General features: G+C 35.8%; 49 protein-coding genes (1 of these 49 running past the window's edge). 20 read left to right on the forward strand and 29 right to left on the reverse strand.

Translation table 11 applies throughout. The features are described from left to right. The 9 genes from GX311_03205 to GX311_03245 form a co-directional block, all read right to left on the reverse strand. On the reverse strand, window positions 1–716 hold a 716-nt coding region (locus tag GX311_03205; protein NLK15384.1), incomplete at its 3' end, for a hypothetical protein. 142 nt (window positions 717–858) lie between these two features. Beyond that, window positions 859–1617, reverse strand: coding sequence for a tetratricopeptide repeat protein (locus GX311_03210; GenBank protein NLK15385.1), 759 nt, complete (start codon window positions 1615–1617; stop codon window positions 859–861). 64 nt (window positions 1618–1681) lie between these two features. Further along, window positions 1682–3514 (reverse strand): protein BatD, encoded by a 1833-nt coding sequence (locus tag GX311_03215; GenBank protein NLK15386.1) that lies wholly within the window; start codon window positions 3512–3514, stop codon window positions 1682–1684. A gap of 65 nt (window positions 3515–3579) precedes the next feature. Further along, window positions 3580–4344, reverse strand: a complete 765-nt coding sequence (locus GX311_03220) for a tetratricopeptide repeat protein (GenBank protein ID NLK15387.1) — start codon at window positions 4342–4344, stop codon at window positions 3580–3582. Beyond that, on the reverse strand, window positions 4334–5401 hold the full coding sequence (locus GX311_03225; GenBank protein NLK15388.1) for a VWA domain-containing protein: 1068 nt from the start codon (window positions 5399–5401) through the stop codon (window positions 4334–4336). The genes GX311_03220 and GX311_03225 overlap by 11 nt, the downstream gene beginning before the upstream one ends. Before the next feature lie 11 nt (window positions 5402–5412). After that, the gene (locus GX311_03230; protein ID NLK15389.1) at window positions 5413–6405 is read right to left on the reverse strand and encodes a VWA domain-containing protein; all 993 of its coding nucleotides are present in this window, start codon (window positions 6403–6405) and stop codon (window positions 5413–5415) included. A gap of 33 nt (window positions 6406–6438) precedes the next feature. Then, the gene (locus tag GX311_03235) at window positions 6439–7446 is read right to left on the reverse strand and encodes a hypothetical protein (protein NLK15390.1); all 1008 of its coding nucleotides are present in this window, start codon (window positions 7444–7446) and stop codon (window positions 6439–6441) included. Window positions 7447–7489: 43 nt separating this feature from the next. After that, window positions 7490–8359: a DUF58 domain-containing protein gene (locus tag GX311_03240; protein NLK15391.1), complete on the reverse strand. Its 870-nt coding sequence runs from the start codon at window positions 8357–8359 to the stop codon at window positions 7490–7492. Between the two features lie 54 nt (window positions 8360–8413). After that, on the reverse strand, window positions 8414–9409 hold the full coding sequence (locus tag GX311_03245) for an AAA domain-containing protein (GenBank protein ID NLK15392.1): 996 nt from the start codon (window positions 9407–9409) through the stop codon (window positions 8414–8416). Between the two features lie 112 nt (window positions 9410–9521). Here GX311_03245 and truA point away from each other — a divergent pair, with 112 nt between their 5' ends. Both truA and GX311_03255 read left to right on the forward strand, forming a co-directional pair. Next, a complete protein-coding gene (gene truA / locus GX311_03250; protein ID NLK15393.1) occupies window positions 9522–10310 on the forward strand; it encodes a tRNA pseudouridine(38-40) synthase TruA in 789 nt (262 codons plus the stop codon). Between the two features lie 60 nt (window positions 10311–10370). Beyond that, window positions 10371–11426 (forward strand): agmatinase family protein, encoded by a 1056-nt coding sequence (locus GX311_03255; GenBank protein ID NLK15394.1) that lies wholly within the window; start codon window positions 10371–10373, stop codon window positions 11424–11426. Window positions 11427–11449: 23 nt separating this feature from the next. On the opposite strand, the gene GX311_03260 is transcribed toward GX311_03255, so the two are convergent. Both GX311_03260 and GX311_03265 read right to left on the reverse strand, forming a co-directional pair. After that, a complete protein-coding gene (locus GX311_03260; protein ID NLK15395.1) occupies window positions 11450–12196 on the reverse strand; it encodes a glycosyltransferase family 2 protein in 747 nt (248 codons plus the stop codon). Further along, complete coding sequence (locus GX311_03265) at window positions 12183–13853, reverse strand: glycosyltransferase family 39 protein (protein ID NLK15396.1); 1671 nt, start codon at window positions 13851–13853, stop codon at window positions 12183–12185. The genes GX311_03260 and GX311_03265 overlap by 14 nt, the downstream gene beginning before the upstream one ends. A gap of 306 nt (window positions 13854–14159) precedes the next feature. Between GX311_03265 and GX311_03270 the strand changes: the two genes are divergently transcribed. Genes GX311_03270 through GX311_03280 form a run of 3 tightly spaced genes read left to right on the forward strand, consistent with a single transcriptional unit; the run spans window position 14160 to window position 16670 of the window. Next, window positions 14160–15206, forward strand: a complete 1047-nt coding sequence (locus GX311_03270; GenBank protein NLK15397.1) for an ATP-grasp domain-containing protein — start codon at window positions 14160–14162, stop codon at window positions 15204–15206. Next, window positions 15203–16159, forward strand: a complete 957-nt coding sequence (locus GX311_03275) for an ATP-grasp domain-containing protein (protein ID NLK15398.1) — start codon at window positions 15203–15205, stop codon at window positions 16157–16159. The genes GX311_03270 and GX311_03275 overlap by 4 nt, the downstream gene beginning before the upstream one ends. Before the next feature lie 25 nt (window positions 16160–16184). Further along, window positions 16185–16670 (forward strand): GNAT family N-acetyltransferase, encoded by a 486-nt coding sequence (locus GX311_03280; GenBank protein NLK15399.1) that lies wholly within the window; start codon window positions 16185–16187, stop codon window positions 16668–16670. 151 nt (window positions 16671–16821) lie between these two features. Here GX311_03280 and uvrB read toward each other — a convergent pair whose 3' ends face one another. The 5 genes from uvrB to GX311_03305 all read right to left on the reverse strand — a co-directional run bounded on the left by uvrB (window position 16822) and on the right by GX311_03305 (window position 25117). Continuing rightward, window positions 16822–18843, reverse strand: coding sequence for an excinuclease ABC subunit UvrB (gene uvrB / locus GX311_03285; protein ID NLK15400.1), 2022 nt, complete (start codon window positions 18841–18843; stop codon window positions 16822–16824). Continuing rightward, on the reverse strand, window positions 18840–19838 hold the full coding sequence (locus tag GX311_03290; protein NLK15401.1) for a hypothetical protein: 999 nt from the start codon (window positions 19836–19838) through the stop codon (window positions 18840–18842). Before GX311_03290 ends, uvrB begins: the two co-directional genes overlap by 4 nt. Window positions 19839–19910: 72 nt before the next feature. After that, a complete protein-coding gene (locus GX311_03295) occupies window positions 19911–22154 on the reverse strand; it encodes a response regulator (GenBank protein ID NLK15402.1) in 2244 nt (747 codons plus the stop codon). After that, window positions 22138–22665 carry a YfiR family protein gene (locus GX311_03300; protein NLK15403.1) on the reverse strand — a complete coding sequence of 176 codons (528 nt, stop codon included), beginning with the start codon at window positions 22663–22665 and terminating at the stop codon, window positions 22138–22140. Before GX311_03300 ends, GX311_03295 begins: the two co-directional genes overlap by 17 nt. Window positions 22666–22693: 28 nt before the next feature. Continuing rightward, window positions 22694–25117 carry an OmpA family protein gene (locus tag GX311_03305; GenBank protein NLK15404.1) on the reverse strand — a complete coding sequence of 808 codons (2424 nt, stop codon included), beginning with the start codon at window positions 25115–25117 and terminating at the stop codon, window positions 22694–22696. A gap of 301 nt (window positions 25118–25418) precedes the next feature. Here GX311_03305 and kbl point away from each other — a divergent pair, with 301 nt between their 5' ends. From kbl to GX311_03325, 4 genes are all read left to right on the forward strand, one after another. Then, window positions 25419–26609 carry a glycine C-acetyltransferase gene (kbl, locus tag GX311_03310; protein NLK15405.1) on the forward strand — a complete coding sequence of 397 codons (1191 nt, stop codon included), beginning with the start codon at window positions 25419–25421 and terminating at the stop codon, window positions 26607–26609. Window positions 26610–27021: 412 nt separating this feature from the next. Then, window positions 27022–27756, forward strand: coding sequence for a polyprenol monophosphomannose synthase (locus GX311_03315; GenBank protein NLK15406.1), 735 nt, complete (start codon window positions 27022–27024; stop codon window positions 27754–27756). 35 nt (window positions 27757–27791) lie between these two features. Further along, a complete protein-coding gene (locus tag GX311_03320) occupies window positions 27792–29132 on the forward strand; it encodes a dihydroorotase (GenBank protein ID NLK15407.1) in 1341 nt (446 codons plus the stop codon). Window positions 29133–29219: 87 nt separating this feature from the next. Further along, window positions 29220–30200: a hypothetical protein gene (locus tag GX311_03325; protein ID NLK15408.1), complete on the forward strand. Its 981-nt coding sequence runs from the start codon at window positions 29220–29222 to the stop codon at window positions 30198–30200. Window positions 30201–30233: 33 nt separating this feature from the next. On the opposite strand, the gene GX311_03330 is transcribed toward GX311_03325, so the two are convergent. The 3 genes from GX311_03330 to fsa form a co-directional block, all read right to left on the reverse strand. Next, window positions 30234–30746 (reverse strand): hypothetical protein, encoded by a 513-nt coding sequence (locus GX311_03330; GenBank protein ID NLK15409.1) that lies wholly within the window; start codon window positions 30744–30746, stop codon window positions 30234–30236. A 152-nt stretch (window positions 30747–30898) separates the two neighbouring features. After that, window positions 30899–31516, reverse strand: a complete 618-nt coding sequence (locus GX311_03335; GenBank protein NLK15410.1) for a threonylcarbamoyl-AMP synthase — start codon at window positions 31514–31516, stop codon at window positions 30899–30901. A gap of 4 nt (window positions 31517–31520) precedes the next feature. Next, window positions 31521–32177 carry a fructose-6-phosphate aldolase gene (gene fsa, locus GX311_03340; GenBank protein NLK15411.1) on the reverse strand — a complete coding sequence of 219 codons (657 nt, stop codon included), beginning with the start codon at window positions 32175–32177 and terminating at the stop codon, window positions 31521–31523. 279 nt (window positions 32178–32456) lie between these two features. Here fsa and rpsA point away from each other — a divergent pair, with 279 nt between their 5' ends. Genes rpsA through GX311_03355 form a run of 3 tightly spaced genes read left to right on the forward strand, consistent with a single transcriptional unit; the run spans window position 32457 to window position 35958 of the window. Further along, window positions 32457–34622, forward strand: coding sequence for a 30S ribosomal protein S1 (gene rpsA / locus GX311_03345; GenBank protein ID NLK15412.1), 2166 nt, complete (start codon window positions 32457–32459; stop codon window positions 34620–34622). 58 nt (window positions 34623–34680) lie between these two features. After that, window positions 34681–35037: an STAS domain-containing protein gene (locus tag GX311_03350; GenBank protein NLK15413.1), complete on the forward strand. Its 357-nt coding sequence runs from the start codon at window positions 34681–34683 to the stop codon at window positions 35035–35037. Window positions 35038–35040: 3 nt separating this feature from the next. Continuing rightward, window positions 35041–35958 (forward strand): ribonuclease Z, encoded by a 918-nt coding sequence (locus GX311_03355; protein NLK15414.1) that lies wholly within the window; start codon window positions 35041–35043, stop codon window positions 35956–35958. A 23-nt stretch (window positions 35959–35981) separates the two neighbouring features. Here the strand turns inward: GX311_03355 and GX311_03360 are convergent, their stop codons facing one another. From GX311_03360 to GX311_03395, 8 genes are all read right to left on the reverse strand, one after another. Beyond that, window positions 35982–36623 carry a protein-L-isoaspartate(D-aspartate) O-methyltransferase gene (locus GX311_03360; protein NLK15415.1) on the reverse strand — a complete coding sequence of 214 codons (642 nt, stop codon included), beginning with the start codon at window positions 36621–36623 and terminating at the stop codon, window positions 35982–35984. 154 nt (window positions 36624–36777) lie between these two features. Further along, the gene (locus GX311_03365) at window positions 36778–37869 is read right to left on the reverse strand and encodes a hypothetical protein (protein ID NLK15416.1); all 1092 of its coding nucleotides are present in this window, start codon (window positions 37867–37869) and stop codon (window positions 36778–36780) included. Window positions 37870–38101: 232 nt separating this feature from the next. Then, window positions 38102–38845, reverse strand: coding sequence for a 23S rRNA (guanosine(2251)-2'-O)-methyltransferase RlmB (rlmB, locus tag GX311_03370; protein ID NLK15417.1), 744 nt, complete (start codon window positions 38843–38845; stop codon window positions 38102–38104). A gap of 15 nt (window positions 38846–38860) precedes the next feature. Continuing rightward, window positions 38861–41482: a S8 family serine peptidase gene (locus tag GX311_03375; protein ID NLK15418.1), complete on the reverse strand. Its 2622-nt coding sequence runs from the start codon at window positions 41480–41482 to the stop codon at window positions 38861–38863. Between the two features lie 47 nt (window positions 41483–41529). After that, window positions 41530–43005, reverse strand: coding sequence for a Na+/H+ antiporter NhaC (gene nhaC / locus GX311_03380; GenBank protein NLK15419.1), 1476 nt, complete (start codon window positions 43003–43005; stop codon window positions 41530–41532). Between the two features lie 169 nt (window positions 43006–43174). Beyond that, on the reverse strand, window positions 43175–44494 hold the full coding sequence (locus tag GX311_03385) for a hypothetical protein (protein NLK15420.1): 1320 nt from the start codon (window positions 44492–44494) through the stop codon (window positions 43175–43177). Between the two features lie 77 nt (window positions 44495–44571). Next, on the reverse strand, window positions 44572–45150 hold the full coding sequence (locus tag GX311_03390; GenBank protein NLK15421.1) for a hypothetical protein: 579 nt from the start codon (window positions 45148–45150) through the stop codon (window positions 44572–44574). A 164-nt stretch (window positions 45151–45314) separates the two neighbouring features. Then, window positions 45315–46313, reverse strand: coding sequence for a hypothetical protein (locus tag GX311_03395; GenBank protein ID NLK15422.1), 999 nt, complete (start codon window positions 46311–46313; stop codon window positions 45315–45317). A 285-nt stretch (window positions 46314–46598) separates the two neighbouring features. On the opposite strand from GX311_03395, the gene GX311_03400 reads away from it, so the two are divergent. From GX311_03400 to GX311_03435, 8 genes are all read left to right on the forward strand, one after another. Next, on the forward strand, window positions 46599–47573 hold the full coding sequence (locus GX311_03400; GenBank protein ID NLK15423.1) for an SPFH domain-containing protein: 975 nt from the start codon (window positions 46599–46601) through the stop codon (window positions 47571–47573). A gap of 127 nt (window positions 47574–47700) precedes the next feature. Continuing rightward, on the forward strand, window positions 47701–47901 hold the full coding sequence (locus GX311_03405; protein ID NLK15424.1) for an Arc family DNA-binding protein: 201 nt from the start codon (window positions 47701–47703) through the stop codon (window positions 47899–47901). A gap of 134 nt (window positions 47902–48035) precedes the next feature. Continuing rightward, a complete protein-coding gene (locus tag GX311_03410) occupies window positions 48036–48731 on the forward strand; it encodes a hypothetical protein (protein NLK15425.1) in 696 nt (231 codons plus the stop codon). A 9-nt stretch (window positions 48732–48740) separates the two neighbouring features. Beyond that, window positions 48741–50717 (forward strand): ABC-F family ATP-binding cassette domain-containing protein, encoded by a 1977-nt coding sequence (locus tag GX311_03415; protein ID NLK15426.1) that lies wholly within the window; start codon window positions 48741–48743, stop codon window positions 50715–50717. Window positions 50718–51363: 646 nt separating this feature from the next. Beyond that, window positions 51364–52077, forward strand: a complete 714-nt coding sequence (locus tag GX311_03420; protein ID NLK15427.1) for a hypothetical protein — start codon at window positions 51364–51366, stop codon at window positions 52075–52077. A 140-nt stretch (window positions 52078–52217) separates the two neighbouring features. Continuing rightward, window positions 52218–53105 carry a DUF4249 family protein gene (locus tag GX311_03425; GenBank protein ID NLK15428.1) on the forward strand — a complete coding sequence of 296 codons (888 nt, stop codon included), beginning with the start codon at window positions 52218–52220 and terminating at the stop codon, window positions 53103–53105. 41 nt (window positions 53106–53146) lie between these two features. Continuing rightward, entirely contained in the window at window positions 53147–55453 is a 2307-nt protein-coding gene (locus GX311_03430; protein ID NLK15429.1) for a TonB-dependent receptor, read from the forward strand. 67 nt (window positions 55454–55520) lie between these two features. Then, window positions 55521–55958 carry a hypothetical protein gene (locus GX311_03435; protein ID NLK15430.1) on the forward strand — a complete coding sequence of 146 codons (438 nt, stop codon included), beginning with the start codon at window positions 55521–55523 and terminating at the stop codon, window positions 55956–55958. 197 nt (window positions 55959–56155) lie between these two features. Here GX311_03435 and GX311_03440 read toward each other — a convergent pair whose 3' ends face one another. Together GX311_03440 and GX311_03445 are read right to left on the reverse strand one after the other, a co-directional pair. After that, the gene (locus GX311_03440; protein ID NLK15431.1) at window positions 56156–56785 is read right to left on the reverse strand and encodes a short-chain dehydrogenase; all 630 of its coding nucleotides are present in this window, start codon (window positions 56783–56785) and stop codon (window positions 56156–56158) included. A gap of 34 nt (window positions 56786–56819) precedes the next feature. Continuing rightward, window positions 56820–57671 carry the 3' portion of a hypothetical protein gene (locus GX311_03445; GenBank protein NLK15432.1) on the reverse strand. 1521 nt of this gene lie beyond the right edge of the window, so only the last 852 of its 2373 coding nucleotides appear in the window; its start codon lies beyond the right edge, outside the window; the stop codon is at window positions 56820–56822.

The following is a 57671-nucleotide window of genomic DNA, read 5'->3' on the forward strand; positions in this document are numbered from 1 at the left end:
ACACCAACAGAATCAACCATTAATATATCGTGGTAAGTTTTTTCAACGATAATGCCTTCGGAGTTAAAGTCTTTGCTGCGACTGACAATAATCGCGGCGGCGGCATCGCCAAAGGTTGAGTGTGAAACAAAGTCGTTGTTGTTTATTAAAAAGTGCGACATCGCTTCGGTATGTGCCAAAAGAATGTGGTTAATGCGTGGGTTAGCCTTAAAGTGTTCTATCGCCCGTTTTACTCCTGTGTTGAAACCCGCACAACCACTTGTTAATGACATCACCGGAGATTGATTTTCCGCTCCAACAAAGTAGCACTTTAGTGTTGCAGCGATTCCCGGGGCATGCTCGTGATAAGAGACAGTGCTGACAATCCAACCGTCAATCTGTTCGGGGTCGATTTGTGCATCTTTTATTGCCATATCAACGGCACTGACAAGCAAATCGAGTGTTGTTGGTGCCTCTGCATGATTTTCCTTTGTGGGAGGCCACGGTGCAACGTGGTGTCGCTTGTAAAAGCCCATTTTATGTCCTACAAAATAATCGAACGGACTTACATTGGGATTGCTCTTTTTATACTCAAGATAGTTTTTGCTTTGCAAAATCAAATCTTCGTTAAATCCCTTTAACTGACCGTTCTGAGCTGCTCTGTACAAATCATTGTTTGTAACAGCGTAATCGCCTACTGCGTGACCGTAACCCGAAAATATGTAGTTTATTGACATCTATTTGGAAATTTTAAAGTTATTAGAACACAAATGACACAGATTAAACGGGTTTTTCACAGATAAAAATCTATATAAATCTGTTACATCTGTGTTCCAATTGTTCATTGTTCATTGTTTCATTGCACATTGCTAATTGCTATTAAATTTCTTCAATATCTTTTTTCTGTATCCACCCAACGCGACCATCTTCGAGACGAATTTCATACCACCCCTCAACATATGTCGTGATATTTACAGTCAAGCCCTCGTGAATGGTAAATAGTTTTGTGCCCTCGGCGTGAGGCGTACTTTGAATGGTTACAGATGGTGTCATAATTACCCCTAATGTTCTGTTTATGGCAAACTTGTGCGCCGAGTTTGCTACCACAAAAGATAATATGCTGAATATCAATGCTAAAAAAGCCACTGGAACTGACACTCTTTTTAATTTGTCGTTTAAAGAGCTGAATATAAAAAACATTGAAACTATAAACAGTACAAACAATCCTGCAGTTAAATAAGCCCACGCATTTGGCGACATCGCTGTAAACAGCGATTTATACCAACGTTTGTAAAACGGCGGTTCAATTATATCTATTTTGTCAACAATGAGTTCTTGCGCCATGCTTAAATTGTATCGCGCGTCATCGAAAGAAGGGTCGAGCTTTAGGGCGCGTTGATACCAAAGTATTGCGTTTGGAATTTGCATCTGTTTGTAATAGCAGTTGCCCAAGTTGTAATATATCTGTGACGATTCGTAACCATGCTCAACTATACGCATATAGAGGCGCGCCGAGCTGGCAAAATCGTTGTTTGTATATGCAATCCGAGCCGAGTCTAAATATGGCTGCATATTAGACTGTGCTGATAGTTGAAAGCTAAACAATATAGATGTTATTATAAAAGCTAATTTTCTCATTTTAATTATCTTAACTATTCGATATTGGTCTTGTTGATATTTGTAATCTATTGCAAAAACAGGTTTACTTAATTGCTCTCTCAAGCTGAACAAGCAAATCAACTGCCTGCGAATATACTTCCGCTGATTTTGTTTTAACAGCTGTTGGTGCATATCGTGCCATTTCACACAAATCTGCAAGTTCAGCCACTTTAGAGATTAGCTCTTCGCTTACTTCTCTTTCTCTCATCTCCTCAAACACACGTTCGCGGTTTAGACGCGACTGGTCTATCGCTAATTTATCGCCCAAGTACTGCCACAAGGCTCTCAGAACCTCATCATAGACTTGCGCATCTTTGTTGTCGCGTACAAGTTTTTTAGCTGATTTTAATCTATTACGCGATAATTTCGCAGCTCTCTTGTTTCTAACTTTTACTATATCAGACCTATCCTGAGCCTGTTTTCGCTTTAAAATCAGAAATATAACAAACAACAATAGAGGTAACAGATAGATTGTCCAAAAGAGTGGCGTGGCGAAGAAGTACGAGCCTTTGTATTTTAAATCCAAGTCGCCTGTCTGTATAAATCTGATATCTGAACCTATATCGCGCACATCTCGCCGTGCTGGACCTGTTACTATACTTTGAGAGGCATCTTGCGCCCCTTGCTCTACGGTTATCTCAAACGGTCCTGCCGACAGTTTTTTGTACGATTTGGACGATGTGTCGAAATATGAGCAGCTGAAAGCTGGAATTGTGTAAGTCCCTGCATGACGCGGAATTATAACATAATCCCACAGAATGACTCCCGTTGACCCCTGCGATGTTGTCTTAACGTTGACATCTTTTTTGGGGTCATAGACCTCAAAATCAGTGGGGAAGGTAATTTGTGGATTATCGACAAACTTAATATTTCCGGTGCCTGTCAGTTTAACTTTCAGATTTAGAGCGTCATTGGTTTTAAGCTCATTTCTACTGACTGAGGCATCAAGTCGCATTTGTCCCACGCCTCCTGTAAAGTCGGATGGACGTGGCTCCGGCAAAGGTTTAACATCAACTCTTACAACTGGGCTACTGTTAGCAACCTTGAAACGGCGGACATTTCCACCGAAAAACGATTCAAAAGGATCATTTGTCCGAACTCTTTCCGTAACAATGGCTTCAATGGTAAATGGGTCGATTTCAATGGTTCCGCTCTTCTGTGGCATTAGCTGATACTTGGCTACTAAGCCCGCCTGATATATCCTGCCATTGATATTTTCGCGTTGCAGTTGTATTTGCGTAACCGTTTCGATATCCTCCTTAAAAAAGCCTGTAAACTTGGGGAACTCAACTTTCTCAAATCCGCTTAAATTCAGGGTTGTATAGAGTTTCAGGGTTGCCACGATAGCCTCGCCCTGATAAACACTTTTTCTATCAACATGTACGCGAACAAAGAAATCGTCTTCGTTGCTTGCCAATTTTTCGCTTCTACTTGACTGTTGTCCTTGTCGTTGGGCTGGTTGCTGTTGTTGCGCCGCCCCTTTTACAACCTCGATTGTGACAGCTCGCGACTGCACTTTTTTACCCTCAAAAACCACGGTAGCAGGTTCAATTGTGTGTGTGCCTTCAGTTACAGCCTCGAGGACATATGTGTAAGTAATGGAAAATGATGAGCTCATTTTACCATTAATAAGTTGCATTTGTTGACTGCGTGACACGCCGGGTCCCGAAAGTAGCCGAAAAGCATCTGGCAACGTAAATTCGGGTGCATCAGTGCGCTCGTTAACGGTGTATGTCAACTGGAAACGTTCGCCTGTCTGCACTACGCGGGGGGCACTTGCCTGAATTTCGGTCTGCGCCTGCAACGTGGCTGTGCAACAGCAAACTGCCAAAAACGTTAGCGATATCGTGATTTTATAAAGTTTATTGATTGACATTCTTCTCAAAATAATCAGTTAAATAGTAAGTTTTATAGATACAAAATTACAATAAATCACTAACTCTACCAATCTCTTGTCGATTTAGGACGTGATTTCGATTTCTTTTGTCGGTTCAATCTTTCTTGAACATTCTGTTCTTCATTTTGCAATGCTTCAAGAATACGTGCTGCGTCTTCTTTCGAGTATTTTTCTTTATCATCTTGTTGATCTTCTTTCTCCTCAGCCTCTTGCATCTGTTGCTCTTGAGCCTGTTGTTCTTCTGCTTGTTGCTGTTGCCCCTGCTGTTGCTGTTGGTCTTGCTGATTGTCTTGATTATCCTGATTTTCGTCGTTTTGTTGCTGCTGTTGCTGGTCTTGCATTTGGTTCAACTTGCTTTGGGCTAAAGCTAAATTATATTTTGTCTCTATATCATTTGGGTTTCTTCTGAGTGCGTTCTTATACGACTCAATGCTCTCTTTAATTTTTCCTTGCATTAATTGCGAATTTCCCAAATTGTGGAAAATTTTCGCACTGATAGTATCGTGTGCAATTGTGTTTTGTATGGCTTTATACTCTCGCTCAGCCATATCGTAGGCTTTGAGCTTAAAGTTGGTGTTTGCAAGATTATATTTGGCTTCATACGATGTTGGAGCCTTTTCGATTGCTTGTCGATACATTTCGGCTGCTTTTTTCATTTTTACGGTATCAACCTGACCTGTATCGCCAATTGCCGATTTGTAATAGTCGTTTCCCGATCGTATATATTTGCGCTCTTTCTGACTATAAGCCACTTGCGTTGCTGATAATAACAATATCAGTGCAATATTTAGAATTTTACTACTTCTCATTTTTACTATATGTTAGCTTAAAAAATCTTTTTTGTATTTTAAGTGGATTAATTTTCTGCCAAAATTGTGATTTTCTTTCAGCAATTAACAATTCTAAAATCAATAATATAAAGCTAAGTGCTGCGATAAAAACAAACTGTTCTTCATATTCGGCAAATACTTTTTCCACAACTTCGCCTTTTTCAATTTTATTCAGCTCATCGAATAGATTTGAAAGCCCTACTCTTTGGTTGTTTGCACGGATATATGCGCCATTTCCTGCAGAGGCTAATTGTTGCAACATTCCCTCGTTAAGCCTTGTAATAACGGTGTTTCCTTGTCTGTCGCGATGAAAGTCGTTTGGTCTGTTTTTTATGGGAATTGGAGAACCCTCAGGCAATCCCATTCCTAAAGTAAATATTCTAATTCCTTGTTCAACAGCACTTTGAGCCAACTCAATAGCTTTATCTTCGTGGTCTTCGCCATCGGAAATAATAATTATGGCTTTGTTCCTAACATCTGAGTTTGAGAATGATACAAGTGCCCGATTTATCGCAGTAGAGATATCAGTTCCTTGATTGCTAATTAGTTCGGGTTCAACCATATCGACAAACATTCTGGCTGCTCCGTAATCGCTTGTCATGGGAAGTTGTGTAAATGCGTCGCCAGCAAAGACTATCAAGCTAATGCGGTCGTTTTCTAATTGCCCAATAAGCTGATTTATAGCACGTTTAGCCGCAGTAAGCCTGTTTGGTTTAATATCTTCAGCTAACATACTGTTTGATATGTCTAAAGCTATCACTAGCTCCAAGCCTTGTCGCTTAACTTCTTCTGTTCTTACGCCATATCTGGGTCTTGATACCAAAAAAACCAATGATATCACAGCCAATGACCAAACAATAAACTTATATACAGGTCGTAATGTTGAACGTTTTGGCATGAGTTGTTCAACTATGCTTGCCTTGCCAAGTTTTTTAATTCTTTGGTTAATGATATATCGCCATGCAATAAAGGCCGCTATCGCTATGGGGATAAGCCAAAGAAGTTTCAAATATTGCGGGTTTCCAAACTCAAACATAATGTTACTTTTTAAGGAATAGTTTTAAAAATAGTGTTTCTTAAGAGAAACTCGATCAAAATCAATCCAAGTGCTCCAACTGCAAACATAAGGTATGCCTCTTGTTTTTTGCTATACTCTTTTACTTCGATTTTAGTTTTTTCCAATTGGTCAATCTGCTCGTAAATTTTGGTTAATGTCTGTTTATTTGTTGCTCTAAAGTATTGACCATCAGTCAAATCAGATATTTGTCGCAACAAATCTTCGTCAATTTCGGTTTTCATATTTTGATATTGAATACCAAACGGCGTTTGCACAGGATAAGGTGCCTCGCCCATTGAACCTATGCCAACAGTATATGTCCTGATACCGAACGTTTTAGCTATCTCGGCGGCTGTAATTGGGTCAACCGAACCAGAATTGTTAACTCCGTCTGTCAGCAGGATAATGACCTTACTCTTAGCATCGCTATCGCGCAAACGACTGACGGATGTTCCTAATCCTGAACCTATTGCGGTTCCATCAGCGATAATTCCTGCCTTGATATCTGAAATTAAATTGATAAGAACGGCATGGTCGGTTGTCAGTGGGCATTGGGTAAAGCTCTCGCCGGCATATATTACCAAGCCTATTCTATCGTTTGGACGTCCGCTGATAAATCGTTGGGCAGTCTCTTTTGCTACCTCTAACCTATCGGGCTTGAAATCGCGGGCTAGCATACTGCCTGAAATATCTAAAGCGATTATAATATCTATCCCCTCAGTTGTCTGAGTTTCCCATGCACGCGATGATTGCGGACGCGCCATTACTACAATAAGCAACGAAAGTGCCAATATTCTAAGAAGAAACAGCACGTGACGCAGATATATGCGCCATCGGTTTGCACCAGCCTTAAATGCCTCTAAACTACTGGTTTGATAAGAAGCATACTGCTTTTTCTCCTTTAAAATGTACCACGCAATAAGTGGCAACAGAAGAAAGAATAAATAAAAATATTCCGGATTTGCGAATGTATAATTGAACATTATATTATTGTTAAAATCTTATAATTCAGTTCGTTAATTTGATTTACCACTCTCATCATTTTGAGAGTTAACCCCCTCTTGTTCTGGAACAACCTCTATTTTGGTTTTTAAAACAAAATCGTAGGCTTGCTCTAAATATTTGATATGCTCAGAAGCCAACGGTTCAAATTTTGCAAACTTTACCAAGTCGGCTGTTTCAAGGAACTCGAGCAATTTTGTTTGTAACTCTTTTTCAATCACCTTTTTAACTTTCAGTATCTGCGATATATCAGTTGTGGAGCTTTCAAGAGCCATTATCTCATATCGTAGTTCAAGGTATCGTCTCAGAATTTCAGAAAGTTTTGAATAGTAGTCTTTTATCTGCCCTCGTTGCCAATATTTCTTCTCGGAGAGCAAATCGAGTTCGCGCAACGCATAAACGTGAGCCTCCTCCTTGGGAATCTCCTCAACTATTTCAACTACTTTTCTCTTACGGTTTTTCAATAGCCAAAGAACCAAAAAGACAATAATTAAAGCTATAACTATTATTATCAAATAAGGCATATACTCATGAAAGAACTCCTTGATGGTCAGCGGAGTATCTAACGGCAATTTTATATCAGCTACTCTTGTTTCTGCGCTATCAATTTGGATTGTTTGTACCCCAAAAAAGAGTGGATTAGTATAAATTGTGTCAACTACATTAGATTTATAGCGCAGCATCACTGCAATTGGGTTAATATAATAATATCCGCTATCGAACGATGTTAATACATAACGTTTTCTGATTATTGAACGGCCGTTATCATCAATTGTGTCAAATGGTAAATCTTTAAGAATTTCAACGTTCTTGATGATTGTATCAGTGTAAACAGGAAATTGAACAAAAGCAGAGTCATAATTTTCAACATCAATTTGCAGTGTAACATGGTCGCCAATAAGAAGCAGTGTAGTATCTAAATCTGCTTTTGCCTGTGGCATACGCAGACTTGTTTGCGCATGACTTTTTACCACAAACATTGATATTAATAGTAGTAAAAATATCTTTGATATAATTCTCATATTCAACTATTTAGTTATTTATAATAGTCTATGGTATAGACTATTACATCGAACGCATTTTAAACATTTTCATTAAAGGTATTACATAATCCTCGTCTGTTCGTATATCAACAGAGTCAACACCACTTCGAGTAATTGACTTGGAAAAATATTGACTCAATTTCTCTTTCCATTGTTGATATAGCTCGCGGTTTTTGGTTCTTGAAGTATCAACCCAAAACTCTTTGTTAGTTTCGGCGTCCAACATTCTAATCAATCCTACATTTGGCAAAGCGTCTTCAAGCGGATCACTAATTCTTAGAGCAACTAAATCGTGCTTGTTGTTGGCTATCATCATGGAACGTTCGTAGCCTGTATCAATAAAATCGGATATAAGAAAGGCTGTGCAACGCTTTTTTATTGCTCCCGTGAAAAACTCCAATGCATTGTTAATATCGGTTCCTTGTTCTTCGGGTTCAAAAGTTAGTAACTCGGTGATAATCCGCAATATATGTGTACGTCCTTTTTTAGGTGGAATAAATTTTTCTATCTTATTTGTAAAGAAAATAACTCCAACTTTATCGTTATTTTGAATTGCCGAGAACGATAGCACAGCTGCGAGTTCGGTCATCAAATCACGCTTCATTATACTGTCGGAACCGAAGTTGCGCGAGCCGCTTAAATCTACAATCAACATTACGGTTAACTCTCGTTCCTCTTCAAAAACCTTTACATACGGGTGATTGAAACGAGCCGTGACGTTCCAGTCTATATCCCGAATCGGGTCGCCGTATTGATATTCGCGAACCTCGCTAAATGTCATTCCCCTACCTTTAAATGCGGAATGATATCTACCGGCAAAAACCTGTCGAGTAAGACCTCTGGTTTTAATCTCAATCTTACGGACTTTTTTTAATAAATCACTTGTTTGCAAAGTACTTAATTTAAATGTTCGTAATTTTTCTTAACTAAAAACTGAAATTAACCACTATGGCACCTCAATTGTATTTAGCACTTGATCAATAATATCCTCAGAGGTAATATTCTCTGCTTCAGCTTGATATGTAACACCTATTCTGTGTCTTAAAACATCGTGGCACACGCTTCTGATATCCTCAGGTATAACATATCCACGGCGTTTGATAAAAGCATAAGCCTTTGCCGCGCGAGCCATACTGATACTTGCACGAGGAGAGCCTCCATAAAATATCATCTCTTTTAACTCGGGCAGTTTATATTGATCTGGAAATCGTGTAGCAAACACAATATCAACAATATATTTCTCTATTTTTTCGTCTAAATAGACCTCTTTTACAACTTCACGAGCTTTAACAATCTCGTCAGCTGTAACAACTTTGTTGGCTTTTGGATACTCTTTTAATAAGTTTTGTCGCATTATCAGCTTCTCTTCTTCTATGGCAGGATAATCAACAACCGCTTTGAGCATAAAACGGTCCATTTGCGCTTCAGGTAGTGGATATGTTCCCTCTTGCTCAATTGGGTTTTGCGTTGCCAATACCAAAAAAGGATTTGGAAGCTTATGCGTTGTATCGCCGATTGTTACTTGCTTTTCCTGCATTGCTTCGAGCAAAGCACTCTGAACTTTAGCAGGCGCACGGTTAATCTCATCAGCCAAAACGAAATTTGTAAAAACAGGTCCTTTTTTTACTTCAAAGGTCTCTTTCTTTTGACTGTAAATCATTGTGCCGATAACGTCTGCAGGCAAAAGGTCGGGAGTAAATTGAATGCGGTTAAAACCGGCATCAACCGTTTGAGCTAATGTGCTAATTGCCAATGTTTTTGCTAATCCGGGCACGCCTTCGAGTAAAATATGTCCATCGGACAACAAGCCTATTAAAAGGCTCTCAACTAATTTTTTTTGCCCTACGATTACCTTATTCATTTCCAGAATAATAAGCTCAGTAAATGCGCTCTCTAATTTTATACGCTCATTTAGTTCACGAATATCAACTGTCGAATTCATATTTATAAAAGTTAAGTTTAAATTTGCATTTTAAGAAACATCTACAAAGGTAACGTCCTTTATTGATGTTTGGTTTGATTTGAGTGTAAACTTTAACTGAATTTTAACTGAAATGCGATATTTTATAAAAATTGCTTTCTGCGGAACTAACTATTTCGGGTGGCAAAAACAGCTAGATGCAGTGACTGTACAGGAGGTTCTTAGTGAACGGATATCGAAACTGTTACGCTCTGAAACCGATATTGTGGGCGCCGGCAGAACGGACACGGGTGTACACGCATTGGTGTATTACGCTCATTTCGACACTGTTGAAAAAATCGAGGATTGTGAAAATATGGTTTACAGACTAAACAAAATGTTGCCAAACGATATTGTTGTTTATGATATTTTTAGTGTCGATAGCAATGCGCACGCCCGATACGATGCGATTTCGAGAACTTATCACTACTACATTGATACGCAAAAAAATCCGTTTACCGAGAAATTTATGAGCTATCGCTATCAGCCAACCGATTTTGATTTGATGAACGAGGCTGCAATGTATCTGCTACAGGTCTCAGATTTTAGCAGTTTTTGTAAAACGGGAAGTGATAATAAAACCACTATCTGTAAGGTTACCGAAGCGCAATGGCATCAAATAAACAGCTCGCAATACTTTTTTAGAATTACCGCCGACCGCTTTTTAAGGAATATGGTCAGGGCGATTGTAGGGACACTGTTTGACGTTGGAGAGAAGAAAATCAGTTTGGACGAGTTCTATTCAATTATAAATAAGCGCGATAGATGCGAAGCGGGGGAATCTGTTGAGGCTAAGGGGTTGTTTTTGGCAGATGTTAGGTATCCGTTTATTAAGGGAAAAGACGGTATATCAATTAATCACGAACCCTTAATTTTTATATAAAAATATTGCCAAATAGTTGTATATTTGAAAGCTGATTATTAAACTGTTAACTATTATTTCGTGAATAAAAACTCATTTAACCCACACGATACAGGAATAAAAAATGGAAACTATTTCGGTTTCCCCAATAATCCTGATTCTTGCGATGTCCTGCTAATAAGCGTTCCGTGGGACGTTACTGTCTCATACAGACATGGGACATCACTCGGTCCAGAGTCAATAATTGAAGCATCTGTACAGTTAGATTTCTTCGATTACGAGATTAAAAATGCTTGGGAAACATCAATTGCTTCACTGCCAATTAGCAATGAAATAAAAAAGCAAAACTCTGAACTTAGAAAGCTTGCAGAAGAGATAATCCAAAAATTGGAACTTGGAGAGCCTTTAGACGAAAAACTAATTAATAATCAGAAGCATATAAACGCTCAATGCGCAAAGCTAAACCGCTCAATAAAAGATATTTGCTCCGCTCACTTATCCGACAATAAACATATTGGAATTGTAGGTGGCGACCACAGTGTTCCGTTAGGTTTGATTGAAGCTCTTTGCGAAAAACACGATAGCTTTGGAATACTACATATTGACGCTCACGCCGATTTAAGAGATAGTTACGAGGGGTTTGAATTTTCTCACGCCTCAATTATGTTTAACGTATTGAAACATAAGAATATATCTAAACTCGTACAGGTTGCTATTCGTGATGTCTCTGCACCAGAGGTTCTCCTATCTGAAACTGATAAAAGAATTTCTGTTTTTTCAGACTACCATTTGAAAGAGGCTGAATACAACGGAAAAACATGGAACCAACAGTGTTTAGAGATTGTTGAACAACTGCCCGAAAAGGTCTATATCAGTTTCGATATTGACGGACTTACGCCCGACCTATGCCCAAACACAGGAACTCCCGTTCCCGGCGGATTGGATTTCAACAAAGTTATACACCTACTGCATGTTTTACACCGCAGTGGTAAAACTATTGTTGGATTCGATTTGTGCGAAGTAGCCCCCGGCAAGGATAACGATTGGGATGCGAACGTTGGGACGAGGGTTTTATATAAACTTTGCCAGATATCAATTAACAATGAACAATTACGAATTACGAATACGGTTAGCTGAGCGGAGCGTTATAACTTTCCATATCACTTTTTCTTCAAATAGGAGCACTTTTTAATTCCTGTTTTATGAAAAAAGTATTTGAAAGAAACTCCAATTACTCCCAACCCATATTTTATACTACGACTAAGATTAATTGATGAGGCTTCCTTAAAGTATTTTGTAGGGCAAGTTATTTCAGCTATTTCAAACCCTGCATTGAAAACTTGTGCTATCATTTGGTTGTCGAAAATAAAGTCATCTGACAGCTTTTCATAATCTATTGACTGTAAAACATTAGCCGAAAAAGCTCTGTAACCTGTATGATATTCTGAAAGTTTTTGATTTAGCATTATATTTTGAAACAGGGTTAACATTCTGTTAGCTATATATTTATATATTGGCATGCCTCCACGTAATGCTCCTCCACCCAATATTCGAGAACCAAAAACAACCGGGTAAGCATCATTAGCTATCAAATATGCCATTGAATGAATTAATGCAGGATCGTACTGATAATCAGGGTGAAGCATTATTACAATATCTGAATTTAGTTCTAATGCCTTATTGTAACAGGTTTTTTGATTTCCGCCGTATCCTCTGTTTTTTTCGTGTTTAATAATGTGTTTAATCCCTATTTTGTTGGCTACTTCAATCGTATTATCTTTACTGCAATCATCGACCAATACGACATTATCGACAATATCAAATGGAATTTCGTTATATGTTCTTTCGAGTGTTTGCTCTGCGTTATAAGCTGGTAAAACAACAGTAATTACTTTATTCTTTATCATAATCGGTTTTTAAAACATCTTTTCTGGTGATAAATACAAATCCGTTTTTCTCACCTATCACTTTTAAATTTGGATATTTGTTTAAATAATTTTCCACCCTATCATTTTTCGACACAAAATATACATCTTTATCAACATGCCCATTTATCAGCCAATCTTTATTACTACTTTCTAAGCTTTCACTTTTAGGTTTTAACGTGTAAAAATAGTGTGCATAGCTTTTAAATCCAAGCGTTTCGACATATACATCAGCATCTTGCATTGATTTATAGAAATCAATTGCTGCTCGTTGTGTATATCCTTCAACTTTGGTAATCACGAATATAAGCGTAAGATTGATATATAAAAATGAGGATATAGCAATAGCTAACAAACCACGTTTAATATTTATTTTAATCGTTAATAAATAATATAGCACCCCTATCAACAATACTAAACCGATAATAAATTCAAATCCCGTCCAATTAACATCTGCTTGCAAGTTGGCAACTGCAAAGACATCTTTTATTCTGCCCTTAACCAATAACCAAGGCTTAATATTATCAAAAACAGATATAAGAAACATTGGTATTGCAAAAATCAGGGCAACAAGGATAATCAAAACATTTGTCCACCATTTTACCCGGTGCTTTTTATTAACAATTTCATAAATGCTCCATGTTGCAAGATATGTGACAGGAAAATAAGCAAGCGATGAGTAGTGTAATATCTTGGTTTTTACTATGGTAAATAGAATCAAAACCGTAAACAATAGAATTATCATTACTTGACGAATATGTTTCTCGTAATCTGTTATTGATTTTGGCTTACGTAATCCCAACAAAGCAAAAATAGAGGCAGGGAAAACACCCAAAAAGACTACCACAAAATGGTATAATAAAAAGCCTCCATGTCCGGCATCCTGCGTTTTAAAAAGTCTGATTTGATACTCTATAAAATCAGCCATTACATGATAGTTTCCTGTTAATATCTGTAGGATAAACCAAAAGCCACCTGTAAAAGCTAAAACACCTATGAAGAGTAATATATCTTTAATTTTGAATTTAATTTCAAATTTCCTAATAATCAACAATATAGCCCCAACCAAAGCAAAGATTAAAATTGCGACAGGACCTTTTGTAAGAGTACCTAAACCAATAAACAGACCCGACAGGATTGCCTGACGTGTTCTTCTTCCCGTATAATCCTTATCTGCGTATTTCGTTGCATGATATATACCCAGGAAAATAAACAGATTGAACCACGGGTCAATTATTCCTGATTTGAAATAGAAAAATGGCAGAAACGAGCATGCATAACTTAAGACCCAAATAATCCCAAAAGTTTTGTTTTTCATCTCTTTACCCATTCTGTAAAGGACTAATAGTGTAACAACACCGCATATTGCATTTGGGAAACGTGCTGCAAATTCATTTACACCAAATATCCACATTGATAGTGCCTGCATCCATATAAAGAGCGGAGGTTTTTCCCAAAACGGCTCGAAATTAATTTGGACTGTCAGAAAGTCGCCTGTTACCAACATCTCTCTGGCTGACTCTGCAAAATTAATTTCGTCCCAGTCAAACAGATTAACCTGACCTAAAAATAACGAAAATATAATTATACCTAATACAGAGATAATTATATAGTTTTTGTCTTTAATTTTTAAACCCAAAATTGAAAATAGTTACTTAATAAAATTCCACAAAAATAGGCATTTACGCTGTTTTGCAAAGGTAGATAAAAATCGTCGATTGAGGCTAAAAAAATTAATTTGATTTTTTCTTAATAAAACAAAATTTGATTGTTATATATAATATTAAATCATACATTTGTATTGTATTTTTATCGTTTAACACTCTTACCACATATATCTGGTACATAATCATTTGCATTTACGATTGTCGTAAAAAGAGTTTACAAAACAAGAGTGTTTAAATAGTAAAACTACAATAAAATAACTTTAAACTCATCTATGCAAATGTTTATTGGATTAACTTACGACTTAAAGTCATTATACCTGTCACAAGGTTACCTGCCGGACCAGGTTGCTGAATTTGATTCAGAGGAGACAATTTCAGCCATTGAAAACACACTAAACTTATTGGGACACAAAACCGAACGCATTGGCAATATTCATGAACTTACAATAGCATTAGCAAAAAGGAAGCGCTGGGATTTAGTATTTAACATCGCAGAGGGCATGTTTGGTCGCGGACGTGAAGCACAAATTCCTGCTCTATTGGAAGCGTTCGAAATTCCATTTACCTTCTCCGATTCATTAACGATGGCACTTACACTTGAAAAATCTGCAACAAAAAGATTTTTAAGAGATCAAGGTATTAGCACGGGAGCTTTCTGGGTAATCGATTCTATGGATGAGTTGAAGAAGCCTAATTTCAATTATCCGTTATTTGTTAAACCTGTTGCAGAGGGCAGCGGTAAGGGCATCGATGAAGCGCCTATCGTGAATAATTTTCGTGAACTAAAAGCTGACGTTGAAAAATTGCTTACAATATATGGTCAGAGAGTGCTGATTGAGGAATACTTACCTGGTAGGGAATTTACTGTTGGTATTGTGGGTACAGGGAAAAACGCCAAAGTTATCGGTAATATCGAAATTATTTTCACAGATCCAAAAAGTAACAAGATTTACAACCTTGAAACTAAAAACGATTATGAAAACAGGGTTATATACAAACCATGTTCGGGTCCTCTCTCAAAAGCCTTACACGAGCTTGCTTTAAAAACCTACCGACTACTAAACTGCCGCGATGCTGGACGAGTTGATATTAAACTTAATAAAGTTGGAGTTCCAACATTTTTAGAAATCAATCCATTAGCAGGAATTAATCCCATACACAGCGATTTGCCAATACTATCAAGAATGAATGGACTTGACTATACAGAACTAATCAGGCTAATAATAGCATCGGCTTCGGAAAGAGTTGTAAATAATAAACATGTGTTGTTTGATTACTATTCTACTATCGGAAAATCAGTCAAAAATCGCAACACACAAAAATGAAAATAGCAATTTTATATAACAAAGTCAGCGAAAATGCCGCCGATGATGAGAGTGATGTTTTAGATCAGGTTGAGTTAGTTGAAAATAATCTTATAAAACTTGGACACACAGTTAAGCATATACAGATAACTTTGGATATGCAAAGCACTAAAAATGAACTTATTGACGGAGATTACGATGCTGTTTTTAATCTTGCTGAAAGTATTGACAATCACGGAGAGTTAATCACTTTTGGACCTGCATTAGTTGATGTCCTAAAAATTCCATATTCAGGCTCATCTTATGAAGCGATATTTTTGACGACCAATAAGCCTGTAACAAAAATTCTGTTAGAACATAGCAGTATTCTTACGCCTCAGACAATTTCACCTCAGAATATCAACGCAATAGATATAAATAAAAGATATATAATAAAGCCTATCTGGGAAGATGGCTCGCTGTTTCTTGACGAGGATTGCGTTGTGTATGGCAAAGAACTGATTGATAGAATAATAGATATTGATTTCAGATACTTTTTTGTGGAACAATATATTGACGGGAGAGAGTTCAATATCAGCATATTAGCACAGTTGTCTAAAGAGCCACAAGTGCTAAAACCTGCTGAAATTGTTTTTAAAAATTATTCTGGCGATAAACCGAAAATTGTTGGATACTCAGCAAAGTGGGCGGAAGAGAGTTTTGAATACAAAAACACGGTTAGAGAGTTCCCTTCTATTGGCCAAACCCTTCATGATAAGCTAAATAAAGTTTGTACAGACTGTTGGAAACTGTTTAAACTTAAGGGTTATGCTCGTGTTGACATTCGCTTAGACGAGCACGAAAACCCTTATGTTCTTGAGATTAACGCAAACCCCTGCATAAGCCCCGACAGTGGCTTTGTGGCTGCATTAAAAGAGAGTGGAATTACAGAAACAGAGGCTATTGAACGGATAATTAATGATTTGAATAACTAAAACTAACGTAAGTCATTGTAACAACATGGATATCAGCAATATAAAACTACGCACAAATATCAATAAAGAAGATCTTATCACATTACCAGAAATAACTAAGCTAAGTGAATACTTTTACGATGAAGAGGTTGAAATTGTTGAAGAAATTGCAAATGAAACATATAACAACCCAATATGTGGGTATTTATGGGTAATTGCCGAAGTTGACAATAAAACTGTTGGATTTGCAACATACGGCAAAGTTCCAGGCTCATTCCATTCTTGGGATTTATATTGGATAGTAACTGGTAAATCGCTTAAAGGGTGCGGTATTGGTAAAAAAATTTTAAATTTTGTTGAGTCTGAAGTGGTAAAAAACAGTGGGAAATTACTAATTGCCGAAACCAGCGGAAGGGAGTTATATTACGATACTCGAGCATTTTATATTGCATGCGGATATATGTTAGAAGCTGTTATTAAAGAGTTTTACGGTCCGTCTGATGACAAAATGTTTTATGTGAAAAGGTTTTAAAACTATTACCGCATATTTAACAAAAAAGGAACGGCAGGCTCCTAAAAAGGTACACCCACCGCACAACAAAAGTACAATACTTTTTATTAAAAACCAAACAAAGTAAATTAGTTTCAAATTAAGGCCATATCAATTTATGTATTAAACAAGACTATTTCTTATCTCTCTTCTCGATTAATTTCTCAATACTCAACATCTCATCGCGATAGCGCGCTGCATTCAAAAAATCTAAATCTTTTGCTGCTTGCTCCATATTTTTCTTGGCTGCTTTCATTAGTGACTCTAAATCTTTTTGAGACATATATTTAAAAATCTCTTCGGCAACTGATTTAGATTCGGTATCGTGTGGCTTATACACTTTTGGTTTGTTAGCTGGCAATATTTCTGTCAATACCTCCGACTGTTTTTTTACAATCTGTTTGGGAGTGATATTGTGCTTTTTATTAAACTCTATCTGTTTTGACCTTCGGCGATTGGTCTCATCAATAGTGAGCTGCATTGAGTTGGTTATTTTGTCGGCGTACATTATAACTTTACCGTTTAAATTTCTAGCTGCTCTTCCTGCTGTCTGTGTTAAAGAGCGTTCTGAACGTAAAAATCCTTCTTTATCTGCATCTAATATTGCAACCAAGCTCACTTCGGGTAAATCAAGCCCTTCTCGCAGAAGGTTTACTCCTACCAAGACATCAATTGTACCTTCACGGAGTTGCATTAGAATTTCAACACGGTCGAGCGTTTCTACCTCTGAGTGAATATATTTTGAGTTAACATTTAACTTTTCGAGATATTTATGTAGCTCCTCAGCCATTCTTTTGGTAAGTGTAGTAACTAAAACTCTCTCTTTTTTATCAACACAAAGCCTAATCTCTTTTAACAAATCGTCAACCTGATTTAGTGCTGGTCTAACCTCAATAACTGGGTCTAACAAGCCTGTCGGTCTCACAACTTGCTCAACTACAACGCCTTCTGAGCGTTCTAATTCATATTCAGCTGGTGTGGCACTGACATATATTACGTTATTGGTAAGCGACTCGAACTCCTCAAATTTTAAAGGTCTGTTATCGATCGCGGCTGGTAGCCTAAATCCATATTCAACCAATGTTGTCTTACGACTGTTGTCGCCACCATGCATTGCCCTAATCTGAGGCAAGGTAACATGCGACTCATCAATAACAGTTAAAAAGTTTTTCGGGAAATAGTCCAACAGACAGAAAGGTCTGGAACCTTCGCTCCTGCCATCGAAATATCGAGAGTAATTCTCTATGCCTGAGCAGTATCCTAGTTCGCGTATCATTTCTAAGTCGAAAGTAACTCTATCTTGAAGTCTTTTTGCTTCAAGATGTTTTGATTGTTTCTTAAAATACTCAACACGTATATCCAAGTCCTTTTCAATCAGCCTTATAGCTCTATCAATTCTATCTTTCGTGGTTACAAAAATATTTGCGGGGAATATTGTCAATTCCGAGCGTTTTTCGATTGTGGTTCCGTCTATTGGATTAAAGGTTGCAATATCATCAATCTCGTCTCCCCAAAATGATACTCTTATCGCAAATTCTCCATACGCCACCCATATTTCTACTGTATCGCCACGAACACGAAACTTCCCACGAGCAAATATGTTTTCGTCACGGCTATAAAGCGACTCAACCAATTTTCGTAAAAACAAGTTTTGCGCAATTGTTTGACCTTTTTTAATGGTTATTGTGTTCTCGTAGAAATCATCGGGGTTACCAATACCATAAAGACATGACACAGAGCTAACTACAATAACATCGTTGCGTCCGCTTAACAGAGCTGATGTTGCCCTAAGTCTTAATTTCTCAATTTCGTCGTTTATACTTAGGTCTTTTTCAATATATGTGTCACTAACAGGCAGATAGGCTTCTGGCTGGTAATAATCGTAATAAGAGACAAAATATTCAACTTGATTTTCGGGGAAAAACTCTTTAAACTCTGCGTACAGTTGTGCAGCCAAAGTCTTGTTGTGGCTAAGCACCAAAGTTGGAAGTTGCACTTTTTCGATAACATTTGCTATTGTAAATGTTTTTCCCGATCCAGTAACACCAAGAAGAGTCTGAAACCTATTTCCATCAATTATATTTTGAGCTAACTGCTGAATGGCTTCCGGTTGATCGCCCGCTGGGCTATAGTCAGATACAACCTTGAATTTCATCTCTTTAGATAAAAGTATATCGGAAAGTGATCGCTGTAGCCGTTATAATATTTTTCTCCGCTATATGTTCTTGAAGGGGCAAGTTCTCCCTTTTTTGTTTCGTAGCAAATCCATTCGGGCGAGAAAATAAAGCCTTTTCCGTCAGTTCGTAATCCTCTCTTTTTATTTACCAATGATTTAGATATCACGATATTATCAAGCATACTAAACTCGCTTCTAAAGAAATATGTTCCCTTGTTCTCTTCGTACAACGGATACATTATGTTTATTAGTTCCACATTCGCGTCTATTGTTTTGGCTCCTAACACATGATAAACAGCTGTATCGCCCGGAGTGTCGTTGAAATCGCCCATAATAATAAGTTGTGACTTTGAATTTCTTGCTAAAAGCGAATCTACATAATAGCGCAAAGTTTCTGCAGCAATAATTCTTGTGCGTTCAGTTTTTTCTGCTCCACCCACGCGGCTTTTCCAATGATTAACAAACAGATACAAAGTGTCTTTCGCCACAAGACCTTTTACATACAAAATATCACGTGTTCGGTATCTCTTTAGCGTATCAGTATATACAGGTAAAGGTCTCTCTTCCATCAGTTTAAATCTGTTACTATATAGCATTGCCACATCAATTCCACGAGGGTCGGGACTGTCGAAGTGAGAAATACCATATTGATTTTTAATTAATAGTTCTTGCTTGGCTAAATCTTCAACAACCGTCCTATTTTCAACTTCTATCAACCCAACAATATCGGGCAATCTCTCCGAATCAATTGAAGCTATCACTTTTGATAGATTTAGTAGCTTGTTGTTATATTTTTCAGTATCGTACTGTTTTTTACCTTGTGGAGTAAAGTCCACATCTAATCCAGAACTTTGAATTGTATCGAACAGATTTTCAACATTATAATTAACAACCAAGAATGTTTTTGATGTTTGACACGAAACAAAAACTATAATAATTATAACGCTTGCAAAAAGGTTAATTTTGTTTTTCATTGATTTTAAAAAGTTAAAGAGAGTTTAGAAAAATATCATAAATGCTTAAAAACATTCAATATGAACATTTGTCTAAACACTTTTTTTATAGGACTTTAATTCAGAAATCATATCACCAATTGATTCGACAAAAATATTAAATAAAGGTCTTATTTCGGCTTCATTTGGAGATTCTTTAGATAACATTTCAATCTGCTTCATAACCAATCTCAAATTGTGGTTTCCCATCATTGCAAATGATGATTTTAAACTGTGCGAAACCAATGCAACATTTTTCCAATCGTTTTGGTCTAAGCCTATTTCGAGCTTTTCGCGATACTCAGGTATTTGCTCTAAGAAAGTATCTATAAAATCGCATATCAAGTTATTATCATTTCCAGTAGCCTCTCTTAAATAGCCAAAGTCGAGATGATCGTAATTTAATAGGTCAGGGTAATGTTTATCTATTAAAAAGTCTATTTTCGATATCAATTCATCTGGCTTATATGGCTTGGAAATGTAGTCATCCATTCCTTCGCTCAAACATCTCTCCTTTTCGCCTTTAATTGCAGCTGCTGTTACTGCAATAATCGGGATGGTGTTTACTGGCGAACTCATTTCGTTTCTGATATGGCATGTCGTAGAATATCCATCCATTTCTGGCATATGCAAGTCCATCAAAATGAGGTGGTAATGATTTTTTTCTAACTTTTCGATTGCCTCAACGCCCGATTCTGCATAATCAACCTGAAATCCGCTGTTTTGCAAAATGGAAACTGCAAGCAATCTATTGATACGATTATCTTCTACTAATAGAATTTTAACTTTACTTCTTATAGGATTTACAGTATCAATCTTCTCTATTTCAACCACATCAGATGCTTTATCAACTGGTGTGTACGTTATTCCGTACGTTATGGTAAACGAAAATTCCGAGCCTAAGCCTTTACGGCTTTTTACGGTCATCTGTCCGCCCTGCAACTCTACCAACTGCTTTGAAATCGTGAGACCTAAGCCTGTTCCGCCATACTTTCTTGTTGTGCTACTCGATTCTTGGCTAAATGATTGGAATATATCATCTAATTTCTCTTTGTTTATTCCAATTCCTGTGTCGATAACGCTAAATTGCAGAGAGATTGCATCTTCTACTCTGTCTATTACCCTGACTACAAGATTAACATAACCTTTTTCCGTAAATTTTATTGCGTTGCTTATCAGGTTGGTAAGTATTTGCGACAGGCGAAGCTCATCGCCAATTAATGTTGGAATATTATCAGGTATTTTATATTTCAGCTGTAAACTTTTTTCATTAGCTTTTACAATTTGCTGTGATATATTCTTTTCAATAACAGCTGACAAATCAAACGGTTTCTTTTCAAATTCAAGCTTACCCGCTTCAATTTTTGAGAAATCTAAAATATCATTAATAATTACAAGTAATGACTCTGCCGATACCATAATATTATCAAGATATCCGCGCTGAACCTGTGACATCTGCGTCTCTGACAACAAACTTCCCATGCCAAGTATTCCGTTCATGGGTGTTCTTATTTCGTGGCTCATATTGGCTAGAAAACGCTCTTTTGCTTTAACCGAACGCTCCGCTTGTTCTTTTGCATATAGTAGAGCAACATTCTGCTCCTCTATTTGCGATAACATTGTATTAAAACCTTTGTTAAGGTAACCTATTTCATCATTTCTATCATCTTGTGCCCTTATAGAGAAGTCGCGTTTTTCGGAAACCTCTTCCATAACTTTTGCAAGTTTCATAACAGGCTTTGTTATAATCTCTTGAAGTTTAATTGCTAATAAAAATGCTATTGCCAGTGATGTAAGTAAAATAATAGCAATTATATTAACAAAACTCGATATACGCTCATTATACTCCTCAAGATCGGCAAAAATAGAGACCTTGCCAATTTTCTCATCTCCTAAATAGACATTCCGCCAAACATAAAAACCTGTTTCTAATAATACAGAACTATCTTGCTCAGATAAAAATAGAGGTTTTTCATAATTTGTAATATTGTCGGTATATTTAGCTAAAGTATCTCCAGAAGCTAAACATATGCTTGCACTCCTAATATTTGGGTTTGCGGACAAAGAAAAAAGTATTTCATGCGCAGCAGCAACATCTTTAAACATAAGTGCGGCAGTACTATTGTTGCCGATAATACCCGCCATCATTTGTAAGTTATTTAATGTTTTATGTTCAAACTGTTTTCGGTCATAGGCAAAAAATATACCTCCTGCCAAAACCAAGGCTATTAGAGTAATAATAATAATTACTCCTACAACTTTTATTTTTATAGATATATTATTAAAACTCCACTTCATTGATAGCAACTATCTTAGCTAAAGACAACAGCTTGGAACTAATGATTATTTCATTGTTTTTTGCCGTTGTATTGTTTATTTCAAATCGGTTTCGGGAATATTGTGGAGTAAAGTTTATTATACCTCCAATTTGACAAAATCCATCTAAACCATCTCCAATTGTTAATATTGGTTTGTTTCTGACCGCTCTTATCAATTCAATCATCTCACCTCTAGTTATTCTCCCAACAAATAAAATATGACATTGCTGTATCTGAGAAGGTTTATTATAATATTTTACAACAAAAGCTCTATTATTTACTGTGTTGTTTCTTATGGTACGCTTGATAATATCTCCAAACATATCCATACCGTAAACTCCTATTACATACGGTGATGTACTACTTGAAAAACACGATTCTGGCCACGTAATAAATTTAACGAAATTATAAATATATCCCGCTTTTACCTCGTACTCAGTATATTGTTGAGAATAAAGATCGCTCTTTGTTGGCAGTAAAACTCCCAACATAAACAAAATGAATATTGTTTTAAGCAACTTATTCATAGCTTGTTAGCTCAAATACATTAATCTCAACACGACGTTTTAAACCAAAAACATCTTTAATATCTTTAAGTTCAATGGGCGAATAATCAATACCATGAGGTGTCACTATTGCCCTGGACTTATCAACACCTAATCCAGAAATATGTTTTAAAACTGATTTTGCTCGTCTTTCAGATAAATGCAGATTATATGATTCTGCTCCTTGGGGATCAGTATAACCGTGCAGTTCCACTCCTAATTTACTGTTATTATTCATCAAATCAGCTACTGACTTAATTACCGGATAAAACTTTGACGCAATAGCTATATCATTAAGATCAAAATAGATAGTCTCTCTGAAAACGATACGTCTGTCCGATTCTTTCGAGTTACGGAATTTTAACCCTGAGTCTCCCTCATCTGTAATCTTGGGCACTTTAATCCTCTGTTCATCAGTTTTTACGGGTGATACTGTTAATAATGTATCACTTCTGTAAATTTGCTCTGTGAGTGATTTCGAAGGATCGCCTCCCCTGTAATATGTAGGAGAGACAACAACTTCATCGTAAAGCGTGTTATGATCCAATAGTGCCAAGCTCAAACTATCTGTTTTTTCGATGGCTTCTCCAATTAAATCAAATAGTGCAGAATAATCCTTATCTGATGAATATTGATTTTGATGTTTTGTTGAAACCATTTTGTCCAAATTCTCTAATCCAATGCTATCTGTTTGACATATTATATCTCCTATCAATTGTAATAAATGATCATAGTTTTTTTGATCATCATCACTGACATCAACAATTAAACTGTCGCCCAAATATGTTTTATAAATATCGTAGAAAGTATTTCTAACTTTCAGGTTTTCACCAACTCGTTGATTTTGAATTTCAATTGACTCAAGAATAACCTCTTGATACAATTCATAAAAATATTTTTGTTCAGGGATAAAAACACTAATCAATTGTGGTAAAAACCCATCGGCTTCAATATAAATATCATAGTTTCTTCCGGGAGGGAATATCATTAAATATTTGCCCGTAAACTCATCGGGGCTATATGCATATTTTATCCTCTCCTTTGTTTCATTATCATAAACTTTAATTTTAGCTTTGTGAGGTTTGGGTGGTGTTCCTGCCTTTATTGATCCCTTAACCATTGTTAGAGGGATATTTTCTTGCAAATCTGTCGAAAATATTTTGTATCTGCTTGGATAAAAGTTTATTGCTTGTGCAAAAAATGCTTTCTGACCTTTTGCGTCAATTCTGAAATACTTGTCTTCATATACAGTATTTGCGAAATCAATACTTACGGGAGTTGTCCAAAAGCCATCCTCGTTCAAATATGAAGTGTACAAATCATATCCACCTATTGACTGGTGTCCTTCTGAAGCAAATATTAATCTTTTCCCATCAGGATGCCAGAATGGCATATCCTCATTATGAGGAGTGTTAATGGTAGGACCAAGATTAACTGGATTTGACCATGTCCCATCAGAGCCAAGCTCAGAGCTATAGAGATCTATACCTCCCACTCCACCTGGACGGCTACTACTGAAAATACATGATTGTCCATCATGACTAAACGAAATACCATATTCGCCAAAACGACTATTAATAGCATCTGGCAATCTCTCAATATTTACAATTTTCGTATCCTTAATCTGCGATGAATACAGATTGCACGATGTTTTTTCTCCCACTGACAGGTATAGTGTAAATCCATCAAAAGAAAGACCTGCCAAATCAACTTGGTTAATATCCATATTATCAGGCAGTTCTAGCTCTATTGGCTCCGTCCAAATATTACCACCATCACTTTGGGATATCATAAAACTTTTCCTCATGCTATTAATATCATTTACATCGTAAGGGTAGGAAACGCGTGTAAATATCATAGTCTGCATATCTGTAGAGATAAGAGGAGAATATTCAGAGTAGGCTTTATTAATGGTTTGCGGTAAAAGTTTTATACTTTTTTGCGTTCTATTGCCGGCTATCTTTTTAGCGTTAGCCGAGGTTTCAATCATTCTTTCGCAATATTTTACAAATCCATCATCATAGGTTGCTTTATTTAAATATGTAGAGAACTGTTTTATTGCTTTATCAAAAGCAAAAGTTTGATGATAGAGCGTTCCCAAATGCCTATGAACCTCGATAGGCACATTACGCATTTTTTGTGCTCTTTCAAAATATGGTATTGCATTAAGTTCCTGACCTTTAATCTCTAAGTAAGTTTTTCCAATCCAATAAGAGGGATTTAGGTCGTTTTTGGTTATTGAATCTGCAGAGCGAAAACAAGCAAGGGCTTGTTGATACTTTTGATTGGAATATAGACTCTGACCGGTCTGCATCAATGATTTAAAACTAGTCTGAGCGTTCACGAAAGCAACGGATACAGAGAATATAAACAGAAAAATGGTAGTTATTTTTTTCACTTAAATAATAATTTTTCGCTAAGTTAAACATTATGCAGTACTTAAAATAGCTTTGAAAAGATTATTTTTGACATACGTACAACAATTATCTACAATTACAAAACTACTGATTAATTCACTTTGTTGCAATAATCTACTGATTACTAAGCTTATTCAATATCAAATTGATTAAAAATCAGATAAAATATAATATGAATGTTTTTGACAATTGGGAAATTTGAATAAAAATACCGACCAAATAACAAAATTTACAATATAAAAGGTTAATTTTGGGGAAAAAGCAAACTAAAATTATAATAATATGTACGACAAATTTCAAAAACATCTACAAAACGAGTTAAAATCAATTGAAGAGGCAGGATTATATAAACATGAAAGAATAATTGTCTCTCCACAAGGAGCTGAAATTAAAGTCAGCACAGGTAAAGAGGTGCTTAACTTTTGCGCTAATAACTATCTTGGACTTTCCAATAATCCAAAATTGATTGAAGCAGCTAAAAAAGCGTTAGACACACACGGTTACGGAATGTCATCGGTACGTTTTATTTGTGGTACCGGCGACTTACACAAAAGCTTAGAGAAGAAAATTGCTGATTTTTTCAAGACAGAAGACACAATTCTTTATGCAGCCTGTTTCGACGCTAACGGCGGTGCTTTTGAACCACTTTTAACCCAGGAAGATGCTATTATCAGCGACTCATTAAACCACGCTTCAATCATCGATGGTGTTAGACTCTGTAAAGCTCAACGATACAGATATAAAAACGCAGATATGGCTGACCTTGAAGCCCAGTTAAAAGAGGCTCAGGCTCAGAGATTTAGACTTATCGTTACGGACGGTGTTTTCTCAATGGACGGAAACGTAGCTCCAATGGACAAAATCCTCGAGCTTGCAAAAAAATACGATGCAATGGTAATGATTGACGAGTCTCACTCAGCCGGCGTTGTTGGAAAAACTGGACGCGGTGTTACCGAACTTTACAACTGCATGGGAAAAGCCGAAATGATAACAGGAACACTTGGAAAAGCTTTTGGAGGCGCAATTGGCGGATTTACAACTGGTAAAAAAGAGATTATTGATATGTTACGTCAACGTTCACGTCCATATCTTTTCTCAAACTCAATACCCCCACTCGTAGCGGCTGCCGGTATTGCAGCATTTGATAAGGTTACAAAAACCAACGACCTACAAGATAAGTTGCACTACAACACTGAATATTTCTATAAAAAAATGACCGAAGCAGGTTTCGATATCAAACCAACCCAATCGGCGATATGCGCGGTAATGCTCTATGATGCCAAACTTTCACAAGATTTTGCATCAATGCTTTTAGACGAGGGTATTTACGTTACCGGATTCTATTTCCCCGTTGTCCCAAAAGGAGAAGCGCGAATTAGAGTACAATTGTCGGCAGTACACACTCAAGAACATCTCGATAGAGCTATAGCTGCATTTACCAAAATTGGTAAAAAACTTAAAGTAATAAAATAGTCACAAAGTACTGAATTACAGAAAAGTAGTAAATTTACACTCAAGGCAAAAAAGATAGGATGATAGCTTTCTCCTATCTTTTTGCTTTTGTACTGTGATGTGAAGAGGTGCAAGTGGCAAGGAAAAAGGTAAAAGTAGGGAGGTGTCCTGTAATTGAGCAGATTATATTATAAGGTTAACGTAGGATTTTTTTGTCCGTAGGACAATATATGATTAACCATAGGCGCAAGCCTATGGGTGTGCTACGCACACAAATCCCACCCGTAGGGTGACACACTTGTACCTTGCTCCTTTTACCTTGCACCTTATATTACATTCTAATTTCAAACGTCTATCATCTAAAAATTTAGGGTTTAGAAATGACTGGCAAAACGTTTTTTTTATTAGCTTTGCCGTAAATAAAAACAAAGAGATGGAAAAAGCAGTAGTAATAATCCCAACCTATAACGAGAAAGAGAATATACGTGCTATTATTGAGGCAGTTATGAATTTAGATAAAGGCTATCACGTATTGGTAGTAGAAGACAACTCCCCCGATGGAACTGCACTTATAGTGAAAGAGATGATGAAAACCTATACCGATTCGTTGCATATATTGGAACGTCCGGGCAAACAGGGTTTGGGAACTGCCTATATAGCAGGATTTAAGTGGGCTATCGAAAATAAATACGAATATATTTTCGAAATGGACGCTGATTTTTCACACAACCCTGAAGATTTGGTGCGTCTACATCAAGCCATAATTGATGGTGCTGACTTGGCTATCGGCTCACGATATGTCACTGGTGTTAACGTTGTTAACTGGCCCATGGGAAGAGTCCTGATGTCGTATTATGCTTCGGCGTATGTAAGATTTATTACTGGAATGAAAGTGCGCGACACAACAGCAGGATTTAAGTGCTACCGAAGGAAAGTATTGGAAACCATTGACTTTGACAAAATAAGATTCAAGGGATACGCATTCCAAATTGAGATGAAGTTTACTGCTTGGAAGCATGGTTTCAAAATCGTAGAAGTTCCAATAATATTCACAGACCGCACTCAAGGTACATCAAAAATGAGTGGTGGCATATTTAGCGAAGCCGTTATGGGCGTTATAAAACTTAAAGTTGGAAGTTGGTTCAGAAAATACGAAAAGCCTGAATAAAATATCCTGTTCACTAAATCGTAAAACATAACAAGTTGGCAGAGACATTACTTATATCTAATGCGCTGATAATAAACGAAAATGAAAGTTTCATAGGTAATGTTTTTATCGAAAACGATATTATTATTGAGGTCAGCACACAGCCCATAAACCGTAATGCCAACAAAACGATTGATGCCACAGGGCATATACTTTTGCCCGGAGTAATTGACGACCAAGTTCATTTCCGCACTCCCGGGCTAACCCACAAAGGCGATATAGAGAGCGAATCGAAAGCAGCCGTAGCAGGTGGGGTTACATCATATATGGATATGCCAAATGTGGTTCCTCCTACCACATCAATTGAAAACCTTGAACAGAAGTACGCAATTGCAAAAGAGAAATCTTGGGCAAACTACTCGTTCTACTTTGGTGCAACGAATGACAATATTGACCAAATAAAAAATGTAGACCCCAAACTATGCTGTGGAATTAAAGTATTTATGGGTTCTTCAACCGGAAATATGTTAGTTGATGATGAAACTACACTTAATAGAATTTTCTCCGAAAGTTCGGCGCTGATTGCCGTTCATTGCGAAGATGAAGCCACAATTAAAAGAAACACACAGGAGGCAGTTGCAAAATTCGGAGACTCGATCCCAATAAGTCATCACCCTATAATTCGTAGCGATGAGGCTTGCTATAAATCAACGCTAAAGGCTGTCGAGTTAGCTAAAAAACACAATACAAGACTTCACGTATTGCACGTAAGTACCGCGAAAGAGCTTTCGTTATTCGACAACACTATTGAATTAGAACATAAGCGAATAACTGCCGAAGTTTGCGTTCATCACCTCTGGTTTACCGATGCTGACTACAACTCAAAAGGCGCGCTAATAAAATGGAATCCTGCGGTTAAATCACTTAAAGACAGAGAGGCTCTAAGAAGTGCCATAAATAGTAACTTAGTTGATATTATCGCAACAGACCACGCTCCTCACACTTTCGAGGAGAAGCAAAACCAATATTTGCAGTGTCCTTCGGGTGCACCGATGGTGCAACACTCCTTAGTTACTATGTTAGAGCTTGTTAAAAAAGGGGTATTCTCGTACAACAAAGTTGTTCAGAAAATGTGTCACGCTCCTGCAAAACTGTTCAGAATAGAGAAACGTGGCTTTATTAAGCCCGGATATTATGCTGACTTAGTGATTGTTACCCCTAACGTAAATCAACAAGTAACCAGCGAAAGCATACTCTACAAATGTGGCTGGTCGCCACTTTTGGGAGAGACATTCTCGCACAGAGTATTAACCACCATAATTAATGGAAAAATTGCTTTTGATAACGATAGCTTTATTAAACAACCTGTATCAGCGTTAACATTCGTTTGTGATTAGAACACAGATGACACAGATTTGACGGATTAACACAGATTACAGAGTTAAAAGTTGAAAGCAATACAATTAAAAACACACCTAGTTATTATGAAACGCTCAATATTAATTGCCGCAATAGCTTTAGTATTTGCTATATCAACTTCAAAAGCAGTTCCACCAACTTTCCATTCGATTTTAACAAACCAACTGCAAAAATACAACTTTCTTGGTGACTACGACTCATGCAAATATGTTTACAACGAGTTCTTAAAGAGTGATAACCCGTACTTCACCTCTGATATAGAGAGTTTAGTCGAGGTTACCATTTTTATGCAAGACACCGCAAACGCAATTGCTTTATTTAAAGAGCTTTTGATGAAAACCGAAACAGACACCACTATCTTGAGCCAAAATCCAAAACTGAGCGCATTAAGAACATACCCACAATTTCAACAGATTGAGCAAGAGTACGAAAACCTAAAACTGTATTACTATAAAAACTTCAATCTCAAGCTATCGCAACAGATTTTAGAGATGTACACTAAAGACCGATTTATTAGGATACAAGTACCGAGAGACTGCGATTGCAGACCGACAATTATGGAGAAAACAGACCGTGAAAACTTTGAAACAATTAAGAAAATTGTTGAAAAATCGGGTTTCCCTACTCTATCACAAATAGGCGATGAGGCGTGGAAAGGTCTTTATATTATATTTCTCCACATATCGGCACTTTCAGAACAACATTTTCAATATGCCGATTCTTTATTAAAGAAACAAGTTGATTTGTTTATTCTCGAGCCTTGGAGATACGCAAACATGGTTGATAGTTATCTGCACTTTAAAGACATTCCCCAAAGATATGGAACATTTACTGTTCATGATAAAAATAATTCTCCAACGCATGGCAATATTTTCGAACCAGAGAATTTAGACAGAAGACGATATGAAATAGGATTAAACTCATTCACATCATTCTCTAAAGCACTAAAACACAAAAAGTTACCCGATGGATATAAATATATTGACCCGCTGCAATATTATTTTGAAAACAAAGAGAACAAAGAGAACACAGAACACACGGATTAAACAGATTTACACAGATTGGCAATTACACATTGTTTACAGTAGTCCCAAAGATTTTAATAGATTGGTATAAAACATTATTTGAAGTTGGGCTCCCTCTCCTTTTACGTAGTTGAATCTTACACTATAAACGTTATGTTCAGCGTCTAATGTCCACATTCTAACCACATTGCCATCAATTAAAGATTGCTTTTCCTCATCACTTTCTAAGCTGCGAGAATTATCGTCTGGTCCGTATAGTTCCTCAAGTTTTTGTAGTAACAATTTAGTGTTATCGGTAGGTATCTCTTTATCCTCGCTATGTAAGATTACATTTATATGATTTGTTCCTGTAAGATTTGATTTTTCGGTAAAAACGCGAAAAACAACCGTATCAAAAATACCGAACTCTTTCTGTGGCAATACCTTTTTATAATCTATTAGAAATGTGTCCAGTATCTCTTCACTATAAACCTCCTCGTAGTCATCCTCGTAGAAGAATGTTGTCAAATCGTACTTAATTAATTCTAATATGTGTTTTGATTTCGACTGCATTTCAGATGATTTCATAGCAAACTTAATATGTAACTTAAAGCTCTCTTTTCAACAATGTAATATCGTCAAGTCTGCAAAATTATCAAATTAAACTAAATTCAATTAAAAATAAAAGTAAATTATTAAATTTAACTAAACATTATGATTTTGTATTCACTTATTGACAATTAAAGTAACAACTCCTTTTCTCCTTGCCTTACAACTACGGGTTCATCGGCTGTACAATCGACAACGGTTGAACCCTCATTATTGCCTATGCCACCATCTACAACATATGCGACTATATCTTTATAGTTATCGTGAATCAACTCAGGATCAGTAATATATTCAATAATATCGTCGTCATCATTTTTTACTGATGTAATAACCAGTGGCTCGTTCAAAGCTCTAATTATTTCAAGTGCAATATTGTTGTTTGGAATCCTCACCCCCACACTTTTTCTGCTAAACTTCAGCAGCTTGGTTAATTTATTATTTGCCTCGAGAATAAAAGTAAAAGGTCCCGGAAGATTTCTTTTCAACAGTTTGAATGTTTGTGTAGAAAGGGGTTTTGTAATTTCTGATATCTGACTAATATCGTGACACATAACTGAGAAATTAGCCTCTTTAACTTTTTTGCTTCGTATTTCGGCTAATGTTTCTATTGCTTGCACATTACTTAAACTACAAGCAATTCCGTAAACTGTGTCAGTTGGAATAATTACTAAGCCACCCGCAGCAAGAGATTCAACAATCTGATTAACTTGTCGTGGGTTTGGATTTTCCTCATATAGTTTTATTATCATAATGTTATCCGTTTAATTTTTTATAATCCGCAAGAAATTGCTGCAATCCAATATCAGTAAGAGGGTGTTTAAACAGCCCCATAATTGCATTTAATGGACATGTAACAACGTCTGCACCTGCTTCCATGCAACTGATAATATGCATTGAATGTCTTATTGATGCTGCTAAAACTTGAGTCGGGAATTCGTAATAGTTATATGTGTTAACAATTTGTCTAACAAGTTCCACCCCATCGGTACAATTATCGTCTAAGCGGCCAATAAACGGTGATACATAAGTTGCACCAGCTTTGGCTGCCAACAGTGCCTGACCAGGCGAAAAAACTAAAGTACAATTTGTCTTTATTCCTTTGTTAGAGAAATGCTTAATAGCTTTAACACCATCTTTAATCATTGGTACTTTTACAACAATGTTTTTGTGTAGTGATGCTAGTTTTTCTCCCTCATTAATTATTCCTTTATATTCGGTGCTTATTACTTCAGCACTTACGTCGCCATCAACAATATTACATATCTTAACATAATGATCAAGTATGTTTTTTTCGCCTTTAATTCCCTCTTTTGCCATTAACGAAGGATTGGTTGTAACGCCATCAAGAACTCCAAGGTCTTGAGCTTCTTTTATTTGTTCAAGGTTTGCTGTATCAATAAAAAACTTCATATCGTTATAATTTTTAGGATTTACAATTTACATTTCTAGACGAAACATTACAAAGTTAATATTTTTCAATGAAAAAACCTTAAGCTCTAAAATTCAGAAATTTATATTAATCTCACAAAATACGTATAGCTGAGCAAAAATGAGATAAATTTTTGTGCAATATGAAATAAAAGAGCTAAATTTGCAGCCAATTTTCGTATGTTCTGAAAAGATATAGCATTAAATATCTTATCTATACATAATGTCTAACATATTAAAATTAACTATTACTAATTAAAAATGAACGAAGAAAACAAAAACCTAAACGAGGCTTTAACACCCTCAAATGATTTTGACTGGGAAGCATACGCTTCCGATATGGTTGTCGATGAAACTACCAACCGTGAAGAGTTAGAAAAAATATACGACAACACAATGTCGTCTATTGCCGAAAATGAAGTAACCGATGGAGTTGTTGTAGGAATGAACAAACGTGAAGTTCTTATCAACATTGGCTACAAATCAGAAGGAGTTATAAGTATATCAGAATTTCGCTACAATCCTGATCTAAAAGTAGGTGACACAGTAGAGGTATTTGTGGAAAGCCAGGAAGATAAAAATGGTCAATTGGTTTTATCACACAGAAAAGCAAGAGCGTTAAGATCGTGGGATCGAGTTAATGAGGCTCTTGAAAAAGACGAAATTGTTAAAGGTTACATAAAATGCCGTACAAAAGGCGGTATGATTGTGGATGTATTCGGAATTGAGGCGTTTTTGCCTGGTTCACAAATTGATGTCAAACCCATTCGCGATTACGATGTGTTTGTTAACAAAACAATGGAGTTTAAGATTGTTAAAATCAATCAAGAATATAAAAACGTTGTTGTTTCACATAAAGCTCTTATTGAAGCTGAACTTGAACAACAAAAGAAAGAAATTATTGCCAAGCTTGAAAAAGGTCAAGTACTTGAAGGAACTGTTAAAAACATTACTTCATACGGAGTATTCATCGACTTGGGCGGCGTTGACGGTTTAATTCACATTACCGACCTTTCATGGGGACGTATATCACATCCTGATGAAATAGTAAAATTAGATGAAAAAATTAATGTTGTTATTCTTGACTTTGACGATGAGAAAAAACGTATAGCACTTGGCTTAAAACAACTTACACCACATCCATGGGAATCTTTAGACAAAGAACTAAAAGTTGGTGATAAAATTAATGGTAAAGTTGTTGTTTTAGCCGATTACGGTGCATTTGTTGAAATAGCTCCCGGAGTTGAAGGATTAATCCACGTTTCAGAAATGTCGTGGTCGCAACATTTGCGCAGTGCTCAAGAATTTATGAAAGTTGGCGACGAGGTAGAAGCTGTTATTTTAGCATTAGACCCAGAGGATAGAAAAATGAGTCTTGGTATCAAACAGTTAAAACCAGATCCATGGACAGATATTGAAACAAAATATGCTGTTAACTCAAGACATAAAGCAATTGTTCGAAACTTCACAAGTTTTGGTGTATTTGTAGAAATTGAAGAGGGTGTCGACGGTCTTATACATATTTCCGACCTATTATGGACGAAAAAAATTAAACATCCAGCTGAATTTACAAGTATTGGCTCGGAAATTGAAGTTATGGTATTAGAAATTGATACTGCAAACCGTCGCTTAAGTTTAGGTCACAAACAACTGGAAGAGAACCCATGGGAAGTTTTTGCAGAAATTTTTGCTGCCGACACAATTCACGAGGGTATAGTTATTGAAATCAACGAAAAAGGTGCAGTTATTGCATTACCATACGGTGTAGAAGGATTTGCAACTCCTAAACATATGGTAAAAGAGAACGGAAGCCCTGCAAAAATCGATGAAAAATTAGAGTTTAAAGTTATCGAATTTAACAAAGATGCTAAACGAATAATTGTTTCTCACAGCCGTACTTTTGAAGATTTAGCAAAAGTCGAACAAGAAACAAAACGCGAAGCAACTAAAAAAGCCTCTAAAAAACTGAAAGAAAGTATCGAAAAAACAACTTTAGGAGATATTGCAGAGTTAGCACAGTTAAAAGATGATATGCTAAATAAAGACGCAAAAAAGAAATCCGTTAAAAAAGAACCTAAAGCTGAAGAATCTGAGAAAAAAGAGACTGAAGTTAAAGAATCTAAAAAGAAAGAACCTGAAGCTAAAGATGTAGAAAAAAAAGAATCCAAAGCTAAAAAAACTGAGGTAAAAGAGGCTGAGGTTAAAGAGCCTAAAAAGAAAGAACCTGAAGCTAAAGATGCAGAAAAAAAAGAATCTAAAGCTAAAAAAACTGAGGTAAAAGAGGCTGAGGTTAAAGAGTCTAAAAAGAAAGAGCCAGAAGCTAAAGATGCAGAAAAAAAAGAATCCAAAGCTAAAAAAACTGAGGTAAAAAAATCTGAAGTTAAAGAATCTGAAAATAAAGACTCTGAAGAAAAAAAATCAGAATAAATGTAATTTAATTTGCATTAAACGAAAGGATTTGTTATTTTTATAAAAAATTAGCACTATGGAATTTAAAATAGAAAAAAAGGACAAGTTCACACTTATTCAAGTAATGGTTGATAAGCTTGACACTCACATTGCGCCATCATTAAAATCTGAACTCGTATTAATTGCTGGGAATGGTGAAAAAAATATCATACTAGATCTTAACCATTGTCGCTATTGCGATTCATCAGGTCTTAGTGCTATTTTAGTAGCCAACCGTTTATGTAAAAATGCAAATGGCGTATTTATTCTTTCAGGTTTGCAAACAGCTGTTGAGAGATTAATTACAATATCACAGTTAGACACTGTTCTCAGTATCGCTGAGAATATCGATAAAGCACAGGAGATGCTTGAGAAAGAGTTGAGCAAAGAATAATAAATGCGATTTGAGTTAACTATACTCGGGTCGGGCTCTGCTCTGCCAACAAGTCTTCGTAATACAACCGCTCAGGTATTGAATATACTTGAGCGGTTCTTTTTAATTGACTGCGGTGAAGGAAGCCAACTTCAAATCCGAAAACTTTCACTTCCATTTAGTAAAATTAACAGGGCTTTTATAAGCCATTTACACGGTGACCATTTCTACGGTTTATTTGGCTTGCTTTCTACCTATAATCTTATGGGCAGAAAGAAAACATTTTATATACACGCTCACAGCGACTTAGTGCAGATATTGGAAACAGTTTTAAAAATAGGTTCTCAAGAATTATCATATAAAATTGAAGTGATTCCATTAAGCTTTCAAAATCCAGAAACAATATTTGAAGATTCAAAAGTTAAAGTTACAAGCTTTCCTTTAAGACACTCCATACCCGTTTGTGGCTTCCTGTTTGAAGAAAAGCCTCGACCTCGAAATGTTATAAAAGAGTTTGTTGAAAGTATGCAACTTACCATTAAAGAGATGAATGAATTAAAAAGCGGATTAGATATTGTCAGAGATGGCAAGGTGTACAAAAATTCAACATTAACGAAAGATCCTCCAAGGGTTAGAAAATATGCTTTTGTAACTGACACACTAAAATGTTCAAACATCGTTGAAATAATAAAAGATGTAGATATACTATATCACGAAGCTACTTATCTGCATAAAGATTTAGACCTTGCACGTTTATCTTGTCACAGTACTGCCTTACAAGCTGCTCAAATTGCCCATGACTCTGGCGCAAAAAAATTACTATTGGGTCACTACTCTAGTCGATACACAGATCCCAAAGTTATTGAAGAGGAAGCTCAAACAGTTTTTGAAAACTCGGTTGCTACTGCCGATGGAGATGTTTATATTTTAGATAACAAATAAGCTTTGATTCTCCTGTAACAGTACTATTTTCGGATAAATGGAACGAATCTTACAGGAGCTACTACTTTAGAATTTATTTTCCCGTTAACTTTCTCAACTAAACGCAACTCTTGTGTTTGATGTTGAGGTCCAACAGGTATGATTAAACGACCATTATCTTTTAATTGTTCCAAAAGCGGAGCTGGAATAGACTCTGGCGCAGCGGTAACAATAATAGCATCATAAGGGGAATGCTCTTCCCAACCTAAATATCCATCTCCTGACTTTATGTATACGTTGCTATAATTCATAGACTCAATTACTCTTGTTGCCTGTTTTGCCAATTCGTCAACAATTTCTACTGAATAAACTTCACATCCTATTTCAGCTAAAATAGCGGCTTGATATCCTGAACCTGTTCCAATTTCTAATACTTTCATGTTTTTTTGCGGCTTAATAGACTCAGTCATAAAAGCTACAATATATGGTTGAGATATTGTTTGACCGTATCCTATGGGCAAAGGAGTGTCTTCGTATGCCAAACTTATGTATTCATCTGGAACAAATTTATGTCGTTCAACATTTCTAAAAGCATCTAAAACTAATTTATCTGATATGCCTCTATTTTGAATTTGGAATTGAACCATTTGTTCTCTCTCATTCTGTCTGTTGTCTTGACAAGCCATCGATACTGCTAATATTAAGATTAAAATGATTCTCACTTGTGTTTTTTTTAAATTTTTATAATTCTGCAAATTATCCTGACAAATAAATTATTTAACAATTATTTTGCTGCGTTAAAATTTTGTAAACAAAAAAAAGCGGCCTAAGCCGCTTTCTTTAGTGTCTGATTACCCAGACTTGTATATCTCTATTTCTTAAATTCTGATATTCGGTAAAAGCCTCTCTCCTTTCTACAAAGCTATTGAATGATACTCGCCAAAAACCATGACTTTCCATAAATACCTCTGAATTACTATAACCTTGAGATTTTAGTTGGTCAGAAAATCGATCGGCATTACTTCTAACTTTAAAGCTACCAGCTACCAAATAGTATTTTTTCTGATTTAAGAGTTTTTGTTTTGCAGCTTCCTCTTCTGCTATTCTAATACTATCTTGAATTCTCTGAGCCTCTTTTTCTTTCTCTTCTTCTGCTAAAAGCTCAAGCTCTCTCCTTTTTTCTTCCTCTATTTTCTCTTGTTCAAGTCTCTCTCTCTCAGCTTTGCCTGTCCACTCATCATAGTTTAAATAAAATAAACCACCAGCTACTCCTAAAATTACAATAATTCCAATTACGACCAATATTGTACCTGTTTTACTTTTCCCTTTTGATTTTTTGGGGGCAGCAGGTCTTTTGCCCGGTGGTGGCGGAGGTGTGCCCGGTTTAACTGTTGGTCTTGCTTGTTGAGTTGGAGGTACTGGAGCTCCTGGTTTAACTTGAGTGGTTTGAGGTGTTGGCGCAGTTTTACTCTGTGCTGTAGGAGGCACAATTGGTGGTTTTTGTTGTGCATTATCTTCAGCTTTATCAACAAGTCTTACTGGTTCATCTTGTGCCTTTTGTGGTTCCCCTGAAGTTTTAACATCTTCTTTTACCGAGGTTCCTGTTGGGCTTTCTTCACCATAAACAAATTGAATTCCTCCCCTTTCGTCTTTTACAAGGAATCCCATTGAAGCTATAGGAAACTTTTGATTAGTTTTTAATCCTGCTATAAGTTCCTTTGCAAATTCTCTAACTTTTTTGAAGGCATCGTCTTTTGAAATCTTTTCTTTTGAAGCAACGTGATTAATCAACAAACCATCGTTGTACTTTAAAAAGTCGTTAAAAGTCACCTTTCTTTTTCCTGCTTCAAGCTTAACCATAAAAGCTCCAAAATCAGGAACTATAACTCTATTATTCGTTTCTAACAGTTCGGAAATGTAATTTGCTATCATATTATTTTGGTAGTTTATTCGTTACACTGACAATTCCAACGCAATATATGTTTTTTTTTTGTTTTAAATGTTATAAGTTGAGTTTTTTTGACCAAAATACTACATATTGATGTAACAAGCATCATATTATATCATAAAGAGAGCATAGTTATTTTTTACTAGTTCTATAATTCCTGCTTCAAAATTAACACTGCTTCAGTAACAAATACAAATATTTCACACAAAATAAATATCATTTTAAGCGCTGACGAACAACCTCATACATTAATACCGATGCTGCATTTGAAACATTTAACGATTCTATTTTTCCCATTATCGGAATACGTGCAAAGCTATCGCCTATACGTAAAATATCATTAGATATTCCTGTTTCCTCTGAACCCAATACCAAAGCCAAAGGCACATTCATATCGACATCTGTATATGTTCCGTTAGCTTTCTCGGTAGCACAAATAATTTGTAAGCCAAACTGTTTCAACTCTTTAATTGTGTTAATTAGTGAAGTTGTTCTACAGATAGGCAAATGATAAAGTGCCCCTGCCGATGTCTTCGCTGCATCGGCTCCTATGCGTGCCGAGCCTTTTGTCGGAACTAGCAGGGCATGTGCACCTGCACATTCTGCTGAACGTACTATTGAACCTAAATTACGAACATCGGTAATTTGGTCTAAGATAACAATAAAAGGCGTCTTCCCCTGTTGAAATAAATTACTTACGATTGTAAATATATCATAAAACTCTACTGCTGATAAAAATGCCAAAACACCTTGATGATTCTTTTTTGTTATTCTTTCGATTTTTTCAACAGGCACATACTGCATTGGAATTTTATAATCGGAAATTGATTTGTATAAATCTTTTACCAAATCACCGCTCAAACCTGACTTCACCAATACTTTGTCTATTGATTTACCACTCTCAATAGCTTCAACTACAGCTCTTATTCCAAAAATAAACTCCTTTTGTAAATTATCCATTTTGTATCGTTTGATTCAATTTACAATAAATCTCAATGTCTTAACTTCATTATCGTAAACAACTTCTACTAAATAAATACCTTGACGCAGGTGCGGTAGTTTTACTTGTATTTCTTTGTTTGAAGTAAGATCAAAATAAACTGGTACTTCGCGACCTGCTAAATCAAAAACTCTTATGTTGTATTTGTTAACACTGTGAGAAAACAAAATATTAACAACCGATTTAGCTGGATTTGGATATAAAATCAACTGTTGTGTATTTGCTGATATGGTCTCATTATCAACAGGTAATGGATCATCACCTTCAAAAACAGCAATATCATCAATAAACAGATCATTACCATAGCCATTAACAGTTTCAAATCTAATCCAAATATTCTCAGCTTGAAGAAATTGCGATAAATCTACATTTGCATATCTCCATTTATCGGGTGTATCGGGGACAAACAGACTTGAATAATGCCAGCCACTTACCGTTGCAAGCGATTCCCCTGTTTTCATTAAGACAGTATCATTATAGTTTATCCCATCTGTTGAAACTAGAACATAAAGCGAATCTTTTCCAAAAACCGATTTTATTGCGTAAGCATATTTAAATCCAAGTTTAAGCTCACTTGCATTACCTACCATAATTGGAAAAAGTTCCATAATATCTTTCTGTAACAAATCGGTATAAAATCTAAATTTCATTGTTGCAGACTGCATACCTCCATTAAACCGAGGTACAGTATCTGAACGCCAAGTAAAAGCATTGTCTGGATTTCTTATAATTACTTTTGCTCCTCTCAAGTCAAAATCGGCATCTTCAAAGGTTTCAGTATATGGCAGAGATACAAAATATGGCTTGGTTAATGAGATTGTTGTTCTGTTGTTTATAGTATCAATATCGCTTCCTGTGGCAGTTTTTACATAAACATTTATATCATAATAAACACTTTGAGGCAACTCTGCGATTGAAAGTTTTAAATTAATATTATTCACACCTCCTACTGTCACAGTAACAGATGTATCTTTAACAAACTGTTGGTTACTAATTGAAACATCAAACTTTTCGATATTAACATCTGCCATTCCAATGTTTTCTATATTAATATTGGTAGAAATAATTGTGTCGTTTCCAATATATTCAAACAATGCTGTAGCACTTACTTGAATATCACCACCGGTGAGAGGATCGGCTGGTGTATAGGACTGCGATAAATATTGAAACGCTGCCCAAACGTTAATCATTCCACGTCCAAAAGTATTATCTTCGCCAACTTCACCCAAATCGGTACAGGTTTCGTAAAGAGCCATAAGTATCTCTGTTCCTGCAACTTCAGGAAAAGCCTCTTTTAACAATAAAACTGCTCCGGCTACGTGAGGAGCAGACATACTAGTGCCTGAAAGTGAGCCATAACCATCAAGCCCTTGAGCCGAATAAACACCTACTCCTGGGGCTACTACTTCGGGTTTTATATGCAACGGTGTACCCGGTTCTGCAGGACAATTTGTTGGTCCTCGACTGGAAAAGCTTGCTATTGGCCATGTTTGATTATTTGCATCTGCTGCGCCTACACTAAAAATATTTGTTGTACTTCGTGCAATATTTGCAGGAATACCTATAGTACCAGCCCCCGGACCGTCGTTTCCGGCGGAAAAAACCACTGCTACTCCTGCAGCTTCTAAAACGTTGAACACCAACATTTCTGGCAAATCGCAATCCTCAGCATTATATGAATTTGTTAATCCCCACGAATTAGTTATAACATCGGGAATATCATTTGTTGTTTCAGGGTTTCCATCTGGATTTAAAGCCCATTCAAAGCACTCTAATATTTCACTCATACGTCTTATTTCACTTGTTATGCTTACAATCGGGTCAGCAACCATATAGTAGGCATTATATGCCACGCCTATTGTATCCCCATTCTTTGCTGTTCTTCCTAAAACGGTGGCAATTGTGTGGGTGCCATGACTTGAGTTAGCAATATCTACCGGCGTTACATTGTTATAACTGTAAAAGCTTTCACTTAGCGGAGCATAATATCCTAAAAATCTTTTTGCAATTGATGGGTGTTGAGTATTAACGCCAGTATCAACTCCAAGGGCTTTTCTTCCACGACCTGTATATCCAAGCTCCCACATTTTACAAGCCTGTATAGCTATTATTCCCGATGTTGCACGAGATTTCAAATCAACAGTCTCTCCCTTAAATGATGGCAACAGTTTGTAATCCGCGTGATCATAGTAAACGTAACTTACATCTTTATGACTAGCTAATGTTCTTATCGTTAACTCATCTGCCCAAATAGTAATCAGGTTAGATGTTTTAAAAGGATATACTTTTTGAATTTTTGCACCTGAAGATTTTACATCTTCAATAGCTTGTAAAAAACTTTGTTGCTTTTGTTTGGTAAATTTTTCACACGACATTAAAACTTGTTTAGCCTGTTGCGATGCAGTAATTTTTTGTTGAGAATAAAGGGCTAATGCACTATCGGTGTTCCATTGTTCTGATAATCTGAAGACAGCATGAACTACCTTCCCTTTATTTTCAATCATAACACTCTCTAAACGAGGAGATATCTTATTTTGTGCGAAACTTCCTATTCCTACTAAAAGTGCTGAGATAAGGAGACAAATATATTTTACCATATTAATATTAATTAAAGTTTATACTATAATTTAAGAATACAAAGCTATTAATTTTCAGCTTCCTCGCATTCAATTTCTATCATTTCTTCTTTTGAATAACGTCTAATTTTGATGTTTAAAGCTGCAATAATAATCGACATTATAGGGCTTATGATATTAAAAAATGCGTAAGGCATGAAAGTTAAAACCGGCACACCTAAAACTACTGATTGTGTTGCTCCACAAGTATTCCAAGGAACCAAAACGGAGGTAACAGTTCCTGAATCTTCAAGTGTACGGCTGAGCAATTCGGGTTTTAATCCGCGCTTACGATACGTTTTTGCGAACATTCTTCCTGGCACTACTATTGCTAAATATTGGTCAGAAGCGGTGACATTAAAAAACAGACACGTTACAACTGTCGATGCAACAAGTGATGTGGTCGTTTTTGCATACTGAATTATTGAGTATGAAATTCTCTCTAATAATCCGCATGCTTCCATAACTCCACCAAAGACCATTGCCGAGATAATCAACCAAATGGTATTTAACATTCCGTGCATTCCTCTGGTAGTTAGTAAATTGCTAACATTTGGATCATCTGTGGGTATAGAAACATTGCCAAACATACTTTTAACAACCGCCACGTACGACTGTGAAGCATAGTTGGATGAAATATCTGCAACCTGTTTTATTATTTGTGGCTGAAATATTACTGCAAATACCCCTCCCAAAACTATAGCAATAAACAATGCGGGTAAGGGCATTGCTTTTTTTAATATCATAACAATCAGCACAACTGGAACAATAAAAAGTATTGGCGAAATATTAAATGTCGAATTTATTGCATTTAACGTCTGCTCTACACCTACTTCCGAATAGTTTTTGACTCCTGTAAATCCAATAATCAAAAATATTATTAGCGTAATTAAAATTGTTGGCGTAGTTGTTATGGACATATATCTTATGTGGGTAAACAAATCAGTTCCTGCCATTGCTGGAGCTAAGTTTGTTGTATCGGATAGTGGCGACATTTTATCACCAAAATAGGCTCCTGATATTATTGCTCCGGCAACAACGCCTTCACTAAAGCCTAACGCATTCCCTATTCCAAGTAAAGCAACTCCTATGGTTGCCACAGTTGACCATGAGCTCCCGGTCGCTAAGGAAACCAAACAACAAATAACAACCGTTGCAAATAAAAATATTAATGGGTGCAATATCTTTAGTCCATAATAAATCATAGCTGGGACAATTCCGCTTAGCATCCACGTGCCAGCCAAAGCACCAATCATAAGTAATATAAGTATTGCGGGAAGTGCAGCAGTAATGCTTTTAACAATTTGCTTTTCAATATCTGTCCATTTGTACTTTAAACTGATAGCAATTATTGCAGCAGCAGCAGCCGAAAGTAATAGTGCTATTTGATTCGAACCACTTAAAGTGTCATCTCCAAAAAAATAAACATTTAATGATAATAAAATTATTAAAATTATTATTGGAATAAATGCTACAAACAGAGAGACCTTTTTATTACCTGTCATAAATGCTAAAATTTTATTTGTTGATTTTCAGGCTTATCAAAAGCATTGTGGATATTTTGCGCAATATAGTGCTTTTCTTTCCGAAAATATCTTTTGGCAAAACAAATTCAAACGAAAAAAAAGGCGACTCAACAAACGAATCGCCTTATTTATAATAAAATACTAGTTGTTACCATGTTGTGGTAACCTTGTTTTGATATAACTTATAAGTTTTCTGTTCGCCTTTCACGTTATAATATATAAAACCGTCTACAAGTGGTGCTGTTTTGCTTGAATAAGCAGCCTTTTCAAGTTCTGTCGGAAGGTCTAAAATAATAGAGTGGTCACCTTTCCCGATAAGCGTTTTACCTATATTGTCAAAAACTATCGGTGCAGCTTTTGCGTAATTAAGTACAATTCTATCCACCATAAAAGTACCATCAAATTTATTTGAAAGCGTGAAAGTTACTTTTCCTGTTAAAACCTTTGTATCGTCCGATTCGGCTGCAGAAATCATTATCGGTGCATGCATATAAACTTCAACTTTGCCCTCGTTTATATCGAAGTAAAATTCGTGTGTAACTTTACCGTATTTGAATGAATGCTCAACTTTTATCAAGTTTTTGGGGTCATCGTAACAATACTTAGCATCAAATGTTAAATTCCAACCTGTTCTCGAAGGCTCAATACCATTAACAGTAGCGCATTTTGTTGGATTTGTAGCGCGTGGTTTTTTATTCGTAGTAACAACTTTTTGTCCTATTCTCAACTCGTACTCTAAGGAGCCTAAAGTACTAGAAACAGGTACAATATTTATTGACTTTATGCGAGATTTAATTCGCTCTATTCCTACTTCTGCTTTGGTTTTTCGTTGATCAACAAATCTGTCTTTCAGCTTGGTAAGTGTCGTTATATCACTCTCCATCTCTTCAACCACTGTTACATTTTCAATTCGGTTTAATATCTCTTCCAGTTGCTCAGTTAACTCTCTATCTGCTTTTTCAAAAGCCATTACCAATTTACGAAGTTCCATTTCACTGAAAGGATACAACAAATAGTAATAGAATGTTATATTATTTCCGGCTTGAACTTTCTCCCACCAATAATCTTCAGCTTTATTGAGACCAATTCCTTTTATAAAATTCATCTCAGCTGTCTGTGTCTGTGTTGTTTGTTCGAAACTTTGAAAAAAATTATTGATATTGGTGCCCATTTCTTCTTTGGTAGTCATTTCTGAAGATACTTTAACATTTTCGGCAACCGATCTCACTATGTTTTCTTTCACCTTTAGCAAAGCATTCTCTTGCGATGCTTCTAGTGTTGCTCCTGAACCTGTGACAATTACATAATCTTTTTTTATAGAATTGATCCAATTGGGTTTTTTCCTTTTGTCTTTGTCTATTGTTTTAACCTTTTGTTTTGAATCAGTTACTTTAACGACACTTGCGTTTACTTGTGCTGCTTCACACACGAAGACAAAAATCAAAAGAAAGTACAATACATTCTTCATAACTTTCAATTTAATTGCAATTATTTAAAATAAAAAAATCGGTAACCGCAAAGCGATTACCGATTTCTAAAGTTAAACTATCTTCCTTCTCGCTCTAATTTTTCCATCTCTTCGTCAAATTTTTCTTTAAACTTCATTTGGTCATATTTTAACTGAAGTTTTTGATCTTTACTTATACCATTATTTACACCATTGTAAATCGCATCTTTAGTAACTTCCAATGCAATATAAGTTTCAAATTCGCCTTTTGGATTTTTTCCTGTTTTTTCGCAAGTAATTGTTACTTCAACAAGAGTGCGTTTTGTAACATCACGCGCCATTTGTTCAAAACTTTGCTCAAACTCTTTTTTGTCACCTACGTCAATCTCATTGGTGTATTGTTCGGTTACCGATTTAACTGTAGATTCAATTAAACCTGCCATACGTGTTTTGGCATTAAAAAGAGCTTTGTCTTTCGACGTTGCCATGTTCATACTTGTTCCCATACCAGTTGCTCGGAAATTCATTGCATCTGAATAGCCTTTGTCTTGACAAGGAACAATAATTTCTTTAAACTCGCTACCACTTGCGGTAGTTGGTTTTGTCTTCTTGCAACTGTACATTCCCGTTACAGAAACTGCAAGTAACATTACTAAAAGTACATTTTTAATTTTCATATCTAATAATTTAATTTGGTTATTACCGAAAGCAAATTTGAGAATAAAATTGTTACAATGCAACTCTAAATGTGTTAATAATATGCTAAGATTTATGTTTTACAACTTTATCACATTATCATTATCAGACTAAACGATCACTCAACATACTGATATTGTTTAGGTTATCGCTTATAATAATTTTGTAAGCTTTTCTGAAAAATTTGTCGATTTATTTCATTTATACTATGAATAACTGCTGTTATTTTATCTTTTCGTGCATTTTCCTCCTCTTGCGAAAGATTTTCTGCATCATTAAAAACAACTTTTTCAACCTTATACCCATTTTCATCCAATGTCATTGCAACAGCTGCATTAAAATCTTCCATAATGATAACAGAGGGTAATTGATTTGAAGAATAGCGTGTTACAGCAGAAATAACAGCGTTTCTTATATAGTCAATGGGAACTTCTCCTAAATAATTAGAAGCAACCAAAATACGAATCAAGTCAATTTTGGCTTTATCTTTTACCCTATAGGATTTTGACAGCTCTTCGTATTGTTTGTCATTAGTTGATAAGAATAGTTTAATAAAATCTTCTGGTACTGATTGTAAATCACGTAGTTCTCCTTTTTTTTTCTTGATTTTATACTCTTTTATTGCATCTTTTTGAGTAGTAGGAACATAGTACTCCCACTTTTTTGTACGTCTATATGATTCGGTCATCGGTTTTGGTTTCCATTTAGTTATAGGGCGTTTAAGTAGCTGGGCGTCAACCTTAAGCATTCCTGTTTCTAACGCATATAACATACAGTTTACGAAATGAACATAATTTCCACCAATACTATGATGAATTGCTGACCATAGAGTAGTGTTTTTGCTTTTATTTTGCTTGTTTTGTACAGAATCTTCTATTTCCTTTTCTTTCAACTGTTCAATAAAATCCTGTCCAAAGCCTACGGGATAGTATATAACCTGATCATGATTTTGATGTGATTTTGATGTAGCATGATATAATTCTTTAATGTCAAAAACATAATTAGAATCATTTGACAATTTAAGACGAACCCCAAAGCCTTTATCCCACTGCATTTCTGTTATTTTTGGAGATACGGTGTACTGGGCGGTTGCTATACTATATACAAAAATAGCAACTAGGAACAAAGGTATTTTTCTTAACATAAAACGAAAACTTGTAAAATAATAAACTTACTGATTCAAAGGTACATCAATATTCATACAACTATAATCATTGCACTTTCAAAGATAGTATTTTATCACCACTTTTTACACATAAAAACTGTTTTTTTGCATAAATAACAGTATATCAAATGTATATATAATATAAAAATAAAAAATATAGCATTTTTATCAAAAAACAGGATTTTTATTTGGTGATATGAAAATCATTTTAATATATTTGCAATATCATTTTAATATCATTTTCAAATCAATAAATTTAATATCATGAAAAAGAAAGAAGAAAATTTTACAGGATTTAAGGCATCGGGGGTATTGATGCTCCTGATAGTTCCTATTGTACTAATAGCTATTGTCTATGGAATACGCAGCATAGCTATATCAGAAGTGATTAACGAAGGCTTAATGATTGGCTTAATTATTTTCTTAGTGTTATTGTTTTTTTTCCTTGCAATCACTTCGATAATTGGATTTGTAATTATTGAGCCTAATGAAGCTTTGGTTATGGTATTTTTTGGGAAATATAATGGTACGATAAAACAGAACGGCTTCTTTTGGGTAAATCCATTTTATGTGAAAAAGAAATTAACTCTAAGAGCTAGAAACTTAGATGCCGACCCAATTAAGGTTAACGATAAAACTGGGAACCCAATAATGATTGGAGTTGTGGTTGTTTGGAGAATTGCCGATACATACAAAGCTTCGTTCAATATTGACAACTCATCAATGGCTGTCGGAGCACCTACTACCGGTACGGTTATGAAAATAAACCAAAAAATGAAGGCTTACGAAAATTTTGTAAAAATACAAAGCGACTCAGCACTGCGCCATGTAGCAGGAATGTTTGCATATGACGCATCTAACGCATTGTCAGACAAAGAGTTAACCTTACGTTCGAGTGCCGACGAAATAAATCAAATTCTTGAAAATCAAATGGCTGAAAGGCTTGGTATTGCAGGAATTGAAATTGTCGAGGCACGTATCAGTTATTTGGCTTATGCGCCTGAAATAGCGGCTGTTATGCTACGTCGACAACAGGCTGATGCAATTATTGCCGCACGCGAAAAAATTGTAGAAGGTGCTGTTGGAATGGTTGAATTAGCATTAAAACAACTTTCCGAAAAGCATATAATAGAGCTTGACGACGACAAAAAAGCTGCCATGGTTAGTAATCTTATGGTAGTTCTATGTTCAGAGGAGTCAACCTCTCCAATAATAAACGCAGGAACTTTACATCAATAAAATAATAATTTTTCGACACCGCACGCTTTGCAAAGATAAACAAGCAAAGCGTGCTTTACTAAAATATACGAACAGAATAATTAATGTAAAATCAGAATTAAATCCATGTTAACTAACAGATAGAGAGATGTCAAAGAAAAAATCATTTGTATTGCGGATTGATCAAGAAAAGTTTAACGCCATTGAAAAGTGGGCTGCAGACGAGTTTCGCAGTGCAAACGGCCAAATAGAGTGGATTATTGACCAAGCTTTACGAAAGGCTGGTCGTTTAAAATCAGGTTCAAATAAAATCAATAATTCGCAAGAGACAGATAAAACAGAAACATAATTGATTAATAGTTAATCCCACTTACCATAAACATTCACGATTACCCAATAAAGCTTTATATTGACGGAGAAAAAACTACTTTTGTAGCTGAAATATTCTGATTGCTATTTAATGACATTAAACTATATATCAATATGTTAAAAAGAAAAGACCTGTTTTTTATTTTGGGATGTATTGTTTTTATAACGCCATTTATTATTTCAGAAACTGTTTACAATGCGTACGTTGAATACAACAAAAATCATGGAATGATAATGTCGTTCGTGAAATTTAGCATATTGGCAACTGCCGGCGAAGTTATCGGTTTGCGAATACGAACAGGCAATTATAATCAAAAAGGGTTTGGAATTATACCACGTTCAATTGTATGGGGATTTCTTGGGCTAACTATTAAAATGGCATTTGTAATATTTAGTGCAGGAACTCCAGAACTATTGAGTTATCTTGGTTTAAAGAATGCAAAAAGCGCTTTAGCAAACAATTTTACAGTTACAAAACTTTTTGTGGCTTTTATGATATCAACAACAATGAACGTTGTTTTTGCACCTATAATGATGACATTGCATAAAATAACCGATACTCATATAGTTGCGAATGGCGGCACTATTTCAGCCCTTTTTAAACCCATAAAGTTTCGCAAAATTTTCAACGAACTGAACTGGGATGTTCAATGGAATTTCGTCTTTAAAAAAACCATTCCAATCTTTTGGATCCCTGCACACACAATAACATTCTTGCTACCTAACGAATTTCAAGTATTATTTGCAGCATTGTTGGGCGTGGCATTAGGTGTTATTTTAGCTATAGCTGCACAAATGGGCAAAAAATAGTCACATAAAATGATATCTGTCAATCAATTAACATTAAGGTTTGGCGATTTTACACTCTTTGAAAACATCTCGTTTTTGATTAACGAACGAGACCGCATTGGACTTGTAGGACGCAACGGAATTGGCAAATCAACCCTGATGAAAATATTGAACAAAGAGATGAAATATGATGAGGGTAGCTTGGCTTTTCCAAATGAATGTACTGTTGGGTATCTACCTCAACATTTGGACTTTAGCGATCAATTGAACGTAATAGAGGAAACCAGTACAGCATTCCATGAAGTTAATTTACTTGAGGAACAAATAGAAAAAATTACAACAGAAGTTGCCAACAGAACCGACTATGAATCAGAAAGTTATCTTGAATTGATAAACAAGCTCGCTGAATACACCGATAGATATCATATTTTAGGTGGCGACAAGCGCACCGCTCTAATAGAACAGACACTTAAAGGATTAGGTTTTCTGTCCTCTGATTTTGAGCGACCTACAAACGAATTTTCAGGAGGTTGGCGAATGCGTATAGAGTTGGCAAAACTAATTCTTCAAAAACCCGATTTGCTGATGTTGGACGAACCTACAAATCATCTTGACATTGAGGCTATTGAGTGGTTAGAGTCATTTTTGAAAGACTATCCCGGTGCTGTGCTTATAATATCACACGACCGCAGATTTTTGGATTCGCTGACAAATCGCACTATAGAAATTGCCAACAAGCGAATTTACGATTACCCTGTTCCCTACTCCAAATATGTTGATTTGATGGAGGAGCGCATGGAGTCACAACAAGCTGCTTACGACAACCAACAAAAAAAAATAAAAGAGACTCAGGAATTTATAGACCGCTTTCGCTACAAAGCCACAAAAGCTGTGCAGGTGCAGAGTAGAATAAAATCGCTCGAGAAAATGGAAATAGTCGAGGTGGACAGTTTCGACCAAGCGACAATGAACATAAAATTCCCTCCCTCTCCACGCTCCGGCGATGTGGTTGTCGAGGCTGAAAATATTTCGGTAAGTTATGGTTCGTTGCAGGTATTAGATAATGTAGGAATTACGATTGAACGTGGCGAAAAGATTTCGTTCGTTGGAAGAAACGGCGAGGGAAAAACCACAATGGTTAAGGCTATATTAAAGGAAGTTGAGACATCAGGGGGATACCTTAAAATCGGTCACAACGTAAAGACGGGATATTTTGCCCAACATCAAAACGAACTTTTAGACCCTGAAAAGACTGTTTTTCAGACTATTGACGATATCGCAACCGGAGAAATGCGTACAAAAACACGCGATATTCTTGGAGCATTCCTCTTTTCAGGCGAAGATGTCGATAAACCTGTAAAAGTCCTGTCGGGCGGAGAAAAGGCGAGATTGGCACTATCGTGCATGTTGTTAGAGCCTATCAATTTGCTAATCTTAGACGAGCCTACACACCATTTGGATATGATTTCCAAAAACATACTGAAACAGGCTCTGCTTCAATACGATGGCACATTAATAATAGTCTCGCATGACCGCGATTTTTTAGATGGATTAACGGACAAAGTTTATGAATTTCGAAACAAAAAGGTGCACGAACATCGGGGCGGAATAGAAACTTTCTTGGAAAAACGCAGACTTGAACGATTACAAGACCTTAACACAAACGCAAAACTGCAATTATTTCAAGAACAAAAAAAGGAAAATGAAAACAGATCTGCTAACAAAATACTGTTTAACCAACAAAAAGAGTACGACAGAGAGATACGCAAAGTACAAAACCAAATTGAGAGAATTGAGAACGAAATACATACGCTTGAATATGAGTTAGAAGCATTACAAGAGGTTCTTTCAAACCCCGAAAACATAACTAACGAAGAGCCTTTTTTACAATATAGCGCCATTCAAAAAAAGTTGGAAAAACTATCTAGCACTTGGTTAGAACTCTCTGAAGAGGCCGAGAGATTGAGCATACTAAAATTAGAAGATAGAAGGCAAATGTATAAATAGATTAACAACTAATACCGTATTTCGTTTAATAATAAAATTAAATGTAAAGTTTCTGATTTATAATTTTTGATTTTGATAAATCCGAAATCTGATTTAACATCGACATCCCTCAGCGCACCACTGAAATCCAAAATTAAAAATTACACGATAATACACAACTTGGTATAACAGTTATTTATTAAATTTACCGATACCAATTAGATGAATTTATTTTGCTGATACACATATTCATAACCAACACTCAAAGAATTAATTTTTGGGTGTAATATTCAAAAGTAGTGATTACTTTTCTGTGAAAAGTCTATTTAAAAACAATAAATATTCTTGCTAATAATAAAAAGGCGTAAATTTGTAGGCTTGCATCAGAAAAAGATGACGGCATTGCGGTTTTTTTTAAATTTAAATAGGGGGAATATAATATATGACATAAAACTAACTTGAATTTGTCTGTAAAATCGGAGGTTTTATAGACATGGGGTTTAATTCTGATTTTCCGATACAGAATTGCAACAGTTTGATAACCAAACTGAGTTTCAATAATTTTACCCATAACGGAAATTGTTGTAGGAAATTCTCACAATGACGTATATAAAAACGTCATTAGAGAAAAAGTAAAAAATAATATTAATTAAAAACTATTTGAATCATGAAAAACATAATTTCAAATATTTTATTTATCACAGTAGTCTCTATAGCACTACTTTTCAACTCTTGCTCAGAAAAAGAAAGCACAAACCCGAACCAACTTGATCAAAAATATTCTAAGAATATTGAAATATTTGACAAGTCGGGAAAGAACTCAATTATTTTAAAAGTTTCTTCAGATGAAGAATCTATTGTAAGTTTTTACAGTGCTGACAACTTTGAATTGTTGATTAATCCAGAGCCATTCGTAGCAGAAGAAACAACGGAAGACACAGAAGATGACTCTGATGACGACTTTGACAACTATTCAGATAAAGATGCTATTTCAATTACCATGGGCGTAATAGAAGAACGATTTAGTGATAATGTTGTTGAATACGAGATAGTAAAGACTTATCCAATAGAAATTCAAGACATGAGAGCTAGCTTTACAAAAGAACACTACTATTCCACACGTGATGGGGTCAGAATAAAAAGAACTAGTTGGAATAGAAGAGTTTACGTTTGGACAAAATACTGTAATGCAAACTGTGGAACAGGAGATGCAGACATTGAATATGGCTGGATTAGTGCAAATTACAATGACTATAAACTCAATAATAATGAAGAAATTTCAGATGAAGTTTGCGGCTCAACTTATATGGGTATCGTTGTAAGAGCAAAAAAACACAGTGGTAAATATTCACACAACTTTTACGTACCATCTTGTAACTAATAGACTTGTGATTTTTATGCACCTTATTAATATTACTAGTAGCATTAGTAAGGTGTATATTTATCACAAGTGCAAATCATTCTACTACTTCTTTTACCTGTTTTTTTAGGATTTTGGATTAACTGCTAATAATTATCACTATGAAATTAATATCTTATTGTAAAGTTTGTTTTACTCTTCTTTTAACTCTTGTTTCTTGCAGTAGAGAAAAAGTAGAGTTAATTAATCCCAATACGCAGAGTTTGCCTTATGATATTATTATCAATGGCGGTATTCTAACGATGAATGGAAAGCAATTCGTGCAAATAACAAAACCCCTAGCGTGGATTACCGATACTGTTATGCCTGTTTCTGGTGCTGTGGTTGAACTATCAGATGGAGAGAATACTTATTTATACAAAGAGACATCTAAACCCGGCGAGTATGAAACAGTTTTGGATATTAAGGGCGAAGTTGGCAAGGTGTATACCCTAAAAGTTAGCTTTAACGGAAAGCTATATCTCGCATCAGATAGCCTAATAGAGGCAAAACCTATATCTGTTGACGAAATACCTATTGAAGAAATAGATTACGACGAAACTGGTAGGATATACACACATATGCACACCCATATTTTTGGCTTCGAGACTTCAAATATTTGGATTATAAACAAACAACACATTGATTCCTTGGGTAATCTTTTCCTACCTCAACTATGCCCCAAACGGATAATTAGATACGATTACCTACCTGTTTATACACACAAAGGTGTATTGCATCAAGGTTTATTCCCTTCTGGTTTCACAAGTATAGGAAATGCCGGCGCACCCGAAGATACAACCGAATACGCAAAACTTTCTGTATCAGACAGTTATTACAAATATTTGATTTCTATATTTAATATTACGGAGTGGTCATCAGGTCTATTTTCGACAACACTCGGCAATGCTCTAACAAATGTAAGCAACGGTGGTGCCGGATATTTTTTTGCGTCTGATGTAAAAACTATTAAGGTTCAATACAAAGACCTAACAGCTTTGAGTAAGTAAAAGATTTTGATACATAAACCATTTTTAATTCATGACAAGCGATGAACATAAGCAGAATAAATTTTTCAAAAAGCTCGCTACTTGTACTGTTTAGTCTTTTTATAAACCTGGATAGCTTTGCACAACAGCATTTTACCCTTAGTGGCTATATTAAAGACAAAAACACGGGGGAAGTGCTTATTGGAGCAGCCATTTTCGATAAAAACACCTATAAAGGCACGGTTAGCAATGCATACGGCTTTTACTCTCTATCGTTACCATCTGGCAAATACACACTTACGGTCTCCTTTATTGGATACGAAAGTGTGAGTTTTGAGGTTGACCTTGTAAAAAACATAAGCAACGACTTTTTTCTCGATAACTCTGCTATAGCCATTGAGGGGGTTACCATTACCGCCGAATCGGGTATTAAGCCTATGACAATAAATGAGTTTAGTGTCGAAAAAATCTCAATGAAAAGTGTACGCCAAGTGCCTGCCATGTTCGGCGAAGCCGATGTCGTAAAAGCTATTCAGCAGCTATCGGGTGTAAAGACGTTGGGCGATGGTTCATCGGCAATGTTCGTGCGCGGTGGCAGTAGCGACCAAAACCTTATATTGATTGACGAGGCTCCTATTTACAACCCCTCGCACCTGTTTGGGCTAATATCTGTTTTCAACCCCGATGCTATCAACCACGTCGATTTGCACAAAAGTAATATGCCGGCACAGTACGGTGGCAGGGTATCGTCAGTTATTGACTGCAAAATGAAAGAAGGGAATATGTACAAGTACGATTTTTCGGCAGGAATAAGTCCATTTTCGACCACAGTTAGCGCAAATGGTCCGATTGTCAAGGAAAAATCGAGCTTTTTTGTTTCAGGCAGAAAAGGTTTTATTGACTTGTTTTTTAAACCCGGCGGAAGGTTAGCATTAGTTCCTGCTTTTTACGATGTTAACGTGAAAGTAAATACAAAAATTGGCGACAACGACCGCCTGTTTCTATCTTTTTATAATGGTAAAGACAGACTGCAATCAGCTGAAGGATTTTTCAACAAATGGGGAAACACATCGGGAACGTTAAGATGGAACAGAAGCCTTGGTAGTAAGCTGTTTATGAACACATCGTTGATTATCAGCGATTATCAAAACTATTTGGAGTTTAAAGATGAGGGACGAAACTATAAATGGCTAACAGGATTAAGCGATATGAACCTAAAATTAGATTTAGCCTACTATATCCGTCCGGGCAATGTTATTAGGGTTGGAGCAGGTACTATTTATCATAAATTTATCCCGGGCGAAACGGCTGATTCTATGCAAAGTTTGTCAAGACTACAGGCATTTGAAAATTCAATCTATATACTTAATGATATTGAACTGCTTGACTGGCTTGGATTGAACTACGGCGTACGTTTATCGACTTTCCAAAATCACGGAAAAGCCGCTTGGTTCGACTATAATGAGCAACATCAGCCCGTTAAGACAAATACCAATCAAAAGGGAGTTTATAAAACATATATCAATCCCGAGCCACGTGTTAGCGCAAATATAAAGTTCTCGCCAAATTATTCCCTGAAACTTGCGTATGCACACAATGCACAATATATGCAGGTATTGCAAAACAATGCGCTATCGTACACATCGTTAGAGACATGGTTCCCGGCAAATACAAACATCAAACCAATAATTGTCGATGCCGTTTCAGCAGGTTGGTTTCAAAGCCTAACCGAACAATATTCATTTTCAGTTGAGCTTTATTACAAAAAATACAAAAACCAAATCGACTACATTGACCACGCACGTTTAGTCAACAATCCTTACATTGAGGGAGAAATACGAGCCGGAAACGCAAAAACCTACGGCGTGGAGCTTAATTTTGAAAAAGAGATTGGTCGCCTGACAGGAGCTATGAGCTACACCTACTGTAGAGTTATTAGAAATATTGACGGAATTAACAACGGCGAAGAGTATAGCTCGCCTTACGATATTCCACACGATTTTAGGATTCGTCTAAGCTACCAAATCAGCGAAAGTTGGGCATTTAACTCCGCTTGGATGTATATGAGTGGACGTCCCGTTACGCTTCCCGTGGGATTTTATATGTACCAAAATCATACCGTCCCGATATATACAGATAGAAATGCGAGCAGATTTCCCGACTATCACCGCTTAGATATCTCGTTTAACTACGAGCCTGCAAAGAAAAACCGCAAGGTTAACTGGGTAATGAATTTCGGTGTATTTAACCTATATGCCAAGAAAAACCCATTGGGATACGAGTTTGAAAGAAATGGAGATAATATTGAAATTTATCAGTACACGTTATTTAGACTCTTGCCAAACTTTAATATTAAAATTGAGTTCTAAATTGTTATTCCAAATGTACTATCCTGAAAAGTTATAAGTTAGAAACTTAAAAATAAATAACAGAGATATGAATACACTCAACATTAAATCAGTCTACAGCTTTGCTGCAAGATTAAGCAGTTTATTAACCATTATTTTTGCAATTGTTCTATTTACAAGTTGCGAAAACGAGAGTATCAATGAACATATCATTATTAAAAATGGCGATGGTATCAATATTACTGGCGACACAGTTACAGTACCCATTAATACTGTTCATCAAACATTAATTGATGTAGTCAGCGAAAGGTCTGCAACCTATTTAAGACAATACGACTTTGGTGAGATTGAAGAATTAGAAAATTCTAAAGATTTTAGAGTAATATCGCATGACATCAATTCTGAAAAGTCTGTTATCACAACAAGCTTTGCTGATACCTTAGTCCACGCTGGCTCTGTAGTAAAAATAACTGTAAGGATACATACGGATATGGTTAAATCTGCCTATTATAAAGTAACCCAATAAAACAGTCAACATTTAGAACACGGAACACACAGACTAAATTAGAAATCTAAATTACGAGTTATGCCATCGGCTTTGCCGCTTCGCTTGTCGAAGAATTACGAATTACGCAGTGCATTTAGTTGTAAAGTGGAGTCGAAACACCATTTGCAATAAGCTGTTGTTTAGAAAGTTACGATAATAGTACTATACGAAAACTGCTATATTAGCCCAAAAATAACTACCGCATACAAATAGAACCTTGCTATACGCGCTAATCCAAATAGTGCCAATCTATCAAAACGGTAGCCAACCATTCCTGCCACAAGGGTAGCAAGTGAGTATGGTACTGGAAACAAGGCTGCTATAACTATAAAAAATCCACCCCAACGCTTTAAGAAAAGTGCCGTTCTTTCATGCTTTTTGTGTACATAGGTACTTATTTTACGGTTTCGTACTAGCAAAACACCTATTCCATAAGAGAGCAATCCTCCAGCATAACTAATTAAACCCAAGATAGTTACAATTAGCATAGGATATTGATACTGCTGTCCCCAAATTATAAACAGATCTGGAGGAATTAAACCTAAAAACGTTTCTGAAATTGCAAAAATTACCCAAATTGCGTGATTGGGAACTTTATCTGTAAAAGCAAAAAATATCTCCTTAACGTCGGCTACAATATACTTTTGTGCAAAAAAAAAAAGAGCTACGATTAGCAAAACAATTAAAAGTAATTTTGCGATTGCTTTAAACAGAAATTTGTAAAAACCAGTACCCTTAAAATAGCGATGATACGCGGTTATCCTTAGCATTTTAAAGAGCTCTTTATTACTTTGATTTGTTTGCATTATTGTCGGTTTTTTTGAATAAAAAAGCTTATTGTTAATTATTATCTAACAGTAAATCACATTCACATTTCTCTAAAAATAGTTTTTTAACATCGGGATTCTCTAATACAGTGATAGTTAAGTGTTTTTTACTAAACAAATCGCATAGCTTTAAACTATCCTGTTCATATAATTGTTCAATTACTTTTGCAAACTGTCGTGTTAACAGGTTTTCTGGGAAAACAGAACATAAAGAGACCCAACAAAATGCCAAATTACTATCGTAATTATTATCAAAAATATATGGGTCTAATATCTGTTTGGCATAACTATAATCCTCAATATCAATAAAAAAAGATGCTATACTCAGTGCATTCTCTGGCGATTCGCCACGACTATCAAATGTTTTCTTTATCCTACTAATGGCTGCTTGCTTAAACTGTTCGCCATTTCGAACAGAGTCAGCAAGTTGAATTATTTTAATCTGAAAACTCATATTTAAAATATCAACTGCATTTTTGGTAAAAGTCTTATAATAAAGTGATTGTATTTGTTCCTGAATTTTATCGACTTCACTTCTAACTAAAGTATTACAGTCTAACACTTTAAGCACAAGAATGTTATATAAGATATACTCATTTTGAGGATTAAGTTTGTGTAATTCTTCAATTTGCTTGGTATAATTTATTATTTCTCCACCTTCGGACATTATTTTTATGTAAAGGCTGTTCATTAGCATTCCTGCAAAAGGTCGTTCGAATGGTATGTTAAGCTTCTCAATAAAATTTGCAGGATAGCGACCATCTAAAATCGATTTTATAATATATTTCTGAACTGCGAGAGCTAACGGGAGGTCTTTAGATTCAATAGCGTTGTTAAATCGCCTTACAACAAAAGCCTCCTCTTT

This window comes from Bacteroidales bacterium (assembly GCA_012519055.1).
Classification (GTDB): Bacteria; Bacteroidota; Bacteroidia; order Bacteroidales; family Salinivirgaceae; genus JAAYQU01.

Bases quoted from the DNA above. Each gene is read 5' to 3' on its own strand.
- GX311_03210 (NLK15385.1), bottom strand. From the start codon at position 1,617: ATGAGAAAATTAGCTTTTATAATAACATCTATATTGTTTAGCTTTCAA.
- GX311_03215 (NLK15386.1), bottom strand. From the start codon at position 3,514: ATGTCAATCAATAAACTTTATAAAATCACGATATCGCTAACGTTTTTG.
- GX311_03220 (NLK15387.1), bottom strand. From the start codon at position 4,344: ATGAGAAGTAGTAAAATTCTAAATATTGCACTGATATTGTTATTATCA.
- GX311_03225 (NLK15388.1), bottom strand. From the start codon at position 5,401: ATGTTTGAGTTTGGAAACCCGCAATATTTGAAACTTCTTTGGCTTATC.
- GX311_03230 (NLK15389.1), bottom strand. From the start codon at position 6,405: ATGTTCAATTATACATTCGCAAATCCGGAATATTTTTATTTATTCTTT.
- GX311_03235 (NLK15390.1), bottom strand. From the start codon at position 7,446: ATGAGAATTATATCAAAGATATTTTTACTACTATTAATATCAATGTTT.
- GX311_03245 (NLK15392.1), bottom strand. From the start codon at position 9,409: ATGAATTCGACAGTTGATATTCGTGAACTAAATGAGCGTATAAAATTA.
- truA (NLK15393.1), top strand. From the start codon at position 9,522: ATGCGATATTTTATAAAAATTGCTTTCTGCGGAACTAACTATTTCGGG.
- GX311_03260 (NLK15395.1), bottom strand. From the start codon at position 12,196: ATGATAAAGAATAAAGTAATTACTGTTGTTTTACCAGCTTATAACGCA.
- GX311_03270 (NLK15397.1), top strand. From the start codon at position 14,160: ATGTTTATTGGATTAACTTACGACTTAAAGTCATTATACCTGTCACAA.
- GX311_03275 (NLK15398.1), top strand. From the start codon at position 15,203: ATGAAAATAGCAATTTTATATAACAAAGTCAGCGAAAATGCCGCCGAT.
- GX311_03280 (NLK15399.1), top strand. From the start codon at position 16,185: ATGGATATCAGCAATATAAAACTACGCACAAATATCAATAAAGAAGAT.
- uvrB (NLK15400.1), bottom strand. From the start codon at position 18,843: ATGAAATTCAAGGTTGTATCTGACTATAGCCCAGCGGGCGATCAACCG.
- GX311_03290 (NLK15401.1), bottom strand. From the start codon at position 19,838: ATGAAAAACAAAATTAACCTTTTTGCAAGCGTTATAATTATTATAGTT.
- GX311_03295 (NLK15402.1), bottom strand. From the start codon at position 22,154: ATGAAGTGGAGTTTTAATAATATATCTATAAAAATAAAAGTTGTAGGA.
- GX311_03300 (NLK15403.1), bottom strand. From the start codon at position 22,665: ATGTTGGGAGTTTTACTGCCAACAAAGAGCGATCTTTATTCTCAACAA.
- kbl (NLK15405.1), top strand. From the start codon at position 25,419: ATGTACGACAAATTTCAAAAACATCTACAAAACGAGTTAAAATCAATT.
- GX311_03315 (NLK15406.1), top strand. From the start codon at position 27,022: ATGGAAAAAGCAGTAGTAATAATCCCAACCTATAACGAGAAAGAGAAT.
- GX311_03325 (NLK15408.1), top strand. From the start codon at position 29,220: ATGAAACGCTCAATATTAATTGCCGCAATAGCTTTAGTATTTGCTATA.
- GX311_03330 (NLK15409.1), bottom strand. From the start codon at position 30,746: ATGAAATCATCTGAAATGCAGTCGAAATCAAAACACATATTAGAATTA.
- GX311_03335 (NLK15410.1), bottom strand. From the start codon at position 31,516: ATGATAATAAAACTATATGAGGAAAATCCAAACCCACGACAAGTTAAT.
- fsa (NLK15411.1), bottom strand. From the start codon at position 32,177: ATGAAGTTTTTTATTGATACAGCAAACCTTGAACAAATAAAAGAAGCT.
- rpsA (NLK15412.1), top strand. From the start codon at position 32,457: ATGAACGAAGAAAACAAAAACCTAAACGAGGCTTTAACACCCTCAAAT.
- GX311_03350 (NLK15413.1), top strand. From the start codon at position 34,681: ATGGAATTTAAAATAGAAAAAAAGGACAAGTTCACACTTATTCAAGTA.
- GX311_03355 (NLK15414.1), top strand. From the start codon at position 35,041: ATGCGATTTGAGTTAACTATACTCGGGTCGGGCTCTGCTCTGCCAACA.
- GX311_03360 (NLK15415.1), bottom strand. From the start codon at position 36,623: ATGGCTTGTCAAGACAACAGACAGAATGAGAGAGAACAAATGGTTCAA.
- GX311_03365 (NLK15416.1), bottom strand. From the start codon at position 37,869: ATGATAGCAAATTACATTTCCGAACTGTTAGAAACGAATAATAGAGTT.
- rlmB (NLK15417.1), bottom strand. From the start codon at position 38,845: ATGGATAATTTACAAAAGGAGTTTATTTTTGGAATAAGAGCTGTAGTT.
- GX311_03375 (NLK15418.1), bottom strand. From the start codon at position 41,482: ATGGTAAAATATATTTGTCTCCTTATCTCAGCACTTTTAGTAGGAATA.
- nhaC (NLK15419.1), bottom strand. From the start codon at position 43,005: ATGACAGGTAATAAAAAGGTCTCTCTGTTTGTAGCATTTATTCCAATA.
- GX311_03385 (NLK15420.1), bottom strand. From the start codon at position 44,494: ATGAAGAATGTATTGTACTTTCTTTTGATTTTTGTCTTCGTGTGTGAA.
- GX311_03390 (NLK15421.1), bottom strand. From the start codon at position 45,150: ATGAAAATTAAAAATGTACTTTTAGTAATGTTACTTGCAGTTTCTGTA.
- GX311_03395 (NLK15422.1), bottom strand. From the start codon at position 46,313: ATGTTAAGAAAAATACCTTTGTTCCTAGTTGCTATTTTTGTATATAGT.
- GX311_03400 (NLK15423.1), top strand. From the start codon at position 46,599: ATGAAAAAGAAAGAAGAAAATTTTACAGGATTTAAGGCATCGGGGGTA.
- GX311_03405 (NLK15424.1), top strand. From the start codon at position 47,701: ATGTCAAAGAAAAAATCATTTGTATTGCGGATTGATCAAGAAAAGTTT.
- GX311_03410 (NLK15425.1), top strand. From the start codon at position 48,036: ATGTTAAAAAGAAAAGACCTGTTTTTTATTTTGGGATGTATTGTTTTT.
- GX311_03415 (NLK15426.1), top strand. From the start codon at position 48,741: ATGATATCTGTCAATCAATTAACATTAAGGTTTGGCGATTTTACACTC.
- GX311_03420 (NLK15427.1), top strand. From the start codon at position 51,364: ATGAAAAACATAATTTCAAATATTTTATTTATCACAGTAGTCTCTATA.
- GX311_03425 (NLK15428.1), top strand. From the start codon at position 52,218: ATGAAATTAATATCTTATTGTAAAGTTTGTTTTACTCTTCTTTTAACT.
- GX311_03430 (NLK15429.1), top strand. From the start codon at position 53,147: ATGAACATAAGCAGAATAAATTTTTCAAAAAGCTCGCTACTTGTACTG.
- GX311_03435 (NLK15430.1), top strand. From the start codon at position 55,521: ATGAATACACTCAACATTAAATCAGTCTACAGCTTTGCTGCAAGATTA.
- GX311_03440 (NLK15431.1), bottom strand. From the start codon at position 56,785: ATGCAAACAAATCAAAGTAATAAAGAGCTCTTTAAAATGCTAAGGATA.